This window comes from Streptomyces sp. NPDC092370 (genome assembly GCF_044755265.1).
Lineage (GTDB): Bacteria > Actinomycetota > Actinomycetes > Streptomycetales > Streptomycetaceae > Streptomyces.
The window spans coordinates 151572-208599 of sequence record NZ_JBIVQO010000013.1; the positions used below are offsets into that span (position 1 = coordinate 151572).

Genomic DNA, 57028 nt, shown 5'->3' on the forward strand with positions numbered 1-57028 from the left:
TCGACATGCGGGTTGGGTTCCCGGAAGTGCAGACTCGCCGGGATCCGGCCGTGATGCAGTGCGAGTACGGTCTTGATGAGGCCGACGATGCCGGCTGCGCCTTCCAGGTGGCCGAGGTTGCTCTTGACGGACCCGATGAGGAGCGGCGAGCCGTCCGGCCTGCCGTTGCCGAGGACGGCACCGAGAGCGCCTGCCTCCATGGGATCTCCCAGGAGGGTTCCGGTTCCGTGCGTCTCGACGTAGTCGATGTCGGCGGCCTCGGCCCGTGCATCGACGAGCGCGCTGCGCAGGAGGGCTTGCTGCGCCTCAGGGTTGGGGGCCATCAGCCCGGCGGAGCGACCGTCCGAGTTGACCGCTGATCCTGCGATGACGGCGAGAATCCTGTCGTCGTCGCGCTCGGCGTCGGCGAGCCGTTTCAGCACAGCGACGCCGCAGCCCTCGCCCCGGGTGATGCCGTCGGCTGCCGCGTCGAAGGGTTTGCAACGTCCGTCCGCCGCCAGCGCGCCGGCCTGCTGGAAGGAGGCCGTGACGGCCGGCGAGAGCAGAACGTTCACACCTGCCGCCAGCGCGGTGTCGCATTCGCCGTCACGCAGGCTGCGGCATGCCTGGTGCACGGCCACCAGGGACGACGAGCAGGCCGTGTCGATCGTCATGCTCGGGCCGTGCAGGTCGAACAGGTAAGACAGGCGGTTGGCGGCGATGCTTCCCGCGGCGCCCGTGCTGGTCCAGGGGGTGAGCCACGTGGGGTCAGCGGTGGTCAGGTGGCCGTACTCGAGGGAGCTGAGGCCCACGAAGACACCCGTGTGGCTGTCCCGGAGCACATGGGCAGGGGTTCCGGCGTGGTCCAAGGCCTCGCAGGCGACCTCCAGCAGGAGACGCTGCTGCGGGTCCATGACTTCGGCCTCGTGCGGGGTGATGCCGAAGTAGTCCGCGTCGAACGCCTCGATGTCGTCGAGGAAGGCACCCCACCGGGTGGTGCGTTCCAGGAGTGCGGCGCCCCCGGGGCCTGCGGCGACGTCCCGCCACCGTCTGTCGGGGACGTGGCCCACGACGTCGGTGCCCGCCAGCAGGTGCTTCCAGAAGCTGTCCGGTCCGTCGATCGGGCCCGGCAGGCGGCAACCGACGCCGATGACGGCGATGGCGCAGGGGGCCGCACAGGCCTCGTCGCCGTCCCCGCCGGTCTTTGCGGAGAAGACGGCGGGGCGAGACTGGCTCGGCTCCGCTGCCTCCGCACCGGTCCCCGGCTCGTCGTCCCCGGTGGTGGCCAGGGCCTCGGCGAGCCTCTCGATGGTCGGGTTCTCCCACAGCAGCGTCGCCGGCAGCGGCCGGTTCAGCAGCTGTTCCAGATGCCCGGTCAAGGCGACGGCGTCGCGGGAGGTCAGGCCGTACTCGGCCAGAGGGCGGGTCTCGTCGAGGTCTGCCGTGGCGATGCCGCAGACGTCCGTGACGAGCCGGCGCAGTGTCGCACGCATCTGCGCGGCTTGAGCCGGCCTTCCCCCGGAAGCTGGGGTACCTTCCCAGCCCTGTCCCGTCTGTCCCTCTGCGTGATCCGTCATGCGCCGCCGGTCCTTTCCCGGGCGGGCATGTCCACCGTCCAGGCACCCGCCGTGTATCGCTCGCGGCACGCGCTGCGGGCGACCTTTCCACTGGTGGTGTGCGGGACGGTGCCCGGCGGAGCCAGGAGGAAGTCGTGGACCGAGACACCGTGACCGGTGGCCACAGCAGCGCGGACGGCCCGTGTCACCTCGTCGATGAGGCCGCCGGGATCGGTGACGTCGCGGCGGTGCTCAGCGACGACGACGAGTCGCTCCCCTTCGCCACTGTCCACAGCGAACGCGGCGACGTGGTGGGGCCGGATGGCCGGGTGCGCTCCTTGGACCGTTTCTTCGATGTCCTGCGGATAGTGGTTCATCCCGTCCACGATCACCATGTCTTTGAGGCGTCCGGTGACGTAGAGCTGCTTGTTGTGCCACACACCCAGGTCCCCGGTGCGCAGCCAGTGGCGCGCCGGGTCGCTCGGGTCGTCACCGTGCAGGGTGGCGCGGAAGGCGGCTTCGCTCTGCTCGGGACGGCCCCAGTACCCGCGCCCGATGTTGGGACCGCGAAGCCAGATCTCCCCGACCCGGCCGTCTTCCTGCAGCCGGCTGGTGACGGAGTCCACGATCGCGATCTCCTGGCCCACCGGTCGGCCGCAGGCCACGAGTTCGGCCACGGCCGGGCCGTCGGCCGGCTCCACGACGCGGGCGACTCCCCGCCCGAGGTCGTCCCGGTCAAAGGGGGTGACGGTCGGTTCCTCTCCTGCCGGAGAAGCGCAGACGAACACGGTCGCCTCCGCCAGCCCGTAGGACGGCCGCATCATGGTCCGCGCCATGCCGACAGGCGCGAAAGCCGCATGGAACTGCTCCAGTGTCCGAGCACCGACGGGCTCGCTGCCGTTGACCATGGCGGTGACGGCTCCGAGCGAGAGCTCCGCGCGCTCCATGCCCTGTACCCGCCGGACGCAGTAGTCGTATGCGAAGTTCGGTGCGGCGGTGAGTGCTCCGGGATAGCGGCTCAAGAGGCGCAGCCAGCGTACCGGCTGCTGGATGAAGGCCAGAGGGTCCATGAGGACAGAAGGGATGAGCCCGACGATCGGCAGGGCGACCGCCAGCACCAGGCCCATGTCGTGGTAGAGCGGCAACCATCCCACGGTGCAGTTGCGGCCCGGGCGGATGTCGTAGGCCTCCAGCGCCTGGCGGGCGTTGGCGCAGACGTTGGCATGCGTGATCTCCACGCCGGAGGGGGTGCGTGTCGACCCTGAGGTGTACTGCAGGTAAGCGGTGTCCTCCGGGCGGGGAAGCTCCAGCCGGTCCGTGTCATCGGTATGCGCCGCCATCTCCCGTAGCTGATTTTCGGTGATGACACGCGGGCCGCAGGAGAGGCCACGCGCGGCGCAGAACTCCGTGAAGGAGGTGCGCCGGTCTTCGGTGGTGACCGCGAACATCGGGGCGGCGTCCCGGAGTGCGGCCGCGAGCTTGTCGTCGTGGCCGGCCAGGGACGGAGGGAAGAGAGGGACGGCGACACTGCCCGCGCACACGGCGGCGAGGAACGCCACGATGTAGTCCAGGCTCTGCGGTGCGACGACGGCCACTCTCTCGCCTGCCGCCCCGGCTTGACGCAGTCCAGCGGCGGCCAGGCGTACCCGGCCCTCGAGTTCTCTCCAGGTCAGCGTGTGGGTGACTCCCGTTGTTTCGGTGCTGTGATCAACGAAGGAGAAAGCGGTCCCATCGGGCCGGGTAGTCGCTGCATTGACCAGAAAGTGGCTGAGGGTATCTGTCCTTGGTGATGGCACCGAGTCACCGACCTTCGTTTCCAATGGGCAGTACTTGGCCCGTCGCTTCAGGCCTTTGTGGCGGACTTGACGGCCAGTGTGTCTACGCCGAGGCCGAGCAAGGATCTCGGAGGCAAGCCGCAATACAGCAGCGAAGCACGGCCCTGCCCTCAACTTCCAGTGACACGCCGACGCCGGAGCGCGGAGCAGGTACTTCCTGAATCGGCATCAGTTACAGTGCACGAGTGCCGGTAACCTGAGGGCCTGTTGCGCAGAAATGAGGGAAAGTGGCGATCGCCGGGTCGGCGAGCACTATCTGTCGCCCATCAACTCCGGCGAATTCCACGAGGCAGGGATCGTGAGTCGCCTGCGCCACCTGAGCGTTCTTGCAGTCGTCCTTCTCGCCGCATTTCTTACGGCTCTGGACAACAGTGTCGTGCATATCGCGCTGCCGCAGATGCGCGAAGCGCTGGGGTTGAGCGACGCGGACTTGAAGTGGGTGGCGGCCGTCTATCCGCTGGCACTCGCGAGCTTTCTGCTGCTGGGTGGTCAGCTGACCGACGCCATGGGCCGACGCTGGACGCTGCTGACCGGCCTCGCGGTGTTCACTGCGGCGTCTGTGGGCTGCGCCCTGTCCGCCAGCGGAGTGATGCTGGTGTGCTGGCGCGGTTTGCAGGGTCTCGGTGCCGCGTTCATCCTGCCGTCGTCACTGGCGATTCTCTCCCACGATCTGCCACACCGTGCGCGCACCGCGGGATTGGGTGCAACGATGGCGACTCTGGCCTTTGCGCTCGCCTGCGGGCCGGTGATCTCTGGTGTGGTGACGCAGCACCTCGGATGGGAATGGCTGTTCGTCCTCAATGTGCCACTGGGGCTTTCCAGCCTGCTTATCGGTTACGCTACCGTGCCCCGCACCTCAGTTTTTCGTGGTGTCGGCACCCGGCGGGGTTCCACCGCGGTACCGCTTCCAGTAGTCGCGTTGTCCTGTCTCTCTTTCGCGGCCATCGTCTATTCCCTCATCGAAGGACCCACGTACGGGTTCACCGCACCGAGAGTCGTCATCGCCGGCGCCGTTGCCGCGGCGGGAGCAGTGGGAGTCTTCATCGCGATGACATACCGCCCCACTCCTGCTCTGCGGACGCTGTTCGCGGAACGTGCCTTCACGGGGGGACTCATCACCCAGTTGCTGTGGGGCCTGGGAGTGAGCGGCGTGTATTTCTACACCTCCCAGTTCCTGCAGAACGGTCTGCGGCTCAGCCCGACCTCGGCCGGACTGACCTTTGTTCCAGTCGCTTCAGCGCTCCTCTTGACCGCCCCGTTCGTCACCGGACTGACCCGGCGCTGGGGGGACGGCGGAGTGTGCGGCGGGGGTTTGCTGCTGGTGGCTCTCGGGCTGCTGCTGGTGGCGCTGGGCAGCCTGGGGGGCGATCTGGTCGACTTGCTGCCCGGACTGGTGGCCGTCGGTGTGGGATCCGCCCTCGCCCTCCCCCTGACCACCCGGGCCCTGGAATCGTCGCCCGGTCATCTCTCCGGATTCGCAGCGGGCTTGTTCAGTGCCACTCGCGAGCTGTCCGGGGTGTTCGGCATTGCTTTCGTCGGTGCGATCGTGACGTTCGTGCAGCGGGCCTCGGCCTCCGACGGTGTCCCGCCGGTCGATGCGTTCGTGTCCGGATATCAGGTGGGGCTGTGTATCGCCGCCGCACTGGCGGGAGCAGGGGCTCCTGTCGCCGTGTGGGCTCTGCGCCGCCACGTGTGCGGCCGGGAGTGCTGCTGTCGGCCCAGGGCTTCCACGGCCGGCCGGCAGGACTGAGCCCGGCTGGGCACGGGCGGTGGCGGGGCGCAGGGGCTGCCGACCCCGCCTGCGACGGTGTGGTTTCCGGCTACGACTGGTGCCTTTTCATCCCCGCAACTGCGCGGTGCCGGCCAGACGTCCGGCTACGTCACGGTTCGCCACACCCCGGGCGCTCTCCGACCCGTCCAGTACCGCACCGATACACCTCGACCGATGGCAAGGAGGGCTTGCTGATGTCCTCGACGCGCAGCAGGGTGATGCGCTTGTTGACGGGTTCACCGCCCCCGGCGGAGAACTTCACTGTGCCCGCCGCTCCGGAGAAAGGCTGGTTCTCGTGTTTGCGCAGGACCTCCGTGTGGACGGCCACCGGGTCGATCCGCTCCGGCTCCCAGGGTTGGTCGTCGGGGCGCACCCGGACCGTCAGCGTCTCCACGGCGTCCAGCAGCAGCATGGCCGAGTCGTAGGCGAGCCCGACACGCTCTCCCACCGGTTCTCCGCTCCCGTCCTGGCAGCGCGGGGGCGTGAGCAGGCCGTCCACGCCGACCCACTTCAGCAGACTGTGGGCGGCCTGGTCCCTGCCCTGGCGCACACGCTGCCGCAGGGCTTCGCAGCTCGAGAGTGCGCCCTTCGAGACGTAGGTCACGGGAAGGCTGGGCGCGTACTGACGCAGTGACGTGTTGGCCATGTACCGATTGACGGAGTCGTCGGCCACCAGGTGACGCGGCGGGTTGCCGTCACACTTCCTCAGTTCCCGCAGGAAGGAGCTGAACTCGGACCAGCGGCCGGCGAAGAACACCATGCCTCGGTAACCGCACACCTCACGAAGGTCCGTCCCGCTGGCAAACCGCTTCGGTGGCGCTTTGAGGAGGCCTTCCAGGTCATCCTTCAAGTCGTTCAGCAACGTGTTGACGTAGAGATCTTCCTCAAGGCTGGATCCCTGGCCCACGGTGTAGTAGACACGCGCAATTTTCACGCGCAGGACGTTGCGGGCGTACGCGGCGACCATCCGGGACTGGTCCTTGTTCGGCGCCGCCAATTGCAGATACAGCTTGGAGTTTTCGGCGAAGTCGTCTGCGGAGAGGGTCGGGGCCACCACGGGCAGGCCGGCCTCATGGAGTCGTTCAAGCGCCGCGGCCGTGGTGGTCCGGCTCTCCACCAGGCCGACTACCCCCACGACCGGGGCATCGCCCCCAGCGCGTGCGAGGTCCTGCACCATGCCGACCACCGTGGCTGCGTGCTTCATCTGGAAGCCGGCGTTGGCGACGACGATCCGGACCAGGGGCACGGTGTAGTCCGTCGCGGCGGCTTGCAGACCCTGGTACTGGGCGACCGCCAGGCCCTCCAACTCCTCCCGCTCGGCGGCGTAAGCCTCCTCGTTGGCCCGTGTGGGGCGACCGGTCAGCGAGCCGAGGTAGACGAGGGTGACATAGGGCCGGCGCTTCCCGCTCCGCAACCACACGTCGTGCACCTGTTCGTTGTGGGAGAAGATTTTCTCCTGAATGCGGACCAGCTTCTTCTGCCCGGGCTGGTCGTTGAACGTGAAGCTCGCACTGTCGCTGTAGCCGACGCAGTCGCCACCGATTCCGCGCACCGAGACCTGCCCAGCGAAGGGGCGGTGCAGGCAGTCGAGCCCGCCGAGCCGCCCGACGGTCCAGCCGAGGAGGGGTGCGAGAAGGGCGAGGCCCAGCGCAACGGCGACAGTCCTGCTGCGGGCCGGCCACGGCGGTGCGGGCACCTGGATCTGGAGCAAGTCTGCGGTCGGTGCGGCCTCCGTCGTGCCGTCCGCGTCGACCGGTAAGTAGTCGAGGAGCGCGGCCGGGCCCAAGCGGTGCACCGACCTCTCGATGTCCCTGAGGGGAAGGGTGTTCTGCGGCGGCAGGTAGGCAGTGAGGGCAGCAGGCGCCTGCGCGTCACCGGCGCAGACGACCAGCAGGGGATCCCTCTCTGCAGTCTCTCTGCGAACCTCATGGACGAGTTCGAGGAATCGGTGCGCAGGGTTGCCGGGAGCGGCCCCCTCGATCATCACCACCGGACAGGCCGTGCGTCGCCAGCCCTTCATGGCCCAGGGCCGACGGGCGTAGGCCACCCTCAAGTCCTCCAGGAAGGCGTGGACTTGAAGCTTGTCAATCTTGTCGGAGTGCTCCCCGGCGCGGGCTGTGGTGATGAGCCGCTCGGTGAAGGCCAGGAACGAGTCGTTGCTGCGGGCGAGATACGGCTGGCCCAGGAACCATCTGAAAGGGCGCCCGATCCCCGGGAAGCGCCCGGAGAGAGCAGCACGGAAGAACGCCGCGGGGACGGCGTACAGGAGCAGCAGCCACAGCGCGGTGAGCACGAAGCCCTCGGGGGGCTGGAGGCGCTCTTGGCGACCCTCTTCTTGGGCCGAACGTCCGCGGCTTCGCAGACGTGCGGCGATGGCGGCCGGACGCATGTCGGAATCCAGTTCGCCGATCTCGTCCCAGAGTCGGCGGTCCGTCATCCAGGCGACAAGAGTCGAACGCGGGAACAACAGCCGTTCTCCGCCGCTGTGGTTCGCCAGGGCGACGCGCAACTCCTTCAGCATCTCGGGCAGGTTGCCTGCCTCCGTCTTGCCTCGGGGCAGTTGCTCTTGAGAGTTCAGCGCCCTCAGCATCGCGGAACTTCCGCTGCCGCCGATCCAGATCAGCGGAAGACGGCTGCGGCCAGTGCGCCTGACGAGGTGACCGACAAGGCGGAGAAAGCTGTCGCCCTCCCATCTGTCGCCCTGCGGATCCCCGCTGGGAATCGTTGTGCTCTCCCCCTCGCGCCAACGCATACGAGACATGAGTTCCTCCCCCTGAATTCCGGCCGCGTTCCCTGCGCGCCCAGGCGCGTAGTTGTATCAGCCGGGTAGCGCAGACACACGTGTTTCTCAGAGGTTCTTCCCTTGTCAAGGGGACTTTGATCGGGAGACGCATGGCCCGTGCGCAGGTCTGGTGCGGAGGCTGCCTGGGAGGCCGCCGCTCGCGGCACCCACGGGGGTTCGCCTTGTTGTTCAGTGCCCTCACCGAAGGGACCGCGCGGAAGGGAGCCGTTGCCGTGTGCGCCGTGGTGGGCGCGGGTCAGCACCGTCGGTGGGTTGTTCCTGGCGGGAACCTCACCTCGCTGAGTTTCTGGCGCGGGGTGCTCTTCCTCGGCGTCCCTGCCGGGCTTGGTGATCGTGGTGCTCGCGTCGCTCGTGCTGGATGGGGCCCCGGTCACCGCGGCCGCTTCCACCTGCCCGGCGCGCTGCTGGCTGCGCTGGGCGCCGCCTTGCTCGTCTACGGGCTGGTGCATGGCCTGGCGGGGTTGCTTGGGTGGTGGTGTCCGTCCGTGCTCCCATGCCGCCTAGGCGGGGTCGCGGTCGAACAGGGACTTGGACCAGAAGTAGCCGAGGACGGCGAGTCCCAGGCACCAGGCGACGGCGAGCCACCCGTTGTGGCCGATCTCGGTCCCGAGGAGGAGGCCGCGCAGGGTCTCGATGGCGGGGGTGAACGGCTGGTACTCGGCGATCAGCCGGAACCAGCCCGGCATCGCGTCGACCGGGACGAAGGCGCTGGAGATGAGCGGGAGGAAGATCAGCGGCATGGCGTTGTTGCTGGCCGCCTCGGCGTTGGGGCTGGACAGGCCCATGCCGACCGCGATCCAGGTGAGCGCCAGGGAGAACAGCGCGAGCAGCCCGAGTGCCGCGATCCACTCCAGGGCCGTGGCGTCGGTGGAGCGGAACCCGATGGCGAGGCCGACGGCTGCGACGAGGAGCACGCTCATCACGCACTTGAGCACACTGCCGACGACATGCCCGACGAGCACGGACCCGCGGTGGATGGCCATGGTGCGGAACCGGGCGATGATGCCCTCGGTCATGTCCGTGGTGACGGACACGGCCGTGCCGATGGTGGTCGAGCCGATGGTCATCAGCAGGATGCCGGGGACGAGATAGGCGATGTAGTCGGAGCGGTCCGCGCCGCCGCCCCCGATGCCGGCGCTCATGGTGTCGCCGAAGATGTAGACGAAGAGCAGAAGCAGCATGACCGGCGTGAGCAGCAGGTTCAGCGTGAGGGAGGGGTAGCGCCGGGCGTGCAGGAGGTTGCGGCGCAGCATGGTGGCGGAGTCACGCAGGGCGAGGGTCGGGCTGCTCATCGCAGGGCCTCCTTGGGCTGGGTCAGGGCGAAGAAGACGTCGTCGAGGTCGGGGGTGTGCACGGTGAGTTCGTCGGCCTCGATGCCGGCGGTGTCGAGCCGGTCGAGCACGGAGCGCAGGTCGCGCTGGCTGCCGTGGCTGGGCAGGTGCAGGGCGAGGGCCTCGTCGTCGTGGGTGGCTTCGAGCAGGGCGGTGGCGGCGGCGTGGTAGGCGGCGGGGTCGGTGAAGCGCAGCCGGATGTGTCCGCCTGGGACGATCCGCTTCAGCTCGCCGGCGGTGCCCTCGGCGGCGATGCGGCCGTCGTGGAGGACGGCGATGCGGTCGGCGAGTTCGTCGGCCTCCTCCAGGTACTGGGTGGTGAGGAAGACGGTGACCCCGCCGGTGACCAGTTCCCGGATGATCTGCCACATGTTGTGGCGGGAGCGGGGGTCCAGGCCGGTGGTGGGCTCGTCGAGGAAGATGATCCGCGGGTCGCCGACCAGGGTCATGGCGATGTCCAGGCGGCGTTTCATGCCGCCGGAGTAGGTGGAGGCCGGCTTCTTCGCCGCCTCGACCAGGTCGAAACGCTCCAGCAGATCGGCGGTGACCCGGCGGCCCTCGTTGCGGGAGAGGTGGTGCAGGTCCGCCATCAGCAGCATGTTCTCCTCGCCGGTGATCAGACCGTCGACGGCGGAGAATTGGCCGGTGACCCCGATCGCGGCGCGTACGGACTGGGGGTGCGTGGCCGGGTTGTGGCCGCCGATGCGGATCTCACCGGCGTCGGCGCGGATAAGGGTGGAGAGGATCTTCACGGCGGTGGTCTTTCCGGCGCCGTTCGGGCCGAGCAGGGAGAAGACCGTTCCTTCGCCGACGGTCAGGTCGACGCCGTCGAGGACGGTCTTGTCGCCGTAGGACTTGCGCAGTCCGTGCGCCGCGATGGCCAGGCTCGTCATGAGAGTGAGGACTCCTTCGTCACAGGCTGCGGGCGGTGATGTTGCCGTGGGTGGTGGTGGCGTGGATGGTGAGGTTGGTGGTGGGGCCGTTGGTGTTGTTGAGGGAGTTGTGGATGTGGCCGTGGGTGGTGTGGGCGTGGAGGGTGGCGGGGGTTGCGCGGGGGGTGGCGAGGGTGATGTCGCCGTGTTCGGTGTGCAGGGTGAGGGTGCCGTGGGTGGCTTCGGTGATGTTGAGGTCGCCTTTGCGGGTGCTGATGTGGGCGGAGCCGGTGAGGCGGCCGATGGTGATGTCGCCGGTGTGGATGGTCAGGTGGGCGGTTGCGGTTTCGTCGAGTTTGGCGGTGGCTTGTGCTCCTTGGAGGGTCACGTTGCCGAGCTTTCCCACGCCGCGTATTTCGGTGCTGGCGGTTCTGGCTTGGACGTGGGAGCCGGTGGGGAGCTGGATGGTGACGTCGACGGTGCCGGAGGGGCCGAAGTACTGGTTGTTCGCGGGGGTTTCGATGCGCAGGACGGTGTCGTGGTAGTCGATGGTGGTCTGCTGGGCCGTTTTCACGTCCCGGTTCTTGGTGGGGTCGGCGGGCAGTACTTCGATGGTGGTGTCGGTCCGGTCGGCGGCGATGAAGCGGATGCGGCCGGCCGGGATGTTCACGGTGGCTGTGATGGGGGTGTGGGTGTCGAAGGTGGCTGTCGTGCTGTGGGTGGTGTGCATGGTGGGCCTCCTCGGTTCCGGCCGTTTTTCCGACGACAGAAACGCTACGGTGCGTTCACTCATCTAGCAACGATCTCGTTGCGATACGTGGTTAAAAGCGCAGGTCATGGCCGGAGAATCGTTGCACTGGGTCAGAGTTCAATGCAACATTCCACCGCCCTGGTCGTTGCAATGGGGTGGGGGTGAATGCTATGGTGGCACCCTACGGATCTTGAAGGAGGCCGCGGTGCCGGGAGGCAGGCTCACTCAGCAGGAACGTCAGCAGATCGCGGGGGGGCTGGCCGAGGGGCTGCCCTATGCGCAGATCGCCAGGCGCTTGGAGCGCCCGACTTCCACCGTCACGCGTGAGGTGATGCGCAACGGTGGTCCTGCCGCCTACCGTGCCGAGCTGGCGCACCGTGCCGCCGAACGCCGCGCCCGCCGCCGCCGGCAGGCCGTACCCGGGGGAGGGCAGCACACGCCCGAGCAGCCCCACGGACGTGACGCCGAGGCCGTGCGCGAGTATGAGGAGAGCCTCACCACCGTCTTCGTGGCCTCGGGTATGCCCAAGATGATGTCCAGGGTGCTGGTCGGCCTGTACACCACCGACGAGGGCAGCCTCACCGCCGCGGAGCTTGTGCGGCGCCTCATGGTCAGCCCGGCGTCCGTCTCCAAGGCCATCACCTTTCTGGAGGGCCAGGGCATGGTGCGCCGGGAGCGCGACGAACGCCGCCGCGAGCGTTACGTCGTCGACGAAGACGTCTGGTACCAGGCGATGGTCGCCAGCGCCCGCTCCCTCACCCGGGTCGTCGAGGTCTCACAGCAGGGCGTTGGCGTTCTCGGCCCCGGCACTCCGGCCGCCACCCGTCTGGAGAACGCCGCCCGTTTCCTCGACTTCGTCCAGGAGAGCACTCTTCGTGCCGCGGAACAGGCCCGCGCGGTCCTGCACACCACACCCCGAACGGCCTCCGGCGGTAGCGCCGCGCGGCCCTGACCGCCGCCGCGACCGCCCCGCCGCGCGGCCCTGACCCGCCGCCGCGACGGGCGGATGGGAGTCGTGGGGGAGCGGCCGCCGCTTGAGCTCGGTCACCGACCGCCCGGCGGCGAGCGCCGGACCCTGTCGTACCACGGTGCGCTGTACCCGGTCTGCGGCCACCCCGCCCGCCGGCAGCGCCACGTTGGCCGGTGAAACGTGCCCTGGCGGCGTTCCCTTGATCGGTCAGCGAATCCTTCGTGTCGGGCACCGCGAGGGCCAGTGCGATCGGAGCCGTCGTGTGGGTGAAGTACACCAGCAGGTGCCTTGCTGTCAGCCGCGGGAAGGGGTGGTGGCGCGGCGGTGCCCATGTCGGTGTGCCGGTCGTGCCGTGTGTGTCGGTGTCCGTCATGGTGGCGGCCGCTTGCGTGTCGTGTGGGGTCGGGGGCTGCAGGGTGGCGTGCGCCCGGGACGGTGAGATGGCCCAGGTCCTGAACGGTGTACGGGTGCAAGCGGTACGCCTGTGGGGTCCTGCCTGGGGCGATGACGGCGGTGGACCGTGCGTGTGCCCGCTGGCCGGTGCGCGCGGTCTTGATGCGGCGCGGCAGGGGGCCGGCCCGCGGGTGCAGGTGTAGGTGCAGCGGCAGCACGATACCCGGGCTGACCGTCGCCGCCTGCCGCGTTCGTGCCGGAACCGCTGTGGGATCAGTCAGGGCTCTATGGGGTGGCTCCAGCCGCCGTGGGGGCTGGTGTTGGGCGGGGTAGTCGCTGTGGTGCGTGTGGGGCGCGTTGTTGCCGATCGCGGTGTGGAGGTGCTGCCTTGTCGAACCGGCCGGCCCGCTGCGCGGTGGCACGTTCGACGTCGGCGAGGCTGCGCGGGGCTTGCGTGGCTTGGCCGGCTCCATCTTGCACAGGCCAGTGCGGGATGTCATGAGCGCGTGGTCCGGGGGTGTCGAACGGCGGTCCCGGCCGAGGCGTCGGTGCGTGCCTTGAGGAGGGGCGCGGTGAACGCGCGAGACGTGTGTCGACTGCCTGCATCCCCAGGGTGAACCAGCCCCGGCCCGGCGCGAGTTGCGGCGCGGTCGCGGCGTCGCAGCGCCCTGTCGGGGGTGTTCGGGGACGAGCTTGGCCCGGTTGCTGGTCGGGATGTGGCAGGCCGGGTTCGGCGTGGGGCGTCTGGTGTGGTGGGCGTTGAGGGACGCCACGGGCGTTTCGGTGGCCGGCCGGGCCCGGCGGCGAGGGGGGGCGCTGCTGTGAGGATCTGGTTCGCCGCCGCGGCCCGGCGCGTGTCGGCCTGGAGTCGTGTGATGTTCGCGTCCCTGGCCGGAGGTGGCGCCGGGCCGCGGCGTCCCTGGCCGGAGGTGGCGCCGGGCCGCCGGTTCGGCGCCACCTCCGGCCGTGCGCAGTGAGGTCCGCACCGTCTGTCAGGTGCTGATGCTCCCGCTTTGCGGTGGTGGGCTTCGTCGTGGTCTGTTGGTTGGGGCAGGCGGGGTGGGTTTGGGTGTTTTTGTGCGGGGCGTGCTCGTGACGTTCAGCGGGAGGGGGGGGTGGGCGGGTTCAGGTGTTGATGTATTGGGCGAGGTGTTGGCCGGTGAGGGTGGTGGGGTGGGTGGTGAGGTCGGTGGGGGTGCCTTGGAAGACGATCTGGCCGCCGTCGTGGCCGGCGCCGGGGCCCAGGTCGATGATCCAGTCGGCGTGTGCCATGACGGCTTGGTGGTGCTCGATGACGATGAGTGTTTTTCCGGAGTCGACGAGTCGGTCGAGGAGGGTGAGGAGTTGTTCGATGTCGGCGAGGTGGAGGCCGGTGGTGGGTTCGTCGAGGATGTAGATGGCGTTGTTGTCGTGCATGCGGGTGGCGAGTTTCAGTCGTTGGCGTTCGCCGCCGGACAGGGTGTTGAGGGGCTGGCCGAGGGTGAGGTAGCCGAGGCCGACGTCGGTGAGGCGTTGGAGGATTTTGTGTGCTGCGGGGATGGGGGTGGTGCCGGTGGTGAGGAATTCGTCGGCTTCGGTGACGGGCATGGCGAGGACTTGGCTGATGTCGCGGCCGTTGAGGTGGTGCTGGAGGACGGAGGGGTGGAAGCGTTTGCCGTCGCAGTCTTCGCAGGGGTTGGAGACGCCGGCCATGATGCCGAGGTCGGTGTAGATGGTGCCGGTGCCGTTGCAGGTGGGGCAGGCGCCTTCGGAGTTGGCGCTGAACAGTGCGGGTTTGACGCCGTTGGCTTTGGCGAATGCTTTGCGGATCGGGTCGAGCAGTGTGGTGTAGGTGGCGGGGTTGCTGCGGCGTGATCCGCGGATCGGGCTTTGGTCGATGGAGACGACGTTGTGGCCGGGGGGGATGGAGGAGTGGATGAGGGAGCTTTTTCCGGCGCCGGCGACGCCGGTGATGGCGGTGAGGACGCCGAGGGGGATGTCGACGTCGACGTTGCGCAGGTTGTGTGTGCTGGCGCCGCGGATCGGCAGGGTGCCGGTGGGGGTGCGCACGGTGGGCTTGAGGGTGGTGCGGTCATCGAGGTGGCGTCCGGTGACGGTGCCGGAGGCGCGGAGTTTTTCGAGGGTGCCTTCGAAGCAGATGGTGCCGCCCGCGGTGCCGGCGCCGGGGCCGAGGTCGATGATGTGGTCGGCGATGGCGATGGTTTCGGGCCTGTGTTCGACGACGAGGACGGTGTTGCCCTTGTCGCGCAGCCGCAGCAGGAGGCTGTTCATGCGCTGGATGTCGTGGGGGTGCAGGCCGACGGTGGGTTCGTCGAAGATGTAGGTGACGTCGGTGAGTGCGGAGCCGAGGTGGCGGATCATTTTGACGCGTTGTGCCTCGCCGCCGGACAGGGTGGCGCTGGGGCGGTCGAGGGAGAGGTAGCCGAGGCCGATCTCGACGAACGACTCGAGGCTTTGGCGGAGGGCGGCGAGCAGGGGGGCCACGGAGGGTTCGTCCAGGTCGCGGACCCAATGGGCGAGGTCGCGGATCTCCATCGCGCAGGCGTCGGCGATGCTGATCTGCTTGATCTTGCAGGAGCGGGCCGCTTCGGTGAGCCGGGTGCCCTCGCATGCGGGGCAGACGGTGAAGGTCATGGCCCGTTCGACGAACGCGCGCAGGTGCGGCTGCAGCGCGTCGAGGTCTTTGGACAGCATCGACTTGCGGATCTTGGGGATCAGGCCCTCGTAGGTCAGGTTGGTGCCGTCGATTTTGATCTTGGTGGGTTCTTTGTGGAGGAGGTCGTCCAGTTCTTGGTCGCTGTAGGCGCGGATCGGCTTGTCGGGGTCGAAGAGGCCGCAGCCGGTGAGGATGCGGCCGTACCAGCCGTCCATGTTGTAGCCGGGGATGGTGAGCGCGCCCTCGTTGAGGGATTTGGTGGCGTCGTAGAGCTGGGTGAGGTCGATGTCGGAGACGCGGCCGCGGCCTTCGCAGCGGGTGCACATTCCGCCGGTGCGGTTGAAATCGGCGCTGACGGCTTTCTTGCCGCTGCCTTCGACGGTGATGGAGGCGCTTGCCTTGAGTGAGGCGGTGTTGAACGAGAACGCGCTGGGCGGCCCGATGTGCGGGGTGCCGAGCCGGCTGAAGAGGATGCGGAGCATGGCGTTGGCGTCGGTGGCGGTGCCGACGGTGGAGCGCGGGTCGGAGCCCATCCGCTGCTGGTCGACGATGATCGCGGTCGTCAGTCCTTCGAGGACGTCGACCTCGGGCCGTGCCAGGCTGGGCATGAGGGTCTGCACGAACGAGCTGTAGGTCTCGTTGATCATCCGCTGGGACTCGGCGGCGACCGTGCCGAACACCAGGGAGCTCTTGCCCGAGCCGGAGACGCCGGTGAACACCGTCAGGCGGCGTTTGGGGATCTCGACGCTGACGTTCTTGAGGTTGTTCTCGCGTGCGCCGTGCACGCGGATCAGATCGTGGCTGTCGGCGGCGTGCGGCGCGGTGGACGGTGAGGGGGCGGTGTGCGTGTACGGGGGGACCATGCTCGTTGTTCTCCAAGGCTGTTGTGCGGCCCGAGTGGCTGTGCGCTGGGTGTTCTGATCGCCGCTCGCGGGGCCGTTGTCGCGGGGCGGGCCGGTGCCGTCCCCGCCCGTCGGCCCCGGCTCGCGGTCCGCGGGACCGTGAGCCGGGGCCGGGGGCGGGACTCGTCAGCGGCTCAGGTCCCGGAACCTCTTGACCGCCAGCGGGAAGAACACCGCGACGAGGGCCACCGGCCAGGCCACCGCGAGGAGTTCGGCGTGGGTCGCGGCCCAGGAGTCGCCGGCCGCGCCCGGGTTGCCGAACAGGCCGCGCACCGCGGTGGCCGTCGCCGACATCGGGTTCCACTCCACGATCGCGCCCAGCCAGGACGGCATCGACGCGGGCGAGGCGATGGCGTTGGACAGGAAGGCGACCGGCCAGACCAGGATCTGCACCGCCTGCACCATTTCGGGCTTGCCCGCCACCATCGCCAGGTGGATGCCGATCCACAGCATCGCGAACCGCAGCAGCAGCAGCAGTCCCACCGCGCCCAGGAAGGAGGTGAATCCCTCGTGCCAGCGCCAGCCGATCGCGTAGCCGACCGCGATCATCACGGCCAGGCCCACGACCGACTGCAGCATGTCGGCGACGCTGCGCCCGACCAGGACCGCGCCGGAGTTCATCGGCATCGAGCGGAACCGGTCGATGACCCCCTTGCCGAGGTCCTGGGTGACCGAGAGCATCGTCGCCTCGAGGCCGAAGGCCATGGTCATGGTGAGCATGCCGGGCACCAGGTAGGACTTGAAGTCCCCCTCGATGCCCTGTCCGCCGCCGATCAGGTAGCTGAACATCAGCAGCATCATCACCGGGAAGACCAGCCCGACGACCACCTGCACGGGCTGGCGCGCCCAGTGCGCCAGTTCGCGCCGGGTCATCGTCCAGGAGTCGGCCGCCGCCCAGCTCAGCTTCGAACCCGTGCCGTGTGCCGTGCTCACACCGGTCGTGGTCATACCGTGGGTCGCGCTCATGCGGCGTCCTCCTTCGTCAGGTGCATGAAGACCTCGTCCAGGGTCGGCCGGCGCAGCGCGATGTCCTCCGCCTCGATGCCGGCCACCTCCAGGGCCCGCACGGTCTCGGTCAGTGCGGCCATCCGGTTGCTGACCGAGGCGCTGACCATCCGCCGGTCCTCGTCGACCACCACGTCGCCGGACAGCAGGGAGGCGGCGCGGGCCAGATGGGCGGTGTCGTGCAGGACCACGTCGATGCGGTCGCCGCCCGTCTTGCTCTTCAGCTCGTCCGCCGTGCCCTCGGCGATGACCTTCCCGTGGTTGATCACCGCGATCTGGTCGGCGAGCTGGTCGGCCTCCTCCAGGTACTGGGTGGTCAGCAGCACGGTCGTGCCGCCGCCCACCAGGGAGCGCACCGCGTTCCACACCTCCGTGCGGCCGCGGGGGTCGAGCCCGGTCGTGGGCTCGTCCAGGAAGAGCACCTGCGGCCGGGAGATCAAGGACGCCGCCAGGTCCAGCCGCCGCCGCATACCGCCGCTGTACTGCTTGATGGCCTTGTTGCCGGTGTCCGTGAGCCCGAACTGCTCCAGGAGCTCATCGGCCCGGGTGCCGGCGCGGCGCGCGCCGAGGTGGTAGAGGCGGCCGAACATCTCCAGGTTCTGGCGGCCGCTGAGTTCCTCGTCGACGGCGGCGTTCTGGCCGAGCAGCCCGATCCGCGAGCGCACCTCGTCGGCCCGGGTCCTCACGTCGATGCCCGCCACCTCGACACGCCCCTCGTCGTGGCGCAGCAGCGTGGACATGATGCGCACCGCCGTGGTCTTGCCGGCGCCGTTGGGGCCGAGGATCCCCTGGACGGTCCCGGCCCGGACCGTGAGATCGAGACCGTCCAGGGCCTGCTTGTCCTTGTACTTCTTGCGCAGGCCCTCGACGACGATCGCCGGATCGCAGTCAGACAAAACACCCTCCTCCGAGTCAGTGGTGAAACTTGACTAGTGACTTCACCGTAGGGCACCCCGGGCGATTGGTCAAATTTGATTAGAGGGGGGCGCGGTGGGGTTTCGCGGCCGCCGGGACGAGGGCAGGGGTAGCCTAGTCAAAATTAACTAGAGGGGAGATGTGCATGTCATCGATCCGGCTACTGGTTCTCGGCGCGGTCCGCCAGCACGGACGGGCGCACGGCTACCAGGTACGCAACGACCTGGAGTTCTGGGGCGCCCACGAGTGGTCCAACGCCAAGCCGGGCTCGATCTACCACGCGCTCAAGCAGATGGCCAAGCAAGGACTCCTCGTCGCCCACGAGGTCGCGCCGAGCACCGTGGGCGGCCCGCCCCGCGTCGAGTACGAGATCAGCGACAAGGGGACCGAGGAGTACTTCACGCTGCTGCGCGAGGCCCTGAGCTCGCAGGAGCACAAGGCCGACGTGCTCTCGGCCGGCATCGGTTTCATCGTCGACCTGCCGCGGGCCGAGGCCGCCGAGCTCCTCAGGAAGAGGGTCGCGGGGATCGAGCGGTGGCGCTCCGCGGTCACCGGGTACTACCTGCCGCAGGACGGGCCCGAACAGCTCGGGCACATCGGCGAGATCATGAACATGTGGGTGCACTCGGCCGACTGCGGCGCGCAATGGACGCGTGGTCTGATCGAGCGGATCGAAGGCGGCGCGTACGCGTTCGCGGGGGAAGGCGAACCTTTCGTGGGCGTGCTCGCAAAAGATCAGCCGAACCCGTTCGCGACGGGACCGCACCCGGAGGACGACCGTTAGCGGCGGGGCGCGGCGGGGCGCGGCGGGGCGCGGCGGGGGCGCCGGTGCCGGCCCCGGGGCGGGGTACGGGTACGGACGCCGGGTCGCTGATCTCCGACGCCCGCCCGACGCACGCAGAACGCGCCGCCACGGCGGCCTCCTGGCCGGGCGCTACCGGGCGGTGCCCCGCCGGCGGTCCCCGGACCCGAAAGGGAAGGCACCGCAAGGCCCTCGCCGGCATCGGGCGGGACCGGCGGCGGGCGGGACCGGCGGCGAGCGGCTGCCGGGACCAGCCGCACAGGCGTCTTCCGCGGGGGCCGGCCTCGCAGAGGTGAGCGTGCTCCGTGGCCGTGCCGCTGACGCTGGCCCGGCCGGAGCCCGCCCGGCCCCCCTGCTCGCCGCGTGCGGCCCCGGCCGCTGCGCGGACTTCCCCCCTGCCCCCGGCCCCGCCCCCGCACGCGCCGCCCGGCACCTCGCCGCCGGGCAGCGGCGGACCCTCCGCCTCCCCGGCCCCGGCCGCAAGGACACCCGCCCGAAGACCACCTGCGACACCAGCCCCGCCGCACCGGCCCGCGCCGCGCCCCGGTGCCGGCAGGACCAGCCGATGCAACCGGGCGCCGCGGCCGTGCACCCCCGCGGGCCCCCCGGCCCCTGACTGAGCCGCCCGGCCGCAAGCGGCACACGGCCCGGCCGGGGCAGGGCCCTGGTCCTGGAACGGCGTGTGGACCGCCTGCCGGTTTCCGCCGGGCTGCCGCGGCGGACAGCGGCCTTCCCCGGGCGCGGGGAGCCGGCCGGCCCCATCCGGCCGTGGGCGTGCCGACAGATCGCCTTTGTCTGCCCGGAGGATGGAAAAGAAAACGAGCGCCCGGTAAATTCTTCACGCCCGATCAGTTCTGGCCCAAGGGGGATGGCGCCGCTGTGCAGGGGAAACGTCGTATGCGGACGCACGTGGCGGTGATCGGCGGGGGGCCCGTCGGGATGCTCGTGGCGTCCGAACTGGCCGCGTACGGAGTCGACACCGTGCTCCTGGAATCGGAGGCCGGCGTGTCCGGGCGGCCGAAGGCGACCACACTGCACGCGCGGGCGGTGCAGTGCCTGGCCCGCCGGGGCCATCTGCCCGGACCGGCGGCCCCCTACGCCCGCGCCGCGGCCGGCCGCCCCTTCCACTTCGCCGGCCTGCCCGGCCTGGTGATCACGGCTCCCGCCCGGGAACCGGAGCCCATCCTGAAATGCCCCCAGGCGGAGCTCGAAAGACACTTCGAGACGCGGGCCCGGGCGGCGGGGGCACGGATCCTGCGCGGCTACCGGGTGACGGACGTCGTCGAAGAGGACGGCGGCGTGCGGATCGAGGCCGCCGGCCCCCACCGCGTACCGCTCCTGTGCCTCGCCCGGTACGTGGTGGGCGCCGACGGCGCCCGCAGCACGGTCCGCGCACGGGCGGGCATCACCTCCGACACCCGTCCGGCAACGGTGTCCGCCCTGATGGGGGCCGTGACACTCACGGACCCCGACGCGCTGTCCGAGGGCTGGCAGCGCACCCCCCGCGGCTGGATCACGGCCAGACGCGACCCTGAGGGCAGGACACACATCCGCACGCTCAACTGCACCGGGGCGCACCCCGACCGGTTTGCACCGCCCACCCTGGAAGAGCTGCGCCGGGAGGTGTCCTGGATAGCCGGACGGGACATCGCGATGCAGGACCCGCGCTGGCTGGGCAGGTTCAGCGACTTCACCCGGCTGGCCCGGACCTTCCGCGCGGGAGGGATCTTCCTGGCCGGCGACGCGGCGCACGTGCACTTCCCCATCGGCGGGCAGGGCCTGAGCACCGGAGTGCTGGACGCGCTCAACCTGGGCTGGAAGCTGGCGCTCGCGGTGCACGGAGCGGCGGGTGCGGGGCTGCTCGACACCTACGACCCAGAGCGCCGGCCGGTGGCCCAGCGGGTCATCGACAACACACAGGCCCAGCTCGCACTGATGCGGCCGGGACCCGAACTAGACGCCCTGCGGACGCTGTTCAGCGACCTGATGGCAGCCGACCGCGAAGGCGGGCAGCACCTCGGCAACATGATCAGCGCCCAGGACACGGTCCTGTCGGACCACACCGCAGGCCCCGGCCCGACAGGAACGTTCCTTCGCAACGTGGCGCTCACCACGGCGACGGGCGAGACCGACGTGATCACACTGCTGCAGGAGGGCAAGCCCCTGCTGCTGCTGTTCGGCGAGAAGGACAGCGGCCACCGCGACGAGGCGCGCGCGTGGGGCGGGACCCTGAAGGTGGTCCGCGCCCGGGCCGTCGCCGACGTCCCGTACGAGGCGGTGGTGGTACGGCCCGACGGCTACCTGGCGTGGGCGTCGGGCGGCGGCGGCCTGGGCGAGGCGCTGTCGGTGTACTTCGCCAAGGACGTCAGGGCGGGCGTCCCCCACCAAGCCCCGGGCCCTCCCGATCAGCCGGCGGTGCCGAGGCTTTCGGGCACCTCGGCCTCCGCCAGAGCCTCGGCCGCCTTCAGTGCCTCGGCGTAGACCCTGGCTCCCCGGCTCTGGGAGAGGTCGAGCGAGGCGAGGATGGAGGGCGCCACCGCGCTGGGCAGCACATGCCGCATCATCGCGGAGACCCTGCCGGGCAGGTCGCGGTACTCGCAGATGGCCTGGGACATGGACTGGATGCCGGCGAACGAGCCCACGATGACGTCGGCCGTCTCGGCGGGCACGGCGTGGGGGAGCAGTTCGCCCCGCACCTGGGCCTCCTGCAGCAGTCCGCGGCCGACCCCGGCCCAGCGCAGGAACGGACCGCTGCGGTCGAGGTCCTCCGCCAACTGGTCCATCGTCAGCCGGACACCGGCGCGGACCATCGGGTCGGTCTGCAGGCGATGGGCATGCAGCATCACGATGTCCACGACCTCCTGCACCTTGGACACGCGCGGCGGCACCATGATCCTCTGGTCCTGCTCGGCCAGCACGGCCTGGGCCAGGTCTTCCTTCGACGTGAAGTGGAAGTACAAGGCGCCCTTGGTCGTCCTCGCCTCCCTGAGGATCTGGGAGATCGTGGCCGCTTTGTACCCGTGCTCCTCGAAGATCTTGGCCGCCGCCGAAAGGATCGTCCTGCGTGTGCGGATGGCTCGGACCTGCTCAGCCACTTCGCCTCCTCCCTCCTCAGCGTCGTCGGGCGCCGAGGCTCCAAAGAAACCGCCCAGTTCGTATCTTACGGCTCCACGAACCCGCTCCTTACCGGGCGGCACAAGCCAGTTCACGAAGGGAACCCATGATTCTCGTCACCGGCGCCACCGGGACCGTGGGACGGGAGGTGGTGCGCCGGCTCCCCGCCGGGCCGGCGGTGCGCATCATGGCCAGGGACCCCGGACGGGTCCCGTCCGCGGCGCACAGAGCCGAGGTCGTCCGCGGGGACTTCACCGATCCGGCGTCGCTGGCGGGCGCCCTGAAAGGGGTGAGCAGCGTGTTCCTCGTGAGCAGCCACATCGGTGACGACGACGCGCGCTTCCTCGAGACCGCCCGCACGGCGGGCGTACGGCACGTGGTCAAGCTGTCCGCGGCCGCGGTCGCCGACAGCGGCGCCCAGGACCTGATCACCCGGTGGCAGCGGCGCAACGAGGATCTGCTGCGCGCCTGCGCACTGGAGTGGACCCTGCTGCGCCCCCGGTCGTTCATGTCCAATGCCCTTTCCTGGGCGGCGTCCATCCGCTCCGACGGTGTGGTGCGGGCTCTGCACGGGGCGTCCGCCAACTCCTGCGTCGATCCGCGCGACATCGCCGAGGTGGCCGTGCGCGCGCTCACCGAGGAAGGACACACCGGCCAGGTCCACACCCTGACCGGGCCGCAGGCGGTTACGGCGGTCGAACAGACCGCCGTGCTCGCCGAGTTGCTCGGCCGTCCGCTGCGCTGTGAGGAACTGGATCCGCAGCAGGCGCGCACCGTGCTGCGCAAGCGCTATCCGCCCCTCGTCGTGGAGGCGCTGCTGGAAAGCGCGCAGCGCCAGCGCGAGGGCGCCAAAGCCCGGGTGGTAAGGGCGATCCCGGTGCTCCTCGGCCGGCCCGCGGGTTCCTTCCGGGGATGGGCGAAGGATCACCTGGCGGCTTTCGCGGGCGGGTGAGGGCGCTCACCGCTCGTGCCGCCCGGCGCTCACGGTGCAGCCGAAGACCTCAGCGCCGTCCTGGACAGCGCTCACCAGGACGGTCTCCTGCCCCGCGGCGGCGACACCGGACAGCCGGCGGGCCTCGATCGCGCAGGGTCTGCCCAGCTCGGTGTACCGCTTGAACTCGCTGGTGATGCTGAGGGGGAGGTAGCAGGGGCGTCCCAGCGCCGATGCCGTGGCCTGGCGGGCCGCCTCGATCAACACCATGCCCGGCACGTGGTCGACCGCGTGCTCGAAGAGGACGGGATGCCGGGTGTCCGTCCGCAGCAGCCAGCGGTTGCGCTCGCCGGTGGGGGACAGGACGACGTCCATGGGCGACACGCGCCCCACGCTGTGCGGGGCCGCCGCACTGATCGGCGGCAGCCGGTGCAGGCCACGGGCGAGCCCGTGCTCGCCGCGCACCCGCCGGTAGACCTGCGGCGCCATGCACGAGAAGGACCCGCCTCCCGTGGCGACGACGTCTCCCTCACGGTGGAACACCGCCTCGAAGCGCAGACGGGACAGGTTCTCACCCCGCCGCTCGATCTTCGTGCACGTGATGTCGATGCTGAGTGCCGCGGGCTCGTACCCCACCCGCAGGTGCTGCGGCCGGACGGCCAGGCCGAGGTCCCAGACGATGAACTGATGGCCGAACGGCACGCCGAACTCGGCGTGCCCCAGCAGGAGGCCGATCTGACGGAGTGTCTCGCAGCCGATGAGCGGGTCGTGGTAGCCGCCGGCGACCGGAGTGAAGAAACAGTGGCCGCGGGGCCACTGCGCGCTTATGACGAAGCGGGTGTCGTCCACTCGCCTCCAGCCGGTGAGCAGGACCTCCGCGACGGCGGACCGGTGCACCAACTCCCTGGGGACGGTGCTGGTCAAAGTCATGGGTGCGAAGCCGCCGCGCCTGCCCCCGAAAGCTGCGCGACCCCTTCCCGTATCCGCATCGAAGGCCGCCGGCTCGACTTGAAACGCGCTCGCAGGCACTGCTCCCCCTGGGCTGGTGCGAGATGTGCTCGGACTGGTCTGGTCGAAAAAGATACAGACCAGCCGGGATGCACACCACGGGCTCGGTCCCGGGCGGATGCACCCCTTCCGCTTCACCTGTTCGCGCTGGTGGGACCGGGTTTCTGGCGGCCGGCAGGCGCATCGCGCCGCCGTCCGCTCCAGCGCGGCTCGAGCGGTTCTCGAGCGGCTCGCCCCAGCCTGCCCGTGGGCGCGCCCGCCCCGCGTCGCGCGGATCGAGCCCTTCCGCTCGCCCCGGACAGGACCCACCCGTCCGCCCGATGGAAACGGCACGAACGGTTTGTTACGCTCGCCCGCGAGGAGCCGAGCCGTGACGCAGGCGGCCGGCCGCGGCGGCGAGGGGTGCCCGCGTGCCTCGCCACCGCGGCTCTCCTCGTCAAGCGCCGTAGTCAAACTCTCTGGCCTCCCCCTCGGCAGGCACGGCAACCCCCCTGCGGCGACGGAGCGGTCGATGGTCAAACAGGAGCGTGCGGCGCGTACACGCGAAACCCTGATCCGGTCCGCGGCGGAGGTCTTCGGCCGGGAGGGCTTCTCCAGGGCCTCGCTCACCGCGATCAGTTCGCTCGCCGGGGTGAGCAACGGGGCGCTGCACTTCCACTTCGAGAGCAAGGCCGCCCTGGCGGACGTCGTCGAGGCCGAGGCGCTGGCCAGGCTGCTGGCCCTCACCCGCACCGAACCCGCGGCCGGGGCGAGCCATGTGCAGCTCCTGGTCGACGTCACCCACCGTCTCGCCGACGAGCTGCGCGGCGACGTCGTGCTGCGCACGGGATTCGCCCTGGGCGGCGAGCCGTCCCGCCCGGCACGCACCGGCCTGCGGGAACACTGGCGGTGCTGGGTCGAAAAGGAGCTGGAGCGGGCCGAGGCGCAAGGCGAACTGCGCACGGAGGTCAGGGCCCAGGACGTGGTGACCACCGTGGTGGCCGCCACGGTGGGCCTCGAGCGGCTCGGCGTGCGGGAGGCGATGTGGCTCTCGGCGGCGACCGTCAGCCGGGTCTGGCGCCTGCTGCTGCCCGCCGTCGCGCCGGCCGCCCTCCTGGCCGATCTCGAGGCCGGCGGAACCGGCCCCCCGTAGGACCCGCCCGGGCGTGCCCCGGCCCTTCGCACATGCGGAGCGCCGGGGCTTTCGCCTGCGCACCGCCCCCAAAGGAGACCTGAGGGTCTACTTTCGGCCGTCCCGGACCGGCAGGAAGGGCGGGGGAGCCGTCCCGCGAGGACGACGAAACTCGCGAGCTCGAGAAAGATGCAGGTCAGGGCGTTGTCTGAGGGTTCGTCGGGGAGGCGGGAAGAGTAAGACGGATCGGTCGGTTTCCGTTGACAAACCGTCGGCCCTGTTTTTTACTGAGTTTGCTCATCACGGACAGGGGGAGTACGGGTGGACATCGAACTACTGGGCACTCTGGCGGTTCGGGAGCAGGGGCGCTCCATCACGCCTACCGCTCCCAAGCCGCGACAGGTACTGGCGCTGTTGGCACTCCACGCCGACCAGGTCGTCCCGGTCTCGGCTCTGATAGAGGAGCTGTGGGCGGGCACGCCGCCGCGCAGCGCCCGCACGACGCTGCAGACGTACGTGCTGCAGCTGCGGGCCCTGATCGCGGCGGCCCTGGAGCAGGGCGACGGGGCACAAGGCCGTGCAGGCCGGTGCAGGGCCAAGGACGTGCTGGTCACGCTGCCCGGCGGTTACCTCCTCGACACCGGCGGCGGCACCAGTGACGTCCGCGAGTTCGACCGGCTCGTCGTCAGGGGCTCGCGGGCCATGGACGCGAGCGACTTCCCGGGCGCCGCCCGGCTGCTGCGCGAGGCGCTGTCCCTGTGGACGGGACCGGCCTTCGCCGACGTGCACGGCGGTGTCCAGCTGGACACGCAGGCGCGGCGGCTGGAAGAGACCCGGCTGTGCGCCCTCGACCAGCGCATCGAGGCCGATCTGCGGATCGGGCGGCACCGGGAGCTGCTGGCAGAACTGACCGTGCTGGCCGACCGCTACCGCACCCACGAGAACCTGCACGGCCAGTTCATGCTGGCCCTGCACCGCTCCGGCCGCCGGGGCGAGGCCCTCGACGTCTACCAGCGGCTGCACCAGACCCTGGTGCGCGAACTCGGGCTCGAGCCCTCGGCCGTGCTGCGCAGGCTGCAGCGCTCGATCCTGACGGCCGGCCCCGATGGCCCCGCCGGGACGGCGCAGCCCCACAGCGAGCGACTCGTGCGCGCCGGCTGAGACGGCGGCCCCCTGCACCCGGCAGGAGGCCGCGGCGCCCGGGAGCCGGACGCACGCCCCGCGGCGGCGAGCAGGCGGCGCGGGGCAGCAGGAGCCGGAGCGGACCCGCGGGAGGCCGGTGCGCGCACAGGCCCGCACGCCCCGCCGCACGCGGGCACGCGAACGCCACGCGGCCAGCCGCCCGATCCGCCGGGCGGCCACCGGAAAGCCGCCTCTTTCCTCCGCCTGCCAACCGCCTCCCGCAGGCCCTGCGGCCACGAGGTGCCGCACTGCCGCGGCGCGCCGGGCAGGCTCCGGGAAACAGGCCTCCTCCCGCCGCACCCCCTGATCGGTACCACGCCTTCGGGCCCGCGGGCGCGGTACCGATCAGGAACGGCCGTCGCGGCCTCGCCGGTGCCGGACGGCCGACCGGCGCCTTTGCTCCGGACGCGCCGGATTCCCCCCACCCCGCTCAGCTCCCGAACGGCACAGCGCCTCCGTGCGTCGCGCAGCCCCTTTTTGTCCCCGGCCGGTGGCCGCACCGAAAACACTCACCCCCCTTTCAGGAGCACCCCGCTCCGCTCGGCACGCGCGGGGCATCGCGAAGTCACCCCCGCACTCCCGCCGCCCCTTCCGGCTCGCATTTCCCACGGCACCGCACCGCCAACCGGGTCGAAGATCCACCTCGCGGAAAGCAGCCCCGGCCGGAATATCACTCGAGCCCATCTCGCGCGGCATTCAACGGAACACGGCCGCCCGGCAAATCCGTCAGATGCGGCGGCCGGCACCCGGCAAAAACTCCGAACCCCGACCGGAAGCGGAAGGGGATTTCCATTTACGCACGGCCGGCAGCGTCGATTCGGCCCGCGGACGGCCGATTCCGCGCCCGGCCCGCGCCGCCTTTGCGGACCCCGGGCCCACGGCAGAGCCCGAAGCCGCCGGCAAAGCGGACAGTGACGGCAGGTGACACGGAAGGCCCGCTCCCGGCCGCAGGGCCGGCCCCGCCCGGGCCCCGCCGGGCCGGCCCCGGGCCGCCGCCGGCCCCGCTCACCCCCCGGGGCCCGCCGCGCCGCGCCGCTCCGCCTCCCGGCCCGCACCCTTTTTCAGCCTCACCACGCCACGCACCGAGGGCCCGGCGCGACCGCCCGGCCGCGCCCGGCCCCGGGCCGAAAACCGCAGGCGGCCCCCGATCCCCGCAGACCCCGCCCCCCGGCAGGCAGCCGCACATACGCCGCACCCCCGGCCCGCAGGAACGTCCGGGCCCGCAGCCGGACCGAGGCCGGCAACCGGCAGCGCGGCCAGGCCGCACCTGCGCCGAGCAGCCCCTTTACCGCACGCCGGCCAACGGGTTCGCCCACCACGCCCCCGGCCCCGGCCGGCCGAAGTCCCCGGCCACACCCGCCACCGCGCACCCGAAGACCCCGCCCGCAGGCCCGGCCCGCGCGCCCGATCCGCCTCGCGCCCGGCCCGCGGGGCCGACGACCGGAAATCCCCCCATGCGCAGGCGACTGTCCCATTTCTCCGGTGCCTTCTTGACACCCGGCGGCAATCATGAATGCGACAGCTCCGGAAAACGGAAAACTACCCTTGTTGGAGACGGACTCGACGTGAACTCGAGAAATCGGTGACGCTGCCCAGGGGCCGCTACTCTGCCTCAGTCGAAGGCTTTATCGATGTGAACTCGACAACGAGCTGAGGAAACCGTGGAGATACAGGTTCTGGGTCCGTTGAGCGCCGACGTCAACGGGGGTTCGATTGTTCCGACGGCCGGCAAACCGCGCCAGATTCTGGCGCTGCTCGCGCTCTACCCGGGCCGGGTGATGCCCGTGCCCACCCTCATGGAGGAGGTCTGGGGCACCGAACTGCCGCAGAGCGCGCTCACCACGCTGCAGACCTACATACTGCAGCTGCGCCGCAGACTCGGCACGGCCATGGGGCCGGGCCACCCGGGCGGAGCCAAGGAGGTGCTCGCCACCCGGCACGGCGGCTACCTGCTTCAGATCGCCCCGCAGAGCGTGGACGTCCACGCGTACGACCGGCTCGTCGCCGAAGGCCAGAGCGCCTTCGAGGTGGGCGACGACGAACGAGCCGCCGCCCGGCTGCGCCAGGCGCTCGGGCTCTGGAAGGGCCCGGCCCTGGTCGATGTGCGCGTGGGCCCGATACTGGAGATCGACGTCATGCGGCTGGAAGAGAGCCGCCTGGTGACCGTGGAACGGCGCATCGACGCCGACCTGCGACTGGGCCGGCACACCGAACTCCTCGCCGAACTCACCGAACTGATCGCCCGCCATCCGCAGCACGAGGGCCTGCACTCACAGGCGATGGTGGCGCTCTACCGCTCCGGTCGCCAGGCCACCGCCCTGGACGTCTACCGGAGACTGCGGGTGCGCCTCATCGAGGACCTCGGCGTCGAACCCTCCCCGCAGCTCCAGCGGCTCCACCAGGCGATGCTGGCGGTGGACCCGGCGCTGGACGTGATCGCAGGCCCCCGGCGTGCATCCACGTTCGACCTGTACGCGGCCTGAGGCGCCGGCCCCTCGGGCCGGCGGCACGACCACAACGACGGGGCTCGCGAACGGCGCGTGGCGAGCGCCTCGCGAGCACCGACCGACCACGGCGGGGAGAGACGGTGCAGCAAGAAGGAACAGCCATGGCGCAGGAGAACGGCGTGCGGCTGGTGTGCTTCGCGCACGCGGGAGCCGGCACCTCGGCGTTCCATCGCTGGGACACCCTGCTGGGCGCCGCGGCCGCCTGCGAACTGCGGCAGCTGCCCGGTCGGGGTGCACGACGGCGCGAACCCCGGGCAACCACCCGCCAGACCCTCCTCGCCGACCTGCACGACCTGTTCACACCACAGCCGCCCGGACCGTACGTCCTGTACGGGCACAGCCTGGGCGGCCTGATCGCCTACACCCTCACCCGCGCCCTGCACGCGGCCGGCCTGCCGCTGCCGGCACTGCTGGCCGTCGGCGCCTGTCCGCCGCCCGGCGAACCGGGCGAACTGATCTCCTGCGCCGAAGCCCCCGACCACGAACTGACGCGGGTGCTGGAGAAGTTCGAGGCGGTACCCGAGGACGCCGTCCCCGGCGACCTGTGGCACCGCCTCGTCCTGCCGGTGCTCCGCGACGACCTGAAGCTGGCCGCCGACCTGCGCGCCGCCGCCCGGGACCCGGCCACCGGCGGACCGGTTCCGGTCCCACTGCTGGCCGTCGGCGGCAGTGAGGACCTCCTGGTGCCCACCGAGACGATGCGCGGCTGGAGCGCCTGGAGCGACGGCCGCTTCATCCACCGCACCCTGCCCGGCGGCCATTTCTTCGTGCGCGACGGCGAACTCCCCCGGCTGCTCGGCCGGGCCTGCCGGATCGTGGGGCGGACCGGCCGGTGAGCCGGGCCCTGATCGAGCACGGCCGCCGTCCGCCGTGAAAGCGACGTTCCCCGTGCGGGCCCTTTGGGCCCTGGCCGCACGAGACGTGAGAGACCTGCCGGCAAAAGCCCTGCCCGGCCGGCCCGGCCGCCGAAACGGCCCCGCACCCCCGCCGCGGTCGAGGACCGCTCGAGGGGTTCTCCGGCTGTTGCGGTGAACCTCGGAGCAAGCGTCGAGGGAAGGCAGAGCCGATGGCGGGTGAAGGAGTGCATCGCAGGACGTACTCGGTGGACGTGGCCGCGCCGGCCGGCGTGGTCTACGGACTGATCGCGGACACCACCCGGTGGCCGCTGTTCCTGCCGTCGAGCATCCACGTCGAACGGCTGGACTTCGACGGGGTCCAGGACCGGTTCCAGACATGGGCCGAAGTCGGCGGCAGCGTGAAGTCCTGCCTGTTCCGCCGCACCCTGGACGCCGCGGCCCGCCGCATCGACTTTTGCCAGGAGGTGCCCGCCGGCCCGGCCCCGTCCCTGGGCGGCCGCTGGACCGTCGAAGCGACCGCCCCCGACCGCTCCAGGCTCGCCCTGGACCACGAACTCACCGTCACCGACGGCCGGTCGGAGGACACCGCCCGGATGGTGCACGCCACCGACACCACCAGCGCGGCCGAGGTGGCGCAGCTCAAAACCACAGCCGAGCGCTGGGACCGACTGGACGGACTGCTGCTGTCCTTCGAGGAGTCCGTACGCGTCAAGGGCCCGGCCGAACTCGTCTACGACTTCCTCTGCGGCATCGCCGACTGGCCCGGCCGCGTCCCGCACGTGCTGCGCGCCGACGTCGCCGAGGAGCGGCCCGGCGTGCAGAGCGTGCGGACCGAGACCCGCTCCGGCGGCGGCCCCGTACGCACCGCCCAGACGGTGCGGGTCTGCTTCCCGCACGCCTTCCGGATCGTCTCCAAGGAGACCGCACCGGGGGAGCCGCTGCAGGCGCACACCACGGAGTGGTCGGTACTGCCCGGCGAGAGGGACGTCACCGTCCTGGCCCAGCACCAGGCGCTGCTGCGCGAAGACCTAGGCACCGGCACCGCCGCGGCGCGTGCCCACGTGCGCGACCTGTTCGGCGGGCAGAGCAACACCGTCCTGAACCTCGCCAAACAGCACGCGGAAACCGCCATCCGCATCCTGTGAACCAGGAACCGAACACCGCAGCCATGACCGCCTCCCCGCGCCACGAAGCCGCCGACACCACCACAGCCGTCGCCGCGCAGACCACCACAGCCGTCGGCGCGCAGACCACCGCGGCCCCCGTCGGCGCGCAGGCCACCGCGGCCGCACGGCACCGCGCGGCCCGGCTCGAGGCACTCCTGGGCGACCCCCAGGACCCGGCCAACCCGCACGGGATCGCCGCCCTGTGCGCCGCCGACGCCCGGGGCGAGCCCCCCGAACCGACCGAGGCCCTGCTCACCGAGGCCGGCCTCGCCGCCGAGTTCGTCCCGGCCCGATCCGGCGGCCTGCTCACCCGCGCCGACCTGCTCGTCACCGCGCTGCGCCCGCTGTTCCGCCGCGACCTCGCCCTCGGACTCGGCTTCGGCATCACCTCACTGTCCGCCACCGCCCCCGTCTGGGCCGCGGGCAGCACACGGCAGCGAGCGGCCACCGCGGACCTGCTGCTGCGCGGCGGCCGGGCGGCCGCCGTACCCCACGAACCCGCCCACGCCAACGCCCTCGCACGCGGCGAGCTGACCGCCGCCCCGGGGCGCGGCGGCTGGATCCTCGACGGCCGCAAGGAACTCGTCATGAACGCCTCCCGGGCGGGCGCCTGGGTCGCCTGCGTCCGCACCACACCCGAACGCGGCCCCCACAGCCACTCCGTCCTCCTGCTGGACCCCGGCGAGCTGCCCTCCGCCAGGGTGCGCCGACTGCCCCGGGTGCCCACCCCCGGCATGCGCGGCACACTCTTCTCCGGCCTGGCGTTCACGCACTGCCCAATCCCCGCGCACGCCCTGGTCGGCCGCCCCGGCGAGGGAACCGCCCTGACCCTGCGCACCCTCCAGATCGACCACTGCCTCATCCCCGCCATGGCCGTCGCGGCCGCCGAAACCGTGCTGCGCTCGGCTGTGCGCGCCGCCACCGGCCGCGGCCAACCGGTGGCCCGGCGCTGGCACAAGCCGCTCGCCGGGGTCTTCGCCGACCTGCTCACCTGCGACAGCATGGCCACCGTCGCGCTCCGCGCGCTCAGCCTGCTGCCCGACCGCACCCACCTCCTGGCCGCGGCCGTCAAGTACGTGGTCCCGGACCTGCTGCGCGAGAACCTCGAGGAACTCACCACCGTCCTGGGCCTACCCGGCCACGAACACGGCAGCGGGCACCACGGCCCCCTGGACAAGCTGACGCGCGACCTGCCGTTCGCGAGCCTCGGCCACACCGGCACGGCCGCCTGCCACGCCGTCCTCGTCCCCCAGCTGCGACCACTCGCCGAGCGCTCCTGGTTCAAGGCCCCGGAACCGCCACCCGAACTGTTCCGCACCGGTGCCGACCTCCCCGCCCTCAACCACCGGTTGCTCGGCATCGCCGGCGGAGAGGACTTCCTTGCCGCCTCCCTCATCGGCTCCGCCGCACGACTGGCCGCCACCGCGGGCACCGACGGCCGGATCGCCCTGCTCGCCGGCCTCGCCGAGGCGTTCACGGACGAACTGCGGACACTGCGCTCCCGGTGCGCGGCCCTGCCCACCACCCCCGGCCCGGCCGCCGTGATCCTCAGCGACCGCTACGCCCTGCTCCAGGCCGCGGCCGCGGTGCTCGGCATCTGGGAGGGCCAGGACGGCACGGACGCCTTCCTCGCCGAGCCCGCCTGGGCGGTGCTGGCACTGTCACGGCTGGCCCGCAGGCTGGGCCTCACCACGCCCGGCCCGCCCGACGAATGCGTGGCGCAGGTGCTGGACGAACTCGTGCGCCGCCACCGCACCGGCCGCAGCTGCGATCTCGACGGCAGCGGACCCAGCCATTGAGGAGGAGACCCATCGTGCCGCACCGGACCGCCGCCGGCAGCAGGACCCCTCCACCGCCCGTGCACGCCCCCGGACCCGGACCCGGCCGGCCCTGGCACACGGTGCGCGCCCGCCTCGAACAGGACGGCAACGCCGTCGTCACCGCCACCTGGGGCGAATGGCTGACCGCAGCGCTCGCCGACACCGCGCTGCGCCCGCTGCTCGGCCCCGACTGGCAGCGCTACCGGCGTACCCAGGACGCGGCGGCCCGCTACCGCTTCCTCGCCTCCCGCATGCTCATCAAGTACACGGCCGCCGCGGCCCTGAGAACGGACCCGGCCGCGCTCGACCTCGCGTACAAGATCGGTGGAAGGCCGTTCATCCGCGGCTTCGACCAGATCGACATCAGCCTGAGCCACACCGAGGACCTGATCACGGTCGGGATCAGCCGCACCGGCCGGATCGGCGTGGACGCCGAACCCGCAGGCCGCACGATCTCCTTCGAACAGCTCCACCGGCACATGTGCACCCCCGCCGAGAGCGCCGAGCTGGCACGGATGCCCCAGGACCGGCAGGCCTCGGAGCTGCTGCGGCTGTGGACCCTCAAAGAGGCCTACGCCAAGGCCCTCGGGCAAGGACTGCGGCTCGGCTTCACCGAGTTCGGCTTCGGCCTGGACAGCGGCGTCCTGACCACCCACGACGGCTCCCCGGCCTCCCGCGGCGCATGGTCCTTCGCCACCCACCTGGTGCTGAGCGGCCGCTACCTGGTGAGCACGGCCTGCCAGGACACCGGCCTGGACACCGCCCGGGACACCGCCGCCCACACCATGCTCGACCAGGGGATCACGGGCGCGGTCGAGGAGGGCCTGGCCGCCCGCTGAGCCGGCCCTGCCCGCCCGCGCCCCCACCACACGGGCAGGGCAGACAGGGCTCGGCGGCCCGGCTCGCTCATCGCCGTGCCCGCCGCCCCGCCGTGCCCGCTTCCCCGGCAGGGCGCCCTCGAAGCGCCCTCTAAGAACCCTCCACCGGCGCGCCCGAAGCTGGGCACCTACCGAGCAAGAGCCCCCGGGAAACCGGGCCGAACAGGGCGGAGCAGGTACGTGACAATCTTGGTGACTGGAGCGACGGGAGCCGTGGGCCGGCTTGTGGTCGGCCGGCTCGTCGCGGCAGGTGAGTCGGTGCGTGCGGTGACCCGGAACCCGGCCACCGCGGGCCTGCCGGAGCCGGTCGAGGTCGTCGAAGGCGACCTGGACAAGCCCGAGAGCCTGCGTGCGGCCTTCGCCGGAGTGGACCGCCTCTACCTCTTCCCGGTGCCGCAGACCGCCCGCGAGGTCGTCGCCCTGGCCAAGGAAGCCGGCGTCCGCCGGATCGTGGTCCTCTCCTCCTCCTCGGTCCTCGACACCTCGGGCGACAACCACAGCGGCGCGTACCACCGCAGCGTCGAGCGCGCCGTGCAGGAGTCCGGCATCGAGTGGACCTTCGTCCGCCCCGACGAGTTCGCCACCAACGTGCTGTGGAAATGGGGCCACTCCATCCGCACCGAGGGCGTCGTGCGCGCCCCCTACGGCAACGCGAGGCGCGTCGTGATCCACGAGTCCGATGTCGCGGCCGTGGCCGCGGCCGCCCTCCTGGAGGACGGACACGCCGGCCAGGCCTACGTGCTCACCGGCCCCGAGGCCCTCACCCAGGCCGAGCAGGTCCGCCAGATCGCCCGGGCCATCGGCCGCCCGGTCGCCTTCGAGGAGATCACCCCGGACCAGGCACGGCAGGCCATGGGCCAGGCCATGCCCGCACCGGTGGTCGAGATGGTCCTGGGCTACCTCGCCGACGCGGTCGCGAACCCGCCCGTCCCCTTCGACACCGTCGAGAAGGTCACCGGCCGCCCCGCGCTGACCTTCGCCCGCTGGGCCGCCGACCACGCCGCCGATTTCGCCCCCCAGCCCACGGACCGTGCGGCATGAACCTGAACTCCGCCGAGCACCCCGCATCCGGCACCGCCGACCGGACACGCCGCGCCGCCGCCAACACACTGGTCCGGATGACCGGCAGCGGCACACCCGAGGAACGGATCCACACCGCCGAGGGCCCCCGGCCCGCCGCGGGCAAGGGCAGGGTCCTGGTCGAGGTCGAGGCAGCCGGCGTGTCCTTCGCCGAGGTCCAGATGCTCCAGCACCTCCACCCCTTCCCGCCCAAGTTCCCCTTCGTGCCCGGCTACGACCTGGTCGGGCGGATCGTCGAGGTCGGCCCCGGCGTCACCGGCTGGAAGACCGGCGACCGGATCGCCGCCATGCCCCGCCAGGGCGCCTGGCAGCGCTTCGTCGAACTGCCCGCCAAGACCCTGGCCGCCGTCCCCGAGACACTGGACGCGGCCGTGGCCGTGGCCCTGGTCACCAACGGGGTCACCGCCTACCAGATGCTGCACCGCCTCACCCGCCTGCGGCCGGGCCAGAGCGTCCTGGTGCACGGAGCGAGCGGGGGCGTCGGCGCCCTGCTCACCCAGCTCGCGGTCCACCACGGCCTGCGGGTCATCGGCACCGCCTCGCCCGCCAAGCACGACGCCGTGCGGGAACTCGGCGCACAACCGCTCGACTACCGCACCCCCGACATCGCCGCGGCCGTCCGCGCACTGGCCCCGGAAGGCGTCCAGGCCGTCTTCGACCACATCGGCGGCCGCGGCCTCGACGCCGGCTGGACGATGCTCGCCCGCGGCGGAACCCTGGTCTCCTTCGACTCCTCCGTGGCGGGCTACCGCCCCGGCCAGTGGTTCCGGCCGCACGTCCCGGCCCTGCGCCGCACCGTGACCCGCTTCTTCGCCCGCCTCCTCGGCCTCACCAAGGGCCGCCGGATGAGCATGTACTACGTCAAACCCGGACCGGACTTCACCACCGACTACGCGCAGCTGTGCAGGCTCGCCACGGACGGTGTCCTCACCCCCCGCATCGCCGGCCGCCACCCGCTGGACGGAGCCGCCGCCGCGGTACGCGCCCTGCTGGACGGCAGCAGCGTCGGCAAACACGTCCTGGCCCCCTGAGCCATCCGACTCCGCAGCACACGAGGGGAATTCCCACCATGACCACAACGGTGAACGAGCGTCCCGCCGGCCACAGCGTGCAGGAACGCAACAAGGAGATCGCGCTCGCCTGCGCCGCTGCCTGGAACCGCTGGGAACTGGACGGCGTCCTCAAGCACTGGGCCCCGGACATCAAGCACTACTCCGAGGACCGCCCGGTCGACACCCGGCAGATGATCGGCGCCATGCGAGCAGGCCTCGCCGCCTTCCCCGATCTCCGCCTGGACGTCAAGTCCATCGTCGCCGAGGGCGACCGCGTCATCGTGCGCATCACGGTGACCGCCACCCACCTCGGCGAGTTCCTCGGCAAGGCACCGACCGGGAAGAAGGTGACCTGGTTCATGCTCGAAGAGCTCCTCTTCAACGACGCCGGCCAGATCATCGAGCACTACGACGTCCTCAACTACCTGCCGATGCTGAAGGAACTGGAGCTCGTCCCCGCCGAAGCCCTCTGAACAGCACCGCGCCCCCGTGGGAACCCAGGGTTCCCACGGGGGCGCGTCGTCGCCCCGGCGCCGCCGCGCCCGGCTCAGGCCAGGTCGTCCCGGGTGACCTTACGGGCCGACACCAGCAGCTCACCGCCCTCACCCCGCACCAGCACGTCCTCGCAGACACACACCCGGTGCACCCGGGACTCGCCGCCGATCTCGGAGGCGTAGACGACGGCGTACGAGCGGACGGCCACAGCGCCGTCGGGGCGGGGCCGGACGTCCAGCATGCCCATGAAGTGCCGGTGCCGCTGCCCGGCCGCGGCGAGCTCCGCGTGGCTGCGGGTGGTCACCGCGACCAGGCCGGCCCGGCCCCGCACGGGCTCCGGCAGCGTCGGCACCGCGAAGGTCGCGTCCTCGGTGAAGGTCGCAGCCCAGCGCTCCGCCTCGGCCAGGTCGAGGAGCTGCATCTGGTAGGCGTAGAACTGTTGCACCTCGGCGTGGAGCGCGGCGTCCCAGGCGGTGGTCCCGGGCACGAGGTCAGGCGAGGTTGTCATGGGGTCTCCCTTTCGTTCCTTGGCTGCGCCCATGCTGCGCGCCGCGGGTCGCACCCCCTTCGAGGATCCCTCGACCGCCCGCCCCCTCCCCGCGCCGCGAGGCCGCGCTCCTCCAGCCGCCTTCCGCCCGCCCTCCAGCGGGCCGGGGCACCGTCGAAACCACCGCAGAGCCGAGCAGCGAAGGGTGGGAAATGGTGTCCGCTGAACAGGTGCACCGTACGTCGCACGAGGTGGAGGTCGCCGCACCCGCGGGGGTCGTCTACGGGATCATCGCGGACACGGGGAAGTGGCCGCTGTACTTCCCGCCGAACGTTCACGTCGAGCGCCTCGAAGGCGACGAGCGGCATGAGCGTCTGCGGATATGGGCGACCGCCAACGGCACGGTGAAGACGTGGACCTCGCGCCGTGAGCTGGACCCCGGCCGCCGCCGCATCGAGTTCCGCCAGGAGATCCCGGCCGCTCCGCTGACCGGCATGGGCGGCACCTGGATCGTCGAGGAGCTCGGCGCGACCTCCACCCGGCTGACCCTGCTGCACGACTTCACCGTGGCCGACGACCGTGCCGAAGACGTCGAGTGGGTGCTGCGGGCCACCGACACCAACAGCGAGTCCGAACTGGGCCGCCTCAAGACGCTCGCCGAGCGCTGGACCCAACTGGACGACCTCGTGCTGTCCTTCGAGGACTCCACGCACGTCGAGGGACCGGCGGAACTCGTCTACGACTTCCTGTACCGGGTGGGCGACTGGCCGGAACGGGTCCCGCACGTGGACCGCCTGGACCTGGTCGAAGAGACACCGGGAGTGCAGGTCATGTCGATGGACACCCGCACGGCCGACGGCTCGGTCCACACCACCGAATCGGTCCGCGTGTGCTTCCCCGAGGCCGAACGCATCGTGTACAAGCAGACCGCGACCCCGGCCCTGATGGCCGCCCACACCGGGGAATGGTCCATCAGGCGCGACGGGAGCGGCGTGACCGTCACCTCGCAGCACAGCGTCGTGCTGCGGCCGGAGAACATCGAGCGGATCCTCGGACCCGACGCGGACGTCGCCGCCGCCCGCCGCTACGTCCGCCAGGCCCTGGGCCGCAACTCCGGCGCCACCCTCGCCCTCGCCAAGCAGTTCGCGCAGGCCGCCACCCCGGCCCGCTGACACCCCGACCGCCCTCCCCACCCCCCACCGCACCCCGCCGGCCCTGCCGGCGGGGTGCCCCCGTTCCCCCCGGACCGGCCGGGGCCGCACCCCCTCCGGCGGGAGACAAGGGCTGGTTCGAGCGGTTCTCCAGCAAGGTCGGCGAGGCTCCCAGACACGTGCGGTGGTTGCGTCGCGTGCGCGGCGGCGATCCGCGCTGTCGCCGTGACCCCCTGGAGGACAACAGTGAAGGAAAGCCGATGAGGCGGGTTGTGATCACCGGAATCGGCGTGGTCGCACCGGGCGGCGTGGGCACCAAGGAGTTCTGGTCGGTACTCACCTCCGGACGCACCGCCACCCGGGGCATCACTCTGTTCGATGCGGCACAGTTCCGCTCACGCATCGCCGCGGAGGCCGACTTCGACCCCGCCGCTCACGGGTTCACCCCGGCCGAAACCGCGCGCCTGGACCGGGCCACCCAGTTCGCCCTGGTCAGCACCCGAGAAGCCCTGACCGACAGCGGACTCGCCGAAGAACTCGACCCCCTGCGCACCGGTGTCACCCTGGGCAGCGCGGTCGGCTGCACCACCGGCCTCGACATGGAGTACGCACAGGTGAGCCGCAACGGCGCGGACTGGGTGCTGGACCACACCCGGGCCGTGCCCCACCTCTTCGACTACTTCGTGCCCAGCTCCATGGCGGCCGAGGTCGCCCGCCTGGCCGGAGCCCAGGGCCCGGTGTCCCTGGTCTCCACCGGCTGCACCTCGGGCCTGGACTCCGTCGGCCACGCCGTGGAGCTGATCCGCGAAGGCAGCGCGGACGTCATGATCACGGGCGCCACCGAGGCACCGATCTCCCCGATCACCGTGGCCTGCTTCGACGCGATCAAGGCCACCAGCCCGCGCAACGACGAGCCGGAGACCGCCTCGCGGCCCTTCGACCGCACCCGCAACGGGTTCGTGCTCGGCGAGGGAGCGGCCGTCCTGGTCATCGAGGAACTGGAGCACGCCCGCCGCCGCGGAGCACAGGTCTACGCCGAGATATCGGGCTTCGCCAGCCGCAGCAACGCCTACCACATGACCGGTCTGCGCACGGACGGCGTGGAGATGGCCGAGGCCATCACCGCCGCCCTGGACGAGGCCCGGCTCAACCCCGACGCCGTCGACTACATCAACGCCCACGGCTCGGGCACCAAGCAGAACGACCGCCACGAGACCGCGGCGTTCAAGCGCAGCCTCAAACAGCACGCCTACGAGGTGCCGGTCAGCTCCATCAAGTCGATGATCGGCCACTCCCTGGGCGCGATCGGCTCCCTGGAGGTGGCCGCCAGCGCCCTGGCCATCGCGCACGACACCGTGCCGCCCACGGCCAACCTGCACGAAGCCGACCCCGCGTGCGACCTGGACTACACCCCACTCGTCGCCCGCGAGCAGCAGACCGACACGGTGCTGACGGTGGGCAGCGGATTCGGCGGGTTCCAAAGCGCCATGATCCTCACCCGCCCGCACCTGGGAGCGACCGCATGACCGCCACATCCACCCTCGACCGCCCCCGCCACGACCGTCCGGACCCGCCCCGCCGCCCGCAGGCCGTGGTCACCGGCATCGGCGTCGCCGCCCCCAACGGCCTGGGCACCCACGCCTGGTGGAACGCCGTACTGCAGGGCGAGAACGGCATCCGCCCGCTGACCCGCTTCGACGCCTCCGGCTATCCGGTCCGACTCGCCGGCGAGGTACCCGGGTTCGTCCCCGAGGACCACGTACGCAGCCGGCTGCTGGCCCAGACCGACCAGGTGACCCGGCTGTCCCTGGCGGCCGCCAAGGAGGCGCTGGACGACGCCGGGGTCGACCCGGCCCAACTCCCGCGGTACGCGGCCGGGGTGGTCACCTCCAGCTCCGCCGGCGGCTTCGAGTTCGGCCAGCGCGAGCTCCAGGCCCTGTGGAGCCAGGGCGGCCAGTACGTCAGCGCCTACCAGTCCTTCGCCTGGTTCTACGCCGTCAACACCGGCCAGATCTCCATCCTGCACGGACTGCGGGGCGCCAGCGGCGTGCTGGTGACCGAACAGGCCGGCGGGCTCGACGCCGTGGCCCACGCCCGCCGCCAGCTGCGCAAGGGGTCCTCACTCGTCATCACCGGCGGCGTCGACTCCGCCCTGTGCCCATGGGGCTGGGTCGCCCACGTCGCCGAGGGCCGCATGAGCCCCCGCGAGGACCCGGACCGCGCCTTCCTGCCCTTCTCCGCGGACGCCTCCGGCTACGTGCCCGGCGAGGGCGGCGCCCTGCTGGTGCTGGAGGACGCCGAAACCGCCCGCGCCCGAGGCGCCCGGGTGTACGGATCGGTCGCCGGCTACGCCGCGACCTTCGACCCGCACCCGCAATCCGGTGACTGCCGGCTCGGCGCCGCGGCCGCGCTCGCCCTGGCCGACGCCGGGGTGCGGCCCGACCAGGTCGACGTGGTCTTCGCCGACGCCGCCGGCGAGCGGGAGGCCGACCGCACCGAAGCGCGGGCGATCTGCGACCTGTTCGGCGAGCGCGGCGTGCCCGTCACCGCACCCAAGACCATGACCGGCCGGCTCTCCGCCGGAGGGTCCTCCCTCGACCTGGCCGCGGCGCTGCTCTCCCTGCGCGACCAGGTGATCCCCCCCACCACCGGTACCGACCGCCCGGCCGAGGACTGCCCTGTGGACCTGGTCACCGGCACCCCGCGCACCGGAGTGGAACTGCAAACGGCGCTGGTACTGGCGCGTGGCCGGGGCGGCTTCAACGCCGCCGCCGTGGTCCGCGCCTGAACCACGCCGGCGCCTTCGCCCTACGGAAAACAGACCGCCATGGACGTCCACCCGTCCGTTCAGAAGAAAACACGAGGTATGACGTGACCCGGTTCGAACTCACCGATCTGATCACCCTGCTGCGCGAGTCCGCGGGCGAGGACGAGGGCGTGGACCTGGACGGCGACATCCACGACGTCCCGTTCGCCGAGCTCGGCTACGACTCGCTGGCCATGCTCCAGACCACGGGCCTGGTCGAGCGGCAATGGGCGGTGCTCCTGGACGAGGAGGCCGTCTCCGAGGCCGAGACGCCGCGCCAGTACCTGGACGTCGTCAACCGGGCACTGTCCGAGCGCACCGCCGCCTGAGCTCCGGCCGGCCGGTGACGGCCACCGGTGAGGGATCGCCGGGTACGGCCGTCCGTCCGCCGGCCCGCGGCACGACAGCCAGCAGCGGGCGGCCCCGGACAGGGGCCGCCCGCTCGGCGGTGCGCTGTCCCGCGCCCGACGGCCCCGGGCCGGCCCCGGAGTTCAGCCAAGGCTCCATCCGGTCTCAAGACCGCAAAACCACCATCAGATCCACACGACAGGCATATGGGCAAGGGGAGGGGCTGTGAGCAGCAGCGCGGACGCGGTGCCGGACACCGCACAGGCCGCACAGACCGCTTCGGACACCCCCGGTGTGCCGGGCGGACCACAGGGACACCACCGCGGCCTGATCGGCACATTCCTCACCCACGCCCGCCGGGACCCGCGCGCGACCGCCCTGGTCTGGCGCGGCGAAGAGGTCGACTACGGCACCCTGCTGCGGCGCGCGCAGGCGCGGCGCACCCGCCTGCGCCGGCTCACCGGCGACGGACCGATCGGCGTCCCCGCCGTGAAGTCGCCCGAGACGATCGCGCTGGTCCTCGCCTGTCTGCTGGAACGCCGGCCGGTCCTGCTGCCCTCGGCCACCCTCGGCGCCGATGCCCTGGAGCGACTGTACGGCGAGGCCGGCGTGTGCGCGGTACTCGATCCGGCGGACACCACCGGCCCGGACACGCACGAGGAACCGGACCCCGCGTACACCGGCCCGGGAGACCCGCCCGCGACACCCTCCGGGCGCCCCGCCCTGCTGCTGACCACGTCCGGTTCCACCGGACTGCCCAAGATCGTGCCGCTGGGCGTGGAGGCCGTCGACACCTTCGTCCACTGGGCCGCCGACGCCTTCGGCATCGGCCCCGGCTCCACCGTTTTCAACTACGCGCCGCTCAACTTCGACCTGTGCCTGCTCGACGTCTGGACCACCCTCGCCCACGGCGGCCGGGTCGTCCTCGTCGACCCCGACCAGGCACTGAGCGGCCCCCGCCTGCTCGCCCTGCTCGAACGCCACCGGGCGGAGGTGGTCCAGGGCGTCCCCATGTTCTTCCGGCTGATCGCCGACGCCGCGCAGGACACCGGATCGGTCCTGCCCTCCGTCCGCCACGCCGTCTTCACCGGCGACGCCCTGCCCGGGCCGGTGCTCGCCCGGCTGCCCCGCCTGATGCCCACCGCCCGGCTGCACAACGTCTACGGATGCACCGAGACCAACGACAGCTTCTGGCACGAGGTGACCGACGCCCGGGCCGAGGCCCGCACCCCCCTGCCGCTCGGCCGCCCCCTGGCCGGCGTCGACCACTACCTCGCCGACGGCGACGGGCACGTCCTTCAGGGACCGGGCACCGGTGAACTCCTCGTCTCCACGCCTTTCCAGAGCGACGGCTATCTCGGCGCGGCCGCCGCCGCCGAGGTCTTCACACCGCATCCGTCGGGCGGGGGAGCGCGCCGGTACTTCCGCAGCGGCGACCTCGTCCGGCGTCACCCGGACGGCACGCTCACCCTCGAAGGGCGCACCGACCACCAGGTCAAGGTGCGCGGAGTCCGGGTCAACACCCAGGAAGTGGAGAGCGTCCTGCTCGCCCACCCGGACGTCACCGAGGCGGCCGTCCTGGCCCTGCCCGATCCCGTCGCCGGACGCCTGCTGCACGCCGTCGTACGCCGCGCCACCGGCTGTGGCCTCAACAGCCTCGCACTGCGCGGACACCTGGCCCGCCGGCTGCCGCGCGCGGCCGTCCCCTCGACTGTGCGCATCACCGACGATCCGCTTCCCAGGACCTCGACCGGCAAGGTCGACCGCAGCCTCGCTGCCCAGGCCCATTTCCCCAAGGAGAACTGACATGACCCACATCCAGGCTGTCAAGACGTTCATCGTCGAGGAGTTCCTGCCCGACGTGCCCGCCGGCGAACTGGCCGATGACCACGACCTCCTGGAGAACGGCATCGTCGACAGCCTCGGGCTGCTCAAGGTGATCGCCTGGCTGGAGGACCGCTACGGCATCGACGCCGACACCGTCGACCTCGACCCGGAGTCCTTCACCACGGTCGCGGCGATCACCACGTTCATCGAGCAGTCCGCGCCCAAGAACGCCGGGGCCGCGTAGCCATGCACGAGGCCGTCGTCTCGCTCATCAGCCGCGACCACCCCGTGGAGCTGCCGGTGTGGCGGTCGTTCTGGGACCGGCTGCACGCCGGTGGCCTGCTCCGGGGTGAAGCCGCAGCCCTCCTCGCCTCGCTGTCCACCCAGATGCCCGACCGCCTCACCCTGCACGCACTGCTGGCATCGCTGGACGAGCGCCGGCCGCCGCGCCCGGCCGGCCCCTTCGCCGGCGCAGTCAACATCGTCGGCACCGGCGGCGGCCCGGCCACCTTCAACATCTCCACTGCGGCCGCCTTCGTCGCAGCGGCCATGGGCGTCCCCGTCGTCAAGACCGGCTCCCGGGCCTACACGAGCCGCTTCGGCTCCATCGACCTGCTCGCCCGCCTCGGCATCACCCCGACCACCTCCTACGAGCACACCCGGCACGTCCTCGAGCACTGCGGCATCGCCTTCGCCGGATTCTTCGTCTACCCCCAGGAGGTCACCCTCCTGGCCCGGGCGGTGGCGCCGCTGGACCTCCGCAGGCTGGGCTCCTTCGTCAACACGCTCGGGCCCTTCCTCGCCGACATGCCGGTCGCCGCACAGGTGACGGGCCTGTCCCGGCCCCGGCACCTGGAGGCACTGGGCCACGCCGCCGAGTACACCTCACGCGCCACCGGCCGCTCCGTCTGGCTGGCCGTCAACGAAGCCGGCGCCGATGAACTGCTCGGGTTCACCGCCAACATGATCCGCGCCTACGAGCACGGGACCGACAGCGACTTCGAGCTGGCCCCCGCCGCCCTCGGACTGGGCACCGGCCGGCTGGGCGACCTCGCCGTGCCCGACGGCGGCGCGGACCGGAGCGCCGAGCTGTTCCTCGACGTGCTCGCCGGACGGTGCGGCCGGGCGGCCCGCGAGACGGTCTGCCTCAACGCCGCGGCGCTCGCCGTGGCCGGCCGGCTGACCGGCGACTGGCACGAAGCGCTGGCGGCCGCCGACGCCGTGCTGCGGGACGGCTCGGCCCTCGCCCGGGTCGAACGACTTCGGTCCCTGGAGGCCGCGCATGCCTGACACCGTGCCGGACACGGCCCCGCACCCCGACACCCGCCCCGGCTTCTTCGCCGCACGGAGCCCGGGCCGACCGGGACTGGCCGTGTTCGCCAACGCAGGCGACCCGCCCCTCGCCGCGCTGCCGGAACTCGCCGCGATGCTCGACGACAACGGCGTCGACTGCCTGGAACTCGCCGTCCCGTTCCCCGGATCCGTCACCGACGGACCGGTGATCCGCCGCTCCGCCGACCGCGCGCTGGCCGGCGGAACCACGCTGCAATCCGTCCTCGACGCGGTCGCCACCATCCGCCCGGCCCTGCGCCGGCTGCGCATCGCCCTGCTCGCGGACTGGAGCCACAGCGTCAAGGGCACCGACCTGGGGCACTTCGCACGGTCCGTCGCCGACGCCGGCTGCGACGCGCTGCTGCTGCACGGGCTGCCGCCCCGGCTGCGCGCCTCCCACTACGCGGCGGCCCGCGGCGCCGGACTGCCGCTCGTCACCACCTGCTACGCGGTCTCCGACCCGCAGACCGTCTCCGAGGCCGCCCGGCACGCCTCCGCCTACGTCTACCTGGTCGCCCACTACGGCCGCAGCGGCACACGTGCGACGGCCGCCCCGGACCGCCTGGCCGCCGCGCTCACCGCGCTGCGCGCCGAGACCACGTCCCCGCTCGCGGTCGGCTTCGGCATCCGCACCCGGGCCGACATCACCGCGCTGGGGGACCTCGGCGCGGACGCGGCGATCGTCGGCAGCGCCGGTGTCGCCCGCATCGAACAAGCCCTCACACAAGGGCGCGACCCGGTCGAGGAGTTCGCCTCCTTCGTAGGGGAACTGCGCCGCCCGCATCCCTGAACAACCCGCGAAAGGAAGCCCACCATGATCGTCCGCAAGCTCGAAGGCGTACGCTGCGTCGACTGGGGAAACGGCCTCAGCCGCCGGTTCCTCACCGCCGCCGACGGCCTCGGCTACACCGTCACCGACACCATCGTGCGGGCCGGCACCAAGTCCCGCCTGGAATACCGCCGTCACCTCGAGGCCTGCTACTGCATCGAGGGCAGCGGCGAGGTCGTGGACACCGTCGGCGACTCGCACCCCATCACCCCCGGCACCCTCTACGCCCTCGACAAACACGACGCGCACTGGCTGATCGCCAGCCCGCACGAAGACCTGCGCCTGGTCTGCGTGTTCTCCCCGGCCCTGCGCGGCGACGAGGTCCACAACCTCAACTCTCCCGAGTTCTCACAGTACTGATGACCCCATGGACCGATGACCAGCAGCGGCTGCGGGAGGGACTGCGGCCGCTGCTGGACAAGATCAGTGACGGGCACATCGAGCGCGACGCCCGAGCGGCCTTCCCCCGGGAACAGTGGGACCTGCTGCGCGCCACGGGAATCCTCGGCCTGCCCTTCGAGGAGCGCTGGGGAGGACTCGGCCAGGACCTGGTGACCACCATGTACGTCCTGGAAGGCCTGGGACAGGGCTGCCGCGACGCCGGGCTGAACTTCTCCGTGACCAGCCACATGGTCAGCACCGGCGTCCCGCTGCAGCGGTTCGGCTCGAAGGAGTTGAAGGAACGCCACCTGCCGCGCCTGTGCTCCGGCGAGCTCATCGGCGCGCACGCCATCAGCGAGCCGGACAGCGGCTCGGACGCCCTGGCCATGCGCACCCGGGCGGTCCGCGACGGCGACTGCTACGTCCTCAACGGCAGCAAGGCCTTCGTCAGCAACGGGCCCGTCGCCGACCGGATCACCGTCTACGCCCGCACCAGCGACCGTCCCGGCCCGCTGAGCATCACCGCGTTCCTGGTGGACCGCGACACCCCCGGCCTGACCATCGGCACGCCGATCGCCAAGATGGGGCTGCGCACCTCGCCGCTGAGCGAGCTGTTCTTCGACGACTGCCGCATCCCCGCCGCACGGGTGCTCGGCCGCCCGGGCGGCGGCTTCCTCGTCCTGGACCACGTGATGCGCTGGGAGATCCTCTGCTCCTTCGCCGTCAACGCGGGGGAGATGCGCGACCGTGTCGAACGGTGCGCCCAGTACGCCCGAAGCCGTACCCAGTTCGGCAGGCCGATCGGCTCCTACCAGGCCGTCTCCCACAAGATCGTGGACATGGAGATCGGCGTGGAGAGCGCCCGCCACTGGCTGTTCTCCGCCGGCCGCAAACTCGCCGCCGGCGAGGACGCCGCCAAGGACGTGGCCATCGCCAAGCTCGTCACCAGCGAGGCGAACCTCGCCTCGGCGCTCGCCGCCGTGCAGATCTTCGGCGGCAACGGCTACATGGCCGAATACGGCATCGAGAAGGAACTGCGCAACTCCGTCGGCGGAACCATCTACTCCGGGACCTCCGAGATCCAGCGCAACCGCCTCGCCTCGATGCTCGGCCTGTGAAACCCGACCCCGACAGAAACGGATGACGCCACCATGAAACACGCCTTCGGATCAGGGTCCGCATCCGCGGCCCTGGCCACCGAGGACCTGGCCGCGACCGAGTTCATCGACCACGACAGCCCCGAGGTCCGCGCCTTCGTCCGCGAGGCCGTACCGGCGGGCGCCACCACCCCCACCGAGCAGGCGGTGGCGCTGTACTACGCCGTCCGCGACGGCATCCGCTACGAGGTGTACGGAGCGGACCTGTCCCGCGAGGGGCTGCGCGCGAGCCGGGTGGCGACCGGCGGCTCCGGCATGTGCCTGCACAAGTCGGTGCTGTACGCCGCCGGCCTGCGCTCGCTGGGGATCCCCGCCCGCCTGGTCCTCACCGATGTGCGCAACCACCTCGCCTCCGGCCGGCTCAAGCGGCTGATCGGCGGCGACGTGTTCCACCAGCACGCCCTGACCGCCGTGCACCTGGAGGACCGCTGGGTGAAGGCGACCCCGGTCTTCAACCGGACGCTGTGCCGGCTGTACCGGATGACCCCGCTGGAGTTCGACGGCACGGCCGACAGCCTCTTCCACCCCTTCGACGAGCAGGGGCGGCAGCAGATGGAGTTCCTGCGTTTCCACGGCGAGTTCGACGACCTGCCCTACGACTGGGTCATCGCCGACCTGCGGGCCGCGCACCCGGGACTGTTCCAGGGCGTGGCCCCCCGCTTCGCCGGCGGTTCCCTCGTCCGGGACGCCCACGACACGGCGGCGACGGCCTAGTGTTCGTCAAGATCTGCGGTGCGACCACCGCGCAGGAGGTGCGGGCCGTCGCCGAGGCCGGAGCGGACCTCATCGGCCTGTGGCACGGTGTTCCCGGCGGACACGCAAACCTGCCCGCCGGACGGCTGGCCGGGCTGGCTGCCGAGGCCCGGGCAACCGGCCGGCTGCGCTCCGTACTGGTCACCTTCGGCTCCGATGCCGCGGCCCTGGCCCGGACCGCCGCCGGCGCCGGCACCGACTGGATCCAGCTCCACGGGTACCAGCGGCCCGCCCTGGTCCGCGCCCTGCGGGCGGAACTGCCCGAGTGGGTGCGCATCGTCAAGGTGCTGCACGTCCGCGACGGTTCCTGCCCGGAGGCGAGCCTGATCGCAGCCTACGAACGGGCCGGCACCGACCTGTTCCTGCTGGACGCGGCCACCCCCGACGGGCGGGTCGGCAGCACCGGCCACACCCTGGACGACCGCACGGTGGCCGCCCTGGCCGACCGGATGACACGCTCCTTCCTGCTCGCGGGCGGCCTGCGCCACGCCAACCGGGACCGGTTCGGCGCGACCCTCGAGCACCCCGGGTTCCTCGGCATCGACGTGGACTCCGCCGCCCGGGGCGACGCCGGCCTGCTCGATGGAGCACGGACGGCGGACCTGGTCCGCGCCTGGAAGACACCATGAACCCGTCCTTCGCCGAAGCGCTCACCTGCGCCGATCGCCCCCTGATCATGGAGGTCAAACGGCGGGACGCCGACGGCAACGACCTGCTGGGCGGCCGGCCGGTCGCCGAGGTCGTCGCCCGCTACGAGGAGGCGGGCGCGCCCTGCATCTCGGTGGTCACCGGACACTGGTTCGGCGGCACCGAGGAACTGCTCGCCGAGGTGGCCGCCCTCACCGGCCTGCCCCTGCTGCGCAAGGACTTCGTCACCAGCCGCAGGCAGCTCGTGCGCACCCGCGAGCTCGGCGCCTCGGCGGTGCTGCTGACCGCGAAGCTGCTGCCCGCGGGTGTCATGGCCCGGCTGGCCGGACACGCCCTGGAGCTCGGACTGACCCCGTTCGTGGAGATCGCCGACGAGGCGGAGGCCGCCGCGGTGCCGCCCGGGCCCCACTGCGTCGTCGCCGTCAACAACAAGGACATCGCCACCCGCGAACGGCTTCCCGCAGACCCGGACCGCAGCACGGACCTGCTGCCCGCCGTCCTGCGGACCGGCACCCGCTGCGCGGTGAGTGCCAGCGGCATCGCCGACCCCGTCCGGGCCGCCCTGCTGCTGGACGCCGGATTCCAGGGCCTGCTGATCGGCACCGGCCTGCTGCGCGCGCCCAGCCTGACGGCATGGTGCGCGCGGCTGGACGCGGCCCGCGCCTGAACCCCCTCGCGGCATCGACCACGCCTCGACGAACGCTCCAGCACGCCCCGTGGTGCGGTCCGCAGGATGGGGCCAGCAGCGGTTCCCCCACCCGTGGGCGCCCGACCCGACATGACCACCCGGAGTTGAATGTGGACAGCGTGCTGTACAAGACGAAAGTCACCGACGCCTTCAACGAGGCCGCGGCGACCTACGACCGGCTGGGCGTGGAGTTCTTCACGCCGATGGGCCGCAGGCTGGTGGAACTGGTCGATCCGCAGCCGGGCCAGCGGCTCCTGGACGTCGGCTGCGGCCTCGGCGCCACCCTGCTGCCCGCCGCCGCCCAGATCGGCCCGGGGGGCAGCGCACTGGGCATCGACATCGCGGAGGCGATGATCGAGGAGGCCCGCCGCGAGGCCGGCCGTCAGGGCATCCGCAACGTCGAACTGCGCGTGATGGACGGCGAGCACCCCGACCTGCCGTCCCGCTCCTTCGACCTGGTGCTCGGCAGCTACAGCGTGATCTTCCTGCCGGACGCCCGGGCGGCGCTCGCCCGCTACGCCGGGCTGCTGCGCGACGGCGGCCGGATCGCCTTCACCAGCCCCGTCTTCACCCGCGACACCTTCCCCTTCCTGCCCCCGATGTTCACCGAGCTGATCCCGATGTCCCTGCTGGAGCACCTGCCGGCGGCCTGGCATCCGGAGCAGTTGCACCGGCAGCTGCACTCCTGGCTGGAGGATCCCGCGGACCTCACGGCCGCCCTGGACAAGGCCGGCTTCACCGACGTGCGGATCACCGACGAGAACGTCCCGATGACCGCCGTGTCCGGCCAGGCCTGGGTGGACTGGTCGCACACGCAGGGCATGCGGCTGCTGTGGCAGCACCTGCCCGGGGAAGAGGCCGCCGCCCTGCGCGCGCGGCTCGTCACCGCCCTCGACGCCCTGCGTGAGGACGGCGGCCCCGTCCGCATCGAGGTTCCCGTCCGCTACGTGACGGCCACCGTCGCCCGCTGACACCGAGGAAGGCGGCACCCCGGGTCTTGGGGTGCCGCCTTCCTCGATGCGGTCCGGGGGACCGGCGCCTACGGCACCGCGCCCGGCCGGGACGTCCCGGCCGGGCGCGGCGCGTCGGCGGCGGCCTCAGGTCACCGACAGGGCACCGTCCACGGCCAGGACGGTGCCGTTGGCGTACGCCGCCTCGGGGCGCGCCAGCTGCACGATCCACCAGGCGATGTCCTCGGGGCGGCCCACCCGGCCGGCCGGGATGCGCCCGGCCATCTGCTCCAGGAAGCCCTGGTAGGCCTCCTCGGGCATCCCGGCCCGCACGCCGACGCCGGTGTCCACGACACCGGGCGCGATGCCCACCGAGCGGATGCCGCGCGGTGCCAGTTCCACCGCCCAGGTACGGGTGAGGAAGTCCAGCGCGACCTTGGCCATGCCGTAGACGGAGTTCTCCGGCCAGGCCCGGCGGCCCAGCGAACCGGCCGAACTGACGTTCACCACCACGCCTCCGGTCTCCTCCAGGGCGTCCAGCGCGGCCTGTGCGAGGAAGACCGGGGCCAGCAGGTTCGTGCCGAGCTGGGCCCGGACCGTGTCCCGTTCCAGACCGTCCAGGGCGGCGAACCCGGTGACGGCGGCGTTGTTGACCAGCACGTCGAGCCGGCCGAACTCCTCCAGCGCCCGCTCCACGATCAGCCTCGGTGCGTCCTCGTCGTGGACGTCCACGGCCAGTGCCCGGATCCGCTCGTGGCCGGCTGCGGTCTCCTTCAGCCTCGCCTCGGTCCGGCCGACGACCAGCACCCGGGCACCGTCCTCGGCGAACGCGCGGGCGGTCGCCGCACCGATCCCGGTGCCGCCGCCGGTGACGATGACGCCCTTGGCGTCGGAATGCGTCGCCTGTGTCACGTCGGCCTCAGGAGCACAGGGCGACGTTGACGCCGCGGATGACGGCCTCCTCGGCCTCCGGGCCGAAGTCCTTGTCGCCGATGGTGAACGACAGCTGGACGCGGGCCGACAGGTCGCGGGTGGTGGCCGCGAGGGTGGCGTAGCCGGGGATGCCGGCGCCGTGACCCCACAGGTCGAGGTCGTTGTCGTTCTGCAGCTTCATGATGCCCAGGCCGTAGCCGATGCCCATCGGGAGGTTCTCGATCATCTCCGGGGGCAGCGGCGTGGTCATCTCGGTGAACTCCGGCTCCTCCAGCAGCTTCCCGCTGAACAGGGCCGAGAAGAAGGTGTCCAGGTCGCGGGTGGTGGAGATGATCTCGCCCGCGCAACCGGCCTCGGAGGGGTTCATCAGCGTGACGTCCACCGCCTCGCCGCCGATCTGCATGTAGCCGCGGGCGTGCGGGCCGGGGATGTTCGGGTCGTCGCCCGGCAGCACCGTCTCCGTCAGCTGCAGCGGCTCCAGCACCCGCTCGGTGATCTCGGTGCGGTAGGAGCGTCCGGTGACCTTCTCGATGAGCAGGCCGATGATGAAGTAGTTGGTGTTGCAGTACGCGAACCTGGAGCCCGGCTCGAACTCCAGCGGCTTGGCCGCGGCGATGGCGATCAGGTCGGTCGGCTCGTAGTGCTTGTAGCGGTCGCGCAGGAACCGCTCACCCGGCTTCTGGAACGAGTCCGAGTAGTTGTACAGGCCGCTGGTGTGCTGCATCAGATTACGGATGGTGATCTTCTCGCCGTGCGGCAGCAGGCCGGGCAGGTAGCTCTCCACCGTGTCGTCGAGGACGATCTTGCCTTCGGCGACCAGCTGGAGCACCACCACCGACACGAACGGCTTGGTGATGCACGAGATCCGGAAGCGGCCGTCGGCCGGCACCGGCCGGTCGGTGCCCAGCTCGGCGATGCCCGAGGTCACGACGAACGCTTCGTCACCGCGGGCGACCCGGAACTGGACGCCCGCCGCCCCTGCCTGGACGAGGCGGTCCGCCGCGCCCTGCACAGCCTCCTGAAGAGCCGAAACCGCCGGCCGGCCGACCGTTGTCTGCGTCATCTCGCACAACCCCCATCGGGTAGCAGTCGTTTACACGTCCGGTCGAGCCTGTCCGCGCCCCGTGGAGGTACGCCGGAGGCTCGTTGGAGCCGAAGCGACATGCGGAACGGGTTGCTCTCCTTTTGGTGGCGGAGCGTGTAGAGTCGATCACTCTAGTCAAACTTGATCAGCACACTGGGGGCGAACCATGACCCTTCCCGCCGACACCGGCTACGTTCCGACCGCGCAGGACCGCGCCTCCCTCGACGCGTGGTTCACCAAGTACGACTCCCACTGCACCGCCTGCCGTATCGAGGACATGGCCGACATGGCCGCCTTCCCGCTCAACCTCGTCAGCGACGACTCCCAGGGCAACGGCCGCTCCGCGCAGTGGGACCGGCGCCAGTTCGTCGAGACCATGAAGCACGTCATGGGGGAGGGGGCCTCCTTCACCTCCACCCGCACCCCGGTCTTCCTCTCCGCCGCGATGGCGGTGGTCTTCACCGACTGCACCATGACCGTGGACGGCGAGACCCGGCGCATGCACTACGCGGACGTCCTCATCAGGAAGGACGGCACCTGGGCCTTCCAGACCATGATCCAGGGCGGCTGGGGCGACAACCTCTGACCCCGGCCCGCCCGCCGCTCCTCAGCGGACCTTCGACCGCGCTGCGAGCGGCTGCGGACAGACTCGGGGCGTCCGCCGCATCAGTGTGAGGAGACCGGCCGTGCCATCACGCACCACCGCCCCCGTCGTTGCCCCCGCGCCGCCGCCCGCCCGGGCGGCCGAGGTCGCCGACGGCGTCCACGTCTTCGTCCAGCCGCCCGGCGGATGGTGCCTGAACAACGCCGGCGTGATCGTCTCCGAAGGCCAGAGCGTCCTCGTCGACACCGCCGCGACCGAGTCCCGGGCCCGCGCCCTGCGGGAAACCGCGCTGCGGTTGAACCCGGCCGCCCCGAAGGCCGTCGTCAACAGCCACTTCCACGGCGACCACGCCTTCGGCAACTTCCTCTTCCCCGAGGCGCTGGTCATCGGCCATGAGCGCACCCGGTCGGAGATGATCGCCGCCGGCCTGCACCTGACGGGCCTGTGGCCCGACGTGGACTGGGGCGCCATAGAGCTGGTGCCGCCGACCGTCACCTACCGGGACGCCCTCACCCTGCACGTCGGATCGGTGCGCGCCGAGGTGGTGCACGTGGGGCCGCGCGCCCACACCTCCAACGACTCCGTCGTATGGCTGCCCGAGCAGCGGGTCCTGTTCACCGGGGACCTGGTGATGGCGGGGGTGAGCCCGTTCTGCCTGATGGGATCGATCGCGGGCTCCCTGGCAGCCCTGGAGCGGCTCCGCGCGTTCGGGGCGACCACCGTCGTCCCCGGCCACGGCCCGGTCTCGGGCCCCGAGGTCTTCGACACCGTGGAGGGGTACCTGCGGCTGGTCCGGGAGCTGGCCGAACAGGGCCGCGCCGCCGGCCTCACCCCGGCCGAGACCGCCCGGGAGGCCGACCTCGGGCCGTACGCCGGCCTCCTCGACCCCGAGCGCCTGGTGCCCAACCTGCACCGGGCCTTTGCGGAACTGGCCGGCACCGGCGCCGCGGAACCGCTCCCGATGCCCGTCATGCAGACGGCGCTGCGCGAGATGATCGAATACAACGGCGGCCTTCCCCGCTGCCTCGCCTGAGACCCGCAACACGGCAACCCCCCGGGGCACCGGGCCGTCCTCGGCGCGGGCCCGAAGCGCCCCCAGGGCCGGCCGGTCCGGCCGCAGGGCCCGGGCGCAGGCGAGGCGGCCTTCCCCGCTGCCTCGCCTGAGACCCGCAACACGGCAACCCCCCGGGGCACCGGGCCGTCCTCGGCGCGGGCCCGAAGCGCCCCCAGGGCCGGCCGGTCCGGCCGCGGGGCCGGGGGCGCAGGCGCGCGACGTAACGCATCGCCGGCCCGCCCCCCTCGCGGCCGCCGAGGCTCAGCCGCCGGCCCCTGAGGCCGCCGTACGCCGGATCCGCGCGAGCAGGTCCGCCTGGGCCAGCAGCTCCGCCTCGTCGCCGGCGCCGGCCGGCCGGCCGTGGACGGCGGCGGCGAACGCGGTGAGGGACGCCGCCGCCTGGTCCTCGGCCGGCAGGGTCACCGTCTCGGTGCCCGAGGCCCGCTCGAGAAGGAGCACGGGGCGGTGGTCGGCGGCCGGGGTGAACGCCCGGTCCACCGTGATCCGCCCTTCGCTGCCCCACAGTTCGTAACGCGACCGGTAGGCATGCTCCATACCGAAGGTCAGCTGCGCGCTGACACCGTCGGCACGGCGCAGCAGAACCGCACCGGAGGTCTCCACCCGCCGCCCCGGCGCCACCGACAGCACCGCGCCGGCCACGTCGAGCTCCGTGCCGAGCAGGTGCACCGCGGCCCGCACCGGGTACAGGCCGATGTCGGCAAGACACCCGCCGCCCAGCTCCGGGTCATACCGGATGTCCCCCTCCACGGGCGCGGGCACCGTGAACGCGCTGTGCAGCGCGCGCAGCTCCCCGATCGCCCCGTCGGCCAGCAGCCGGCGCACCACCGCGTGCTGGCCGTGGTGGACGAACATCGTGTTCTCGCGCAGCACCAGGCTGAGGGCCCGGGCCCGCTCCAGCAGCGCGCGGGTCCGCGCCGGATCCGTCGTCAGCGGCTTCTCCGCCAGCACGTGCTTGCCGGCGGCCAGGGCCGCCTCGACCCATTCGGCGTGCAGCGCGGCCGGCAGCGGCAGATACACGGCGTCCAGCGAAGGATCGGCGAGCAGCTCCGCGTATCCGGTGACCGGCCGCGCCCCGTAGGGCGCCGCCGTGGCCGCGGCCCGGCCGGCCGACCGGCTGGCGACGGCGCGGATCTCCACGGCGCGATGGGCGGCCATCGCGGGCAGCATCCGGCGGCGCGCGAACTCGGCGCAGCCGAGCACGCCCAGGCGCAGGACCGGACCGGCGGCCCGGCCTGTGTCGTGCGCGGGCGACGCGGCCGGGACCCCGTCAAAGAGAACAGGCATGGCCGTACTCCAGTCGTCCTCGGTCGGGCTCGAACGCGCCCACGGTGGCCGGGGTGGCTCGATCCCTTCTCGATCCCGGCTCGATCCCGGATCGAGAAGGGGGCGAGCGGCGTCGGTGAGGCTGGCTGGCGGCCGCTGCGGCTGTCGCGGCCGACCCGACGAGAGGGCCCGCATGTTCTCCAGCACGACGGACTTCCACCGCTGGTTCGAACAGGCCTGCCAGGCGCAGGCGTGTGAGGTGACGAAGGTCCCCCTGGACCGGCTCGACGGCTGGTCGCTGGAGGAGGGGACCGGGAACCTGGTCCACCGCAGCGGCCGGTTCTTCTCCGTCCAGGGGCTCGACGTCACGCGTTCGGGCCGCTCCGTGGACGCCTGGCAGCAGCCGATCCTCGTCCAGCCGGAACAGGGCATCCTCGGCATCCTGGTCAAGGAGTTCGGGGGAGTCCCGCACTGCCTGCTCCAGGCGAAGATGGAGCCGGGCAACGCCCTTCCGGTCCAGCTCTCCCCGACCGTCCAGGCCACCCGCAGCAACTACACCGGAGTGCACGGCGGCCGCCCGGTGCCCTACCTCGACCACTTCCTCACACCGGGCCGCGGCCGGGTCCTCGCCGACGCCCTGCAGTCCGAGCAGGCCTCCTGGTTCCTCGCCAAACGCAACCACAACATGATCGTGCAGACCGACGAGGACATCCCCCTCCTGGACGAGTTCTGCTGGCTGTCCTTCGACCAGATCGCCGAACTGCTGCAGACCGACGACCTGATCAACATGGACACGCGTACGGTGCTCTCCGGCGCCGTCGGCCTGCGCCGGCCCGCCGGGACCACCCGTGCCGTGCCCGACCCGGACTCGTTCCACGGCGCGCTGGCCGCCTCGTGGGAGCCACAGGGCAGGCGCCTGCACGACACCACCGCACTGCTGCGGCACCTGGCGCTGGCCAAGGAGCGCTGCACCCTCACCCGCCGGCTCATCCCCCTGGCCGACACCGCGAGATGGTCGATGCGCGACGGGGTCATCACCCACGACGACGGCCGCCACTTCACCGTGCTCGGCGTACGGGTGGAGGACTCCAACCGGGAGGTGCCCGGCTGGTCCCAGCCCATGTTCATGCCGAACAGCCAGGGCGTGGCGGCCTTCCTGGCGAAGCGGGTGAACGGAGTGCTGCACCTGCTCGTGCAGACCCGCGTGGAGACCGGAGCGCCGGCCCGCGTCGAACTGGCCCCGACCGTGCAGTGCCAGCCCGCCGACTACGGCCCCGGCGCGCAGGACGGCCAGGATCCCGCACCCCGTCTGGAGTTCCTGGACACGGTGCTGTCCGCCCGGCCCGACCGGATCCGGTTCGACACCGTGCAGTCCGAGGAAGGCGGGCGCTTCTACCACGCCCGCATCCGCTACGCGCTCGTCGAGACGGACGAGGACTTCCCGCTCCAGGTGCCGCCGGAATTCACCTGGATGACCGTGCGCCAGCTCATCGGGTTCGTCCGGCACGGAAGCCACCTGAACGTGGAGGCGCGCACGCTTCTCGCCCTGCTCGGCTTCCTGCCCACCGGCCACACCGCCGCCCCGGCCGCAGTCCCCACGCGGCAGCCGGCCGGGACGGCCCTGGCTCACGCGTAGCTGCCGGTGACCGCCAGACAGTCCTCGTACCGCGGGAGCATGCCCAGCTCGCGGGCCTCGGCCAGCCCGACGGCGTGGGCGTCCCGCTCCGAGAGGGTCAGCGCGAGGCCCTCGGGCCAGGGCAGGGCGAGGGCCGGGTCGAACGGGTCGAGGGACTGCTCCAGTCCCGGCCGGTAGGGGGACGACACCAGATAGGACATCACCGTGTCGTCCTCCAGCGCCACGAAAGCGTGCCCCACCCCGACCGGCAGGTAGACGGAGTGGAAGGACTCCGTGTCCATCTCCACCGTGTCCCAGACACCGAACGTGGGGGAGCCCAGCCGCAGGTCGATCACGAAATCCATCGCTCGGCCCCGCGCGCAGTGCACGTACTTCGCCTGGCCGGGCGGGGTGGTTGTGAAGTGCACCCCGCGCAGCACCCCCCGCGCCGACCGGTTGTGGTTCGTCTGCACGACGGGCATCGAGTGGCCCACGGCCCGGACGAACTCCTCGCCTTGGAGCGGAGAGGTGAATATCCCGCGCTCATCATGGTGCACCCGCGGCGTGAACTCGAAAGCGCCCTCGACCGCCAGCGCCCGCACGGTGATCGGCGCGGCATGGTCCGGCGCGGTGCGCCCATCGGTCTTCATCTGGCCTCCTGGGAAGGGATGTGAGGCATGGCTGCGACCCGCCCAGTCTGGGGAACACCTCTCGAGCCACGGTCGACACAAGGCCCCGGCCCGGCGGCTCCAGCGGTACCCGAGCCGTACTGCGGCCGCAGCCCCGAGCATCGGCGGCAGTACGCGGGCGGGGTGAGCGCCCCACCGGAAAACAGCCACCGAGAAAGGTGAACGATGACCGTTCCCAGCCGCCGGAGCTTCGTCTCCGGCACTCTCACGGCGGGCGCCACCGCCGGGCTCGCCGCCGTCGGTATCGTCCCCGCCCACGCCCAGGACGCCCCCGCCCCCGCGACTCCCCCCGCCTCCGGGGGCGCAGGGGCGCTCGTCACCCCCGACGACCCGCGATACGCCTCCCTGTCGACGCGTGGCAGCAACAAGCTGTTCACCGCGCGACCGGACGCCTTCCGGCTCGTCACCACCACCGCCGAGGCAGTGCGCGCGGTCGGCGACGCCGTCCGCGCGGGCAAGCGGATCGCGGTCCGCAGCGGAGCCCACTGCTACGAGAACGTCGCCGGCGACCCGGCCGTCCGCCTCGTCCTCGACCTCGGCCAGATGAACGCCGTCACCTACGACGCCCGCCGCCGCGCCTTCATGGTCGAGGCCGGCGCCCAGCTGATGGACGTGTACAAAAAGCTCCACCACGGCTGGGGCGTGACCCTGCCCGGCGGCACCAGC

The 57028-nt window shown here is 71.7% G+C and carries 49 protein-coding genes (2 of these 49 only partly in view); 33 read left to right on the top strand and 16 right to left on the bottom strand.

All coding sequences use genetic code 11. From position 1 onward, the window contains the following. Both ACIQHQ_RS31365 and ACIQHQ_RS31370 read right to left on the bottom strand, forming a co-directional pair. Nucleotides 1-1472 carry the 5' portion of an SDR family NAD(P)-dependent oxidoreductase gene (locus tag ACIQHQ_RS31365; RefSeq protein WP_402618298.1) on the bottom strand. It extends 5236 nt beyond the left edge of the window, so 1472 of the gene's 6708 nt are visible here — the first part of the coding sequence; the start codon lies at nucleotides 1470-1472; its stop codon lies beyond the left edge, outside the window. Between the two features lie 80 nt (nucleotides 1473-1552). Beyond that, nucleotides 1553-3331, bottom strand: a complete 1779-nt coding sequence (locus ACIQHQ_RS31370; protein WP_402618301.1) for a fatty acyl-AMP ligase — start codon at nucleotides 3329-3331, stop codon at nucleotides 1553-1555. A gap of 256 nt (nucleotides 3332-3587) precedes the next feature. On the opposite strand from ACIQHQ_RS31370, the gene ACIQHQ_RS31375 reads away from it, so the two are divergent. After that, nucleotides 3588-5120: an MFS transporter gene (locus ACIQHQ_RS31375; protein WP_402618304.1), complete on the top strand. Its 1533-nt coding sequence runs from the start codon at nucleotides 3588-3590 to the stop codon at nucleotides 5118-5120. 130 nt (nucleotides 5121-5250) lie between these two features. On the opposite strand, the gene ACIQHQ_RS31380 is transcribed toward ACIQHQ_RS31375, so the two are convergent. The 4 genes from ACIQHQ_RS31380 to ACIQHQ_RS31395 form a co-directional block, all read right to left on the bottom strand. After that, nucleotides 5251-7731, bottom strand: a complete 2481-nt coding sequence (locus ACIQHQ_RS31380; RefSeq protein WP_402618307.1) for a hypothetical protein — start codon at nucleotides 7729-7731, stop codon at nucleotides 5251-5253. A gap of 713 nt (nucleotides 7732-8444) precedes the next feature. Further along, nucleotides 8445-9236, bottom strand: coding sequence for an ABC transporter permease (locus tag ACIQHQ_RS31385; RefSeq protein ID WP_402618309.1), 792 nt, complete (start codon nucleotides 9234-9236; stop codon nucleotides 8445-8447). Beyond that, nucleotides 9233-10168, bottom strand: coding sequence for an ABC transporter ATP-binding protein (locus tag ACIQHQ_RS31390; RefSeq protein ID WP_402618312.1), 936 nt, complete (start codon nucleotides 10166-10168; stop codon nucleotides 9233-9235). Before ACIQHQ_RS31390 ends, ACIQHQ_RS31385 begins: the two co-directional genes overlap by 4 nt. 19 nt (nucleotides 10169-10187) lie before the next feature. Next, nucleotides 10188-10877: a DUF4097 family beta strand repeat-containing protein gene (locus tag ACIQHQ_RS31395; protein ID WP_402618316.1), complete on the bottom strand. Its 690-nt coding sequence runs from the start codon at nucleotides 10875-10877 to the stop codon at nucleotides 10188-10190. A 226-nt stretch (nucleotides 10878-11103) separates the two neighbouring features. Here ACIQHQ_RS31395 and ACIQHQ_RS31400 point away from each other — a divergent pair, with 226 nt between their 5' ends. Further along, complete coding sequence (locus ACIQHQ_RS31400; RefSeq protein ID WP_402618319.1) at nucleotides 11104-11850, top strand: helix-turn-helix domain-containing protein; 747 nt, start codon at nucleotides 11104-11106, stop codon at nucleotides 11848-11850. A gap of 1536 nt (nucleotides 11851-13386) precedes the next feature. Here ACIQHQ_RS31400 and ACIQHQ_RS31405 read toward each other — a convergent pair. The 3 genes from ACIQHQ_RS31405 to ACIQHQ_RS31415 all read right to left on the bottom strand — a co-directional run bounded on the left by ACIQHQ_RS31405 (nucleotide 13387) and on the right by ACIQHQ_RS31415 (nucleotide 17720). Further along, entirely contained in the window at nucleotides 13387-15780 is a 2394-nt protein-coding gene (locus ACIQHQ_RS31405) for an ATP-binding cassette domain-containing protein (protein WP_402618322.1), read from the bottom strand. A 165-nt stretch (nucleotides 15781-15945) separates the two neighbouring features. Beyond that, entirely contained in the window at nucleotides 15946-16785 is an 840-nt protein-coding gene (locus ACIQHQ_RS31410) for an ABC transporter permease (RefSeq protein ID WP_402618325.1), read from the bottom strand. Next, entirely contained in the window at nucleotides 16782-17720 is a 939-nt protein-coding gene (locus ACIQHQ_RS31415; protein WP_402618328.1) for an ATP-binding cassette domain-containing protein, read from the bottom strand. The genes ACIQHQ_RS31410 and ACIQHQ_RS31415 overlap by 4 nt, the downstream gene beginning before the upstream one ends. 164 nt (nucleotides 17721-17884) lie before the next feature. On the opposite strand from ACIQHQ_RS31415, the gene ACIQHQ_RS31420 reads away from it, so the two are divergent. After that, nucleotides 17885-18523, top strand: a complete 639-nt coding sequence (locus tag ACIQHQ_RS31420) for a PadR family transcriptional regulator (protein WP_402618331.1) — start codon at nucleotides 17885-17887, stop codon at nucleotides 18521-18523. 915 nt (nucleotides 18524-19438) lie between these two features. Next, nucleotides 19439-21022 (top strand): FAD-dependent monooxygenase, encoded by a 1584-nt coding sequence (locus tag ACIQHQ_RS31425; RefSeq protein WP_402618334.1) that lies wholly within the window; start codon nucleotides 19439-19441, stop codon nucleotides 21020-21022. On the opposite strand, the gene ACIQHQ_RS31430 is transcribed toward ACIQHQ_RS31425, so the two are convergent. After that, a complete protein-coding gene (locus tag ACIQHQ_RS31430; protein WP_402618336.1) occupies nucleotides 20947-21636 on the bottom strand; it encodes a ScbR family autoregulator-binding transcription factor in 690 nt (229 codons plus the stop codon). The genes ACIQHQ_RS31425 and ACIQHQ_RS31430 overlap by 76 nt on opposite strands. A 125-nt stretch (nucleotides 21637-21761) precedes the next feature. Here ACIQHQ_RS31430 and ACIQHQ_RS31435 point away from each other — a divergent pair, with 125 nt between their 5' ends. Continuing rightward, entirely contained in the window at nucleotides 21762-22607 is an 846-nt protein-coding gene (locus ACIQHQ_RS31435) for an NAD(P)H-binding protein (RefSeq protein ID WP_402618338.1), read from the top strand. Nucleotides 22608-22613: 6 nt separating this feature from the next. Here the strand turns inward: ACIQHQ_RS31435 and ACIQHQ_RS31440 are convergent, their stop codons facing one another. Then, nucleotides 22614-23516 carry a ScbA/BarX family gamma-butyrolactone biosynthesis protein gene (locus tag ACIQHQ_RS31440; protein WP_402618341.1) on the bottom strand — a complete coding sequence of 301 codons (903 nt, stop codon included), beginning with the start codon at nucleotides 23514-23516 and terminating at the stop codon, nucleotides 22614-22616. A gap of 589 nt (nucleotides 23517-24105) precedes the next feature. Here ACIQHQ_RS31440 and ACIQHQ_RS31445 point away from each other — a divergent pair. The 10 genes from ACIQHQ_RS31445 (at nucleotide 24106) to ACIQHQ_RS31490 (ending at nucleotide 35720) form a co-directional block, all read left to right on the top strand. Then, nucleotides 24106-24726, top strand: coding sequence for a ScbR family autoregulator-binding transcription factor (locus ACIQHQ_RS31445; RefSeq protein WP_402618344.1), 621 nt, complete (start codon nucleotides 24106-24108; stop codon nucleotides 24724-24726). Between the two features lie 300 nt (nucleotides 24727-25026). Further along, nucleotides 25027-25866, top strand: a complete 840-nt coding sequence (locus ACIQHQ_RS31450; protein ID WP_402618347.1) for a BTAD domain-containing putative transcriptional regulator — start codon at nucleotides 25027-25029, stop codon at nucleotides 25864-25866. Between the two features lie 1682 nt (nucleotides 25867-27548). Next, on the top strand, nucleotides 27549-28370 hold the full coding sequence (locus ACIQHQ_RS31455; RefSeq protein WP_402618350.1) for a BTAD domain-containing putative transcriptional regulator: 822 nt from the start codon (nucleotides 27549-27551) through the stop codon (nucleotides 28368-28370). 125 nt (nucleotides 28371-28495) lie between these two features. Continuing rightward, entirely contained in the window at nucleotides 28496-29230 is a 735-nt protein-coding gene (locus ACIQHQ_RS31460; RefSeq protein WP_402618352.1) for a thioesterase II family protein, read from the top strand. Between the two features lie 230 nt (nucleotides 29231-29460). Further along, nucleotides 29461-30396 carry an SRPBCC family protein gene (locus tag ACIQHQ_RS31465; protein ID WP_402618355.1) on the top strand — a complete coding sequence of 312 codons (936 nt, stop codon included), beginning with the start codon at nucleotides 29461-29463 and terminating at the stop codon, nucleotides 30394-30396. A 23-nt stretch (nucleotides 30397-30419) separates the two neighbouring features. After that, nucleotides 30420-32216, top strand: a complete 1797-nt coding sequence (locus ACIQHQ_RS31470) for an acyl-CoA dehydrogenase (protein ID WP_402618357.1) — start codon at nucleotides 30420-30422, stop codon at nucleotides 32214-32216. A gap of 14 nt (nucleotides 32217-32230) precedes the next feature. Further along, complete coding sequence (locus ACIQHQ_RS31475) at nucleotides 32231-33076, top strand: 4'-phosphopantetheinyl transferase family protein (RefSeq protein WP_402618359.1); 846 nt, start codon at nucleotides 32231-32233, stop codon at nucleotides 33074-33076. Nucleotides 33077-33307: 231 nt separating this feature from the next. After that, nucleotides 33308-34156, top strand: coding sequence for an NAD(P)H-binding protein (locus tag ACIQHQ_RS31480; protein WP_402618579.1), 849 nt, complete (start codon nucleotides 33308-33310; stop codon nucleotides 34154-34156). Next, nucleotides 34153-35226, top strand: coding sequence for an alcohol dehydrogenase catalytic domain-containing protein (locus ACIQHQ_RS31485; RefSeq protein WP_402618361.1), 1074 nt, complete (start codon nucleotides 34153-34155; stop codon nucleotides 35224-35226). Before ACIQHQ_RS31480 ends, ACIQHQ_RS31485 begins: the two co-directional genes overlap by 4 nt. Before the next feature lie 38 nt (nucleotides 35227-35264). After that, nucleotides 35265-35720, top strand: coding sequence for an ester cyclase (locus ACIQHQ_RS31490; protein WP_402618364.1), 456 nt, complete (start codon nucleotides 35265-35267; stop codon nucleotides 35718-35720). 74 nt (nucleotides 35721-35794) lie between these two features. On the opposite strand, the gene ACIQHQ_RS31495 is transcribed toward ACIQHQ_RS31490, so the two are convergent. After that, nucleotides 35795-36250 (bottom strand): nuclear transport factor 2 family protein, encoded by a 456-nt coding sequence (locus ACIQHQ_RS31495; protein WP_402618366.1) that lies wholly within the window; start codon nucleotides 36248-36250, stop codon nucleotides 35795-35797. A gap of 194 nt (nucleotides 36251-36444) precedes the next feature. Here ACIQHQ_RS31495 and ACIQHQ_RS31500 point away from each other — a divergent pair, with 194 nt between their 5' ends. From ACIQHQ_RS31500 to ACIQHQ_RS31565, 14 genes are all read left to right on the top strand, one after another. Further along, entirely contained in the window at nucleotides 36445-37401 is a 957-nt protein-coding gene (locus ACIQHQ_RS31500; protein WP_402618582.1) for an aromatase/cyclase, read from the top strand. A gap of 239 nt (nucleotides 37402-37640) precedes the next feature. Beyond that, nucleotides 37641-38906: a beta-ketoacyl-[acyl-carrier-protein] synthase family protein gene (locus ACIQHQ_RS31505; RefSeq protein ID WP_402618369.1), complete on the top strand. Its 1266-nt coding sequence runs from the start codon at nucleotides 37641-37643 to the stop codon at nucleotides 38904-38906. After that, nucleotides 38903-40168, top strand: a complete 1266-nt coding sequence (locus ACIQHQ_RS31510; RefSeq protein ID WP_402618372.1) for a ketosynthase chain-length factor — start codon at nucleotides 38903-38905, stop codon at nucleotides 40166-40168. Before ACIQHQ_RS31505 ends, ACIQHQ_RS31510 begins: the two co-directional genes overlap by 4 nt. 83 nt (nucleotides 40169-40251) lie before the next feature. Then, a complete protein-coding gene (locus ACIQHQ_RS31515; protein ID WP_402618374.1) occupies nucleotides 40252-40515 on the top strand; it encodes an acyl carrier protein in 264 nt (87 codons plus the stop codon). A gap of 313 nt (nucleotides 40516-40828) precedes the next feature. Continuing rightward, entirely contained in the window at nucleotides 40829-42340 is a 1512-nt protein-coding gene (locus tag ACIQHQ_RS31520) for an AMP-binding protein (RefSeq protein ID WP_402618585.1), read from the top strand. A gap of 1 nt (nucleotide 42341) precedes the next feature. Beyond that, nucleotides 42342-42605, top strand: coding sequence for an acyl carrier protein (locus ACIQHQ_RS31525; protein ID WP_402618377.1), 264 nt, complete (start codon nucleotides 42342-42344; stop codon nucleotides 42603-42605). 2 nt (nucleotides 42606-42607) lie between these two features. Next, the gene (locus ACIQHQ_RS31530) at nucleotides 42608-43651 is read left to right on the top strand and encodes an anthranilate phosphoribosyltransferase (RefSeq protein ID WP_402618380.1); all 1044 of its coding nucleotides are present in this window, start codon (nucleotides 42608-42610) and stop codon (nucleotides 43649-43651) included. Then, on the top strand, nucleotides 43644-44483 hold the full coding sequence (gene trpA / locus ACIQHQ_RS31535) for a tryptophan synthase subunit alpha (protein ID WP_402618383.1): 840 nt from the start codon (nucleotides 43644-43646) through the stop codon (nucleotides 44481-44483). The genes ACIQHQ_RS31530 and trpA overlap by 8 nt, the downstream gene beginning before the upstream one ends. A 24-nt stretch (nucleotides 44484-44507) precedes the next feature. Continuing rightward, nucleotides 44508-44882, top strand: coding sequence for an ectoine synthase (locus ACIQHQ_RS31540; RefSeq protein WP_402618386.1), 375 nt, complete (start codon nucleotides 44508-44510; stop codon nucleotides 44880-44882). Further along, on the top strand, nucleotides 44882-46021 hold the full coding sequence (locus ACIQHQ_RS31545) for an acyl-CoA dehydrogenase family protein (protein WP_402618389.1): 1140 nt from the start codon (nucleotides 44882-44884) through the stop codon (nucleotides 46019-46021). Before ACIQHQ_RS31540 ends, ACIQHQ_RS31545 begins: the two co-directional genes overlap by 1 nt. A gap of 33 nt (nucleotides 46022-46054) precedes the next feature. After that, the gene (locus ACIQHQ_RS31550) at nucleotides 46055-46774 is read left to right on the top strand and encodes a transglutaminase family protein (RefSeq protein ID WP_402618391.1); all 720 of its coding nucleotides are present in this window, start codon (nucleotides 46055-46057) and stop codon (nucleotides 46772-46774) included. After that, nucleotides 46774-47442, top strand: a complete 669-nt coding sequence (locus tag ACIQHQ_RS31555) for an N-(5'-phosphoribosyl)anthranilate isomerase (protein ID WP_402618394.1) — start codon at nucleotides 46774-46776, stop codon at nucleotides 47440-47442. Before ACIQHQ_RS31550 ends, ACIQHQ_RS31555 begins: the two co-directional genes overlap by 1 nt. Beyond that, nucleotides 47439-48128 (top strand): indole-3-glycerol-phosphate synthase, encoded by a 690-nt coding sequence (locus ACIQHQ_RS31560; RefSeq protein ID WP_402618397.1) that lies wholly within the window; start codon nucleotides 47439-47441, stop codon nucleotides 48126-48128. The genes ACIQHQ_RS31555 and ACIQHQ_RS31560 overlap by 4 nt, the downstream gene beginning before the upstream one ends. Nucleotides 48129-48259: 131 nt before the next feature. Further along, a complete protein-coding gene (locus ACIQHQ_RS31565; RefSeq protein ID WP_402618400.1) occupies nucleotides 48260-49120 on the top strand; it encodes a class I SAM-dependent methyltransferase in 861 nt (286 codons plus the stop codon). 126 nt (nucleotides 49121-49246) lie between these two features. Here ACIQHQ_RS31565 and ACIQHQ_RS31570 read toward each other — a convergent pair whose 3' ends face one another. Both ACIQHQ_RS31570 and ACIQHQ_RS31575 read right to left on the bottom strand, forming a co-directional pair. Then, nucleotides 49247-50011: an SDR family NAD(P)-dependent oxidoreductase gene (locus ACIQHQ_RS31570; protein WP_402618403.1), complete on the bottom strand. Its 765-nt coding sequence runs from the start codon at nucleotides 50009-50011 to the stop codon at nucleotides 49247-49249. Nucleotides 50012-50018: 7 nt separating this feature from the next. Next, a complete protein-coding gene (locus ACIQHQ_RS31575) occupies nucleotides 50019-51095 on the bottom strand; it encodes a serine hydrolase domain-containing protein (RefSeq protein ID WP_402618406.1) in 1077 nt (358 codons plus the stop codon). A 187-nt stretch (nucleotides 51096-51282) separates the two neighbouring features. On the opposite strand from ACIQHQ_RS31575, the gene ACIQHQ_RS31580 reads away from it, so the two are divergent. Both ACIQHQ_RS31580 and ACIQHQ_RS31585 read left to right on the top strand, forming a co-directional pair. Next, a complete protein-coding gene (locus ACIQHQ_RS31580; RefSeq protein WP_402618409.1) occupies nucleotides 51283-51702 on the top strand; it encodes a nuclear transport factor 2 family protein in 420 nt (139 codons plus the stop codon). 100 nt (nucleotides 51703-51802) lie between these two features. Beyond that, entirely contained in the window at nucleotides 51803-52753 is a 951-nt protein-coding gene (locus ACIQHQ_RS31585) for an MBL fold metallo-hydrolase (protein WP_402618412.1), read from the top strand. A gap of 282 nt (nucleotides 52754-53035) precedes the next feature. Here ACIQHQ_RS31585 and ACIQHQ_RS31590 read toward each other — a convergent pair whose 3' ends face one another. Beyond that, complete coding sequence (locus tag ACIQHQ_RS31590) at nucleotides 53036-54079, bottom strand: Gfo/Idh/MocA family protein (RefSeq protein WP_402618415.1); 1044 nt, start codon at nucleotides 54077-54079, stop codon at nucleotides 53036-53038. Nucleotides 54080-54251: 172 nt separating this feature from the next. On the opposite strand from ACIQHQ_RS31590, the gene ACIQHQ_RS31595 reads away from it, so the two are divergent. Beyond that, nucleotides 54252-55694: an NDP-hexose 2,3-dehydratase family protein gene (locus ACIQHQ_RS31595; RefSeq protein WP_402618418.1), complete on the top strand. Its 1443-nt coding sequence runs from the start codon at nucleotides 54252-54254 to the stop codon at nucleotides 55692-55694. Here ACIQHQ_RS31595 and ACIQHQ_RS31600 read toward each other — a convergent pair. Next, nucleotides 55685-56323 (bottom strand): dTDP-4-dehydrorhamnose 3,5-epimerase family protein, encoded by a 639-nt coding sequence (locus ACIQHQ_RS31600; protein ID WP_402618421.1) that lies wholly within the window; start codon nucleotides 56321-56323, stop codon nucleotides 55685-55687. The genes ACIQHQ_RS31595 and ACIQHQ_RS31600 overlap by 10 nt on opposite strands. 204 nt (nucleotides 56324-56527) lie before the next feature. Between ACIQHQ_RS31600 and ACIQHQ_RS31605 the strand changes: the two genes are divergently transcribed. Further along, nucleotides 56528-57028, top strand: the 5' end (the start) of a protein-coding gene (locus ACIQHQ_RS31605) for an FAD-binding protein (RefSeq protein ID WP_402618423.1). 1161 nt of this gene lie beyond the right edge of the window; only the first 501 of its 1662 coding nucleotides appear in the window; the start codon lies at nucleotides 56528-56530; the stop codon falls past the right edge of the window.

What these genes read in the sequence shown, in the direction of transcription:
- ACIQHQ_RS31525 (WP_402618377.1), top strand. Translation starts at nt 42,342, where the DNA reads ATGACCCACATCCAGGCTGTCAAGACGTTCATCGTCGAGGAGTTCCTG.
- ACIQHQ_RS31485 (WP_402618361.1), top strand. Translation starts at nt 34,153, where the DNA reads ATGAACCTGAACTCCGCCGAGCACCCCGCATCCGGCACCGCCGACCGG.
- ACIQHQ_RS31590 (WP_402618415.1), bottom strand. Translation starts at nt 54,079, where the DNA reads ATGCCTGTTCTCTTTGACGGGGTCCCGGCCGCGTCGCCCGCGCACGAC.
- ACIQHQ_RS31440 (WP_402618341.1), bottom strand. Translation starts at nt 23,516, where the DNA reads ATGACTTTGACCAGCACCGTCCCCAGGGAGTTGGTGCACCGGTCCGCC.
- ACIQHQ_RS31435 (WP_402618338.1), top strand. Translation starts at nt 21,762, where the DNA reads ATGATTCTCGTCACCGGCGCCACCGGGACCGTGGGACGGGAGGTGGTG.
- ACIQHQ_RS31550 (WP_402618391.1), top strand. Translation starts at nt 46,055, where the DNA reads ATGAAACACGCCTTCGGATCAGGGTCCGCATCCGCGGCCCTGGCCACC.
- ACIQHQ_RS31495 (WP_402618366.1), bottom strand. Translation starts at nt 36,250, where the DNA reads ATGACAACCTCGCCTGACCTCGTGCCCGGGACCACCGCCTGGGACGCC.
- ACIQHQ_RS31410 (WP_402618325.1), bottom strand. Translation starts at nt 16,785, where the DNA reads ATGAGCGCGACCCACGGTATGACCACGACCGGTGTGAGCACGGCACAC.
- ACIQHQ_RS31445 (WP_402618344.1), top strand. Translation starts at nt 24,106, where the DNA reads ATGGTCAAACAGGAGCGTGCGGCGCGTACACGCGAAACCCTGATCCGG.
- ACIQHQ_RS31580 (WP_402618409.1), top strand. Translation starts at nt 51,283, where the DNA reads ATGACCCTTCCCGCCGACACCGGCTACGTTCCGACCGCGCAGGACCGC.
- ACIQHQ_RS31600 (WP_402618421.1), bottom strand. Translation starts at nt 56,323, where the DNA reads ATGAAGACCGATGGGCGCACCGCGCCGGACCATGCCGCGCCGATCACC.
- ACIQHQ_RS31465 (WP_402618355.1), top strand. Translation starts at nt 29,461, where the DNA reads ATGGCGGGTGAAGGAGTGCATCGCAGGACGTACTCGGTGGACGTGGCC.
- ACIQHQ_RS31375 (WP_402618304.1), top strand. Translation starts at nt 3,588, where the DNA reads ATGAGGGAAAGTGGCGATCGCCGGGTCGGCGAGCACTATCTGTCGCCC.
- ACIQHQ_RS31470 (WP_402618357.1), top strand. Translation starts at nt 30,420, where the DNA reads ATGACCGCCTCCCCGCGCCACGAAGCCGCCGACACCACCACAGCCGTC.
- ACIQHQ_RS31405 (WP_402618322.1), bottom strand. Translation starts at nt 15,780, where the DNA reads ATGGTCCCCCCGTACACGCACACCGCCCCCTCACCGTCCACCGCGCCG.
- ACIQHQ_RS31390 (WP_402618312.1), bottom strand. Translation starts at nt 10,168, where the DNA reads ATGACGAGCCTGGCCATCGCGGCGCACGGACTGCGCAAGTCCTACGGC.
- ACIQHQ_RS31510 (WP_402618372.1), top strand. Translation starts at nt 38,903, where the DNA reads ATGACCGCCACATCCACCCTCGACCGCCCCCGCCACGACCGTCCGGAC.
- trpA (WP_402618383.1), top strand. Translation starts at nt 43,644, where the DNA reads ATGCCTGACACCGTGCCGGACACGGCCCCGCACCCCGACACCCGCCCC.
- ACIQHQ_RS31595 (WP_402618418.1), top strand. Translation starts at nt 54,252, where the DNA reads ATGTTCTCCAGCACGACGGACTTCCACCGCTGGTTCGAACAGGCCTGC.
- ACIQHQ_RS31545 (WP_402618389.1), top strand. Translation starts at nt 44,882, where the DNA reads ATGACCCCATGGACCGATGACCAGCAGCGGCTGCGGGAGGGACTGCGG.
- ACIQHQ_RS31460 (WP_402618352.1), top strand. Translation starts at nt 28,496, where the DNA reads ATGGCGCAGGAGAACGGCGTGCGGCTGGTGTGCTTCGCGCACGCGGGA.
- ACIQHQ_RS31380 (WP_402618307.1), bottom strand. Translation starts at nt 7,731, where the DNA reads ATGCTGAGGGCGCTGAACTCTCAAGAGCAACTGCCCCGAGGCAAGACG.
- ACIQHQ_RS31560 (WP_402618397.1), top strand. Translation starts at nt 47,439, where the DNA reads ATGAACCCGTCCTTCGCCGAAGCGCTCACCTGCGCCGATCGCCCCCTG.
- ACIQHQ_RS31425 (WP_402618334.1), top strand. Translation starts at nt 19,439, where the DNA reads ATGCGGACGCACGTGGCGGTGATCGGCGGGGGGCCCGTCGGGATGCTC.
- ACIQHQ_RS31395 (WP_402618316.1), bottom strand. Translation starts at nt 10,877, where the DNA reads ATGCACACCACCCACAGCACGACAGCCACCTTCGACACCCACACCCCC.
- ACIQHQ_RS31540 (WP_402618386.1), top strand. Translation starts at nt 44,508, where the DNA reads ATGATCGTCCGCAAGCTCGAAGGCGTACGCTGCGTCGACTGGGGAAAC.
- ACIQHQ_RS31420 (WP_402618331.1), top strand. Translation starts at nt 17,885, where the DNA reads ATGTCATCGATCCGGCTACTGGTTCTCGGCGCGGTCCGCCAGCACGGA.
- ACIQHQ_RS31505 (WP_402618369.1), top strand. Translation starts at nt 37,641, where the DNA reads ATGAGGCGGGTTGTGATCACCGGAATCGGCGTGGTCGCACCGGGCGGC.
- ACIQHQ_RS31575 (WP_402618406.1), bottom strand. Translation starts at nt 51,095, where the DNA reads ATGACGCAGACAACGGTCGGCCGGCCGGCGGTTTCGGCTCTTCAGGAG.
- ACIQHQ_RS31385 (WP_402618309.1), bottom strand. Translation starts at nt 9,236, where the DNA reads ATGAGCAGCCCGACCCTCGCCCTGCGTGACTCCGCCACCATGCTGCGC.
- ACIQHQ_RS31490 (WP_402618364.1), top strand. Translation starts at nt 35,265, where the DNA reads ATGACCACAACGGTGAACGAGCGTCCCGCCGGCCACAGCGTGCAGGAA.
- ACIQHQ_RS31530 (WP_402618380.1), top strand. Translation starts at nt 42,608, where the DNA reads ATGCACGAGGCCGTCGTCTCGCTCATCAGCCGCGACCACCCCGTGGAG.